A 41,778-nucleotide genomic window follows, 5' to 3' on the forward strand; every position below is an offset into this window, starting at 1 on the left:
GGACCCGCTGTACCGGCGCAGCGTCCGCGTTTCGATGGGGCACGTCCTGCGCGTGCCGTTCGCCACCGTCGGATCCTGGCCCGGCGACCTGGAACTGCTGCGGGAACGCGGTTTCCGTATCGCGGCCCTCACTCCTCGTGCGGATTCCGTTTCGCTGCGCCAGTTACGCGACCAGACCCCGGGGAAGGTGGCGTTGATGCTGGGCGCCGAGGGCCCCGGTCTGACCGAGGAGGCCATCGCCGCCGCCGACGTCGCGGTGCGGATCCCGATGCCCGAAGGCGTCGATTCGCTGAATGTCGCCACGGCTGGCGCGATCGCGTTCTACGAGACGCGTCCACCGCTATCGTGAGCACCCGAGCCGATCACGAGGAGAACCCATGGAATTGCGGATCCGTGAGGGACGTGCGGTGCTGGCCGGGCGTGGCGGCGACAGCGCGCACGAGGTGGACCCGCATTCGCTCGCGATCGGTTCGGATCTCGCGCAGGCGTTGCACGAATGGGCCCGCGTCGCGTCCGCCGTCGGCTCCTCCGGCACCGAGGCCGCTTCCGTGGTCTCCCAGCGAGGCCGCCAGCTCGCCCAGCGGGTCGCCGCCACGATGGGCACCTCCGTGCGGTACGTCGACCCCGTCTCCGGCGACGGCGTGATCATCGACCCGCCCACCCCCGCGCCCCGCAGCGAACTCGCGCGGCGGCTTTTCGGCACACCGGATCCCGCCGGGGAACCGACGCCGTGGCTGACCGGGCTGACCGTCTCCGCGTTCGTCGCGGCCGTGGTCGTCGTGGCGATGCTGGCGCTGGCGAACACCCTCGCGCGCGAGACCAACGGCTGGCTCGCGCTGCTCGCGTCCGCCGTCGTGACCGCCGGGATCACGCCCTCGCTGTGGCTCGCGCGGCGGGTGCCGATCGTGCGGTGGGCGTCCTTCGGCGCGGCGGCGGGAATCGTGATCGCGTGGATCGGCGTACTGATCGTCGTCTTCTAAATGTCGAAAACAGTGCCGATCGGCTCGCCGGGTCACACGCGTTTGAAGAACTGGAGACTCATCCCGCCCGCCTGCGTCGCGGACAGCCCGTAAAGCTCATAGCCGTGATACGCGGCGATCTGCACGACCAGGTCGGCGGGAAGCTGATAGGAGCGCATCGTGAGTCCCACGTGGAGGCTCCCGTCGAATTCCCGGGCGAGCCAGCCGACGCGGATGGTGCGCGGGAAGAGGCTGGTGGTGAAAGCGGCCGGGACGGCACCGGCGAGGGCCGCGATGAACAGGAGGCTGACGATCGGGGCTTCCTGGTCGGACGGTGTTCCGGCGATCATCGCCGCCGCGCCGAGGAGGACCAGGACGGCGACGGGTGCGATGTAGTTCAGCCAGGAGTAGCGGAACCGAAGTCCCGTGGGTGCGGGCAACGGAAGCCGTGGCGGTGACGGATCCCGGCTGAGCAGGAGGACCCGGTCGTTCGGATCGGTGAAGTCGGCCGCGACACGCAGGCCCTCCGTCTCGGCGACTTCCGCGACACGCCGGGCGGAGAGGTTCGCGTGCCTGAGGCTGATCCAAACCCGGTCGGAGCCGCTGAGATGGTTCAGCAGCCAGCGTTCGCGGTCTTTGTCCGGTCTGTCCGGCCCGTCGAAGACGGGAACCCGCGGGACCTGCTGCGGCGCGAACCGGAAGCTCAGGCAGCCCTGGAACATCGGCGCGACCTCCAGGTAGCCGCGGCTCAGGGCGATACCGCGGAGATTCCCCGGATCGATCTGCCACTCCATCGGCGAGACATGGGCGTACGGCGTCCCCGTGAAAACCTGGAAACGCAATCGGACGGCGCGCGCGTACCAATCCTGCATGGAATCCCCCTGGTCCGAGGATACTGAGATCCATGGCCGGTGACCCGCTCAGTTCACTCAGACGGCTGTGTCTCGCGCTGCCGGAGACCTCCGAGCGGCTCAGTCACGGCGAGCCGACGTGGTTCGTGCGCGGCAAGAAGACGTTCGTCATGTACGCCGACCGGCATCACGCCGACAAGGTCGCCTTCTGGTGCCCGGCGCCGCCCGGGGCGCAGGAAGAACTGGTGGGTGCCGAGCCGGAACGGTTCTTCCGGCCGCCGTACGTCGGGCATCGGGGCTGGCTCGGGGTCCGGCTGGACGTCGACGCCGACTGGGCCGAAATCGAGCGGATCGTCACCGACGCGTATTGCCTCGTGGCGCCGAAAGCCCTGATCGCGCAGGTCCCTGGACGCACGTAATGGCCCCTCCACCGGAAGGGGCCATTACGTGCGAATTCAACCTCGTTGTGATCGGACGCCCAGTAGGACGTCTTCCCAGGATGGAACGATGGGGTGGTTCTTCTTCCCCTTCGCCCGTGGAGCGGGCTCGGCCACTTCCTCCGGCTCGTCAGCCGGAAGTGGTGGCTCGACATCTTCGTCGGGTTCCGCGATCGGCGCGTCGATCACCTTCGCGACCGGCTCGTCGGGTATCGAATCGAGGGTGGGCTGGATGACCGCTTCCCTGCCGGGGTCCAGCGCCCGGACCGTGCGCGGGGCGCGGTAGGCGTTGGGGTTGAGCAGGACTTCGGCGTTCTCGTCGAGGGCCTGCACGGTGCCGCCGTGGGCGCCGGGCGAGAACGACCAGTGCGCGCGGTTGTCCGAACGGCCCGCCTTCCAGCTCAGCACGACGACCCACTTGCCGTCGTCGCCTCGCCAGGAGTCCCAGGTCGCCTGGCTGTAGTCGTGCCCGCGCTGCCCGAAGGAGTGCGCCACGACCTCGCCGAGCGTCTGCACGTCGGGGCCGTCCTCGCGGACCGGATGCGCCCGCTGTGCCAGTTCGGCGGTGCGGGATCGCTCGAGCAGGACCGGGTACGCGAACCGCTCGACGCGCTGCACGGTGACGCCGGCGCCGCTCGCGACCTGCTCCACGGACTCACCGGCCCGGATTCGTGCCTGGATCTCGCGTGGCCGCATTTGGCTCTCCAACTCGATCTCGATCTGGCCGAGGCGGGTGATGTCACCCCTCGCCGCCGCTCGCAGCCTCTCATCCGCGGGGAGCAGGAAACGCGTGCGGCTCGCCGGGTCCTCACACACGATGGACTTACCGTCCTCGTGCAGCCCGACCACCCGTAGCGCTCTCATTCTCGCCTCCCCGATTCTTCACCTTTGTGGGTGTCCACGTTAAAACGGCGCGTCGCCTTGACGTGTGAGGCGCGCCGATGTCATGTGTCCTGCTCACTATTTTGTTCATGACGGCAAGGGGAATTCTGCGGGAGCGACGGGCGGCTCGCCGTGTGACGCGCCGGACACGCACAGTCACGATCGGGGGAATCTACGGAAGCCGCACCCGGACGACCAGTCCGCCGCCGCGTCCACCCGGTTCCGCGCCCGCGGTCCCGCCGTGCGCCTTCGCGATGGACCGGACGATCGACAGGCCGAGCCCGGCGTTGCGGGAGTCGCCGGTCCGGTCGCCCGAGAGCCGCCGGAACGGCTCGAACAGGGCGGGCACGGCGTCCAGCGGCACCTGCGGGCCGGTGTTGCGCACCACCAGCGCCGGGTCGCCGCCGATGTCGACGTGGATCCAGCCACCCTTGCGGTTGTAGGTGATCGCGTTGTGCACGAGGTTCGTGACCAGCCGCTCCAGCAGCACGGGATCGCCGGACACCGTCCGCGGCCGCAGCCGCGACTCCACGGTGACCCCCGCTTCCCCGGCCATGGCAGCCGCCGACCGGATCACCGTCGCCGCGACCTCGTCCAGCCGGACAGGGCCGCGTGCCGCCAGGCCGCGGTCGCTGCGGGCGAGCACGAGCAGACCCTCGATCATCCGTTCGCTGCGTTCGTTGGTGTAGATCAGGTGCTCGCCGAGTTTCCGGACCTCGGGGCTCACGTCGGGATCGGCCATCGCCACCTCGACCAGCGTGCGCTGCACCGCGAGCGGGGTCCGCAGTTCGTGGGAAGCGTTGGCGACGAAGCGTTTCTGGCTGTCGAACGACACGGCGAGCCGGTCGAGCATGCCGTCGAAGGTGTCGGCGAGTTCCTTGAGTTCGTCGTCGGGGCCGTCGAGATCGATGCGCCGGTCGAGGTTTTCGACCTCGAGTTTCCGTGCGGTCGACGTGATCGCGTGCAGCGGCCGCAGCACCCGGCTCGCCATCAGCCAGCCGAGCAGCACCGCGAGCGCGCCGGCGATCGCCAGCGCCACCAGCGATTGCCACAGCAGCGTCGAAAGGACATCCGAGCGGTACTCGGTGATCGAGGTCGCGACCAGTTGCGTGGCCTGAGCGCGCTCCACGGGCAGGATGGTCGTCGTGTCCATGGGATACGCGCGCTGCACCGCGATGCCCGCCGCGTCGCTCGCGAACGCCGCCGTATCCGGCAGCGTCGAGCTCACCAGCAGGTAGTTGACGACCAGCAACGCGAGCCCGACTAGCAGGAACGCCCCGCCGTAGAGCGCCGTCAGCTTGGTGCGGACGGAGAGCCGGAGCGGTTTCACGACCCGAACCGGTAACCGGCGCCGGGCACGGTGTCGATCAGCGGCGGTTCACCGAGTTTGCGCCGCAACGTCATCATCGCCACCCGGACGGCGTTCGTGAACGGGTCGGCGTGTTCGTCCCACGCCTTCTCCAGCAGTTCCTCCGCGCTGACCACGGTCCCTTCGGCGCGCATGAGCACCTCCAGCACCGCGAATTCCTTGGGGGACAAGGGAAGGAACCGGCCGTCGCGGGACGCCTGGTGCCGCGGCAGGTCGAGGACGACACCGCCGCGTTGCAGCACCGGCGGCAACGCCGGCCGCGCGCGCCGCGACAGCGCCTGCACCCGCGCGACGAGTTCGGCGAACGCGAACGGTTTCGTCAGGTAGTCGTCGGCGCCGAGACCCAGCCCGGCGACCCGGTCGTCGACGTCGGCCGCGGCGGTCAGCATCAGGACCCGCGCCTCACCGCCGGTCCTGATCACCGCGGCGCACACCTCGTCGCCGTGCACGACGGGGAGATCCCGGTCGAGCACGACGACGTCGTAGCCGTGCACCCCCACCCGGTCCAGGGCCTGCGCGCCGTCGTAGCAGACGTCGACGGCCATGGAGAACCGTCGCAGGCCCTCGGCGATCGTGTCCGCCAGGAGCCGCTCGTCTTCCACCACCAGCACTCTCACCTGGCCAGTCTGCCCCGGATGGGGGTAAGCGCGGGATAAGCGTGGATCAGCAGGGTGGGTCGCGACCACCTGTACCGGACCGTCAGGCAGCCGGGTGCAGCTGCCGCGCCGGGATCACTTGCTGAGGCGTGTTCGGGCTGGACCACAGCAGCTTCATCGACGCTTCACCGCCTCGTTCGGTGTGTTCGAGCCGGATCGCGTACGACTTCCCGGCGACCAGGTCCAGAGTCGCTTTGTCGACAGCCGGGCCGTGCGGGGTGGTGTTGTCGATCAGGAGTCTCCCGTCGACCCACAGCCGCACGGTGTCGTCCGAAACCGTGGTGAACGTGTACTTCCCGGTGTCCCGTGCGGTGACGCGGCCGCTCCATCGCGACGAGAAGGACTCCGCCGGGATCTTCGCGTCGGGTGACCCGGTGAACTTCCAGTTGTGGTTCACGCCCGGCTCGATCCGGCGCACCGCCGGTGTTCCGGTGAAGTCCGCGTTCGGCCAGTACTCGGCGGCCAGCCCGGTCCCGCGTCCGGCGGGTGCCTGCGGCAGCGGCTCGACACTCAGTTCGATGACGGTCGCGACGTCGTTCGTCCGCCCGCCCGACGGCGTGAGTTTCACGCTCCCGGGCGACTGCTCGACCCGGACGCGTTGACGGCTGCCGAGCACTCGCGCGTCGCGAACCCGGAACGGCGCCAACGTGTCGAGCGTCAGCGAACCGCCCGAAGCGGGCCAGTCGAACACCGACGCGTAAAGCTTGTCGCCACGGCGGCTGACGACGCCCCAGCCCGGTTCGGCGACGAGCCCCGGCGCGCCCGCTCCGTAGACGGCGGCGGAGTGACCGTTCGTCCGCAGCCACTGACCCATCTGCTTCAGTCTGTCGATGGATTCCCGCGGTACCCGGCCGTCGCGATCGGGTCCGACGTTGAGCAGGAAGTTGCCGCTGCGGCCGGCGATCGAGAGCAGTTTCCTGGTCAGATCCGCCGAGGATTTCCAGTTGTGGTCCCAATCGGTGTATCCCCAGCTGCCGTTGAGGGTCATGCACGATTCCCACAGCTGCCCGTCGACGGGCTTGTCCGGGATCTCCTGTTCGGGGGTTCCCGTGTCGCCGTCGACCACCCGGCGTTTGCCGACGCGGTTGTTGACCACAATGGACGGATCGAGGCTGCGGACGTACGCCTCCAGTTCCTCGCCGTCCTTTTCGGTCCACGGGTTGTTGGGCCGGTCGGTGCTCCATTCGCCGTCGAACCACAGCACCGCCGGGTGATAGTTGTCGACGAGTTCCTTGAGCTGGGCGTACATCCGCTCCTTGTACTTCGGGAACGTCGCCGGATCGGGGAAGTCCGGGTCGTGCCAGTCCCAGATCGAATAGTAGAAGCCGAGTTTGACGTCACGCGCGACCGTCGCGCGTTTCAGTTCGGCGAGGATGTCGCGCTTCTTGTCGAACGCCGAATGGTCGCGGAGGTTGAACTTGTTGACCTTCGTCGGCCACATCGCGTAGCCCTCGTGGTGCTTCGACGTGATCACCACGTACTTCTGCCCGGCGTCCTTCGCCGACTGCGCGACGGCGTTCGCGTCGAACCCGGCCGGGTTGAACTTCGCGGCGATCTGCTCGTATTCGGCGCGCGGGATCCGGCAGCTCCGCTGGATCCACTCGGCGTCCTGGCAAACGCTTCCATCAGGGCGTTGGTACTTCCCTTGAAGCTGGGAGTACGCGCCGAAGTGGATGAACTGGCCGAAGCGGTCGTCGCGCCACCAGCGCGTCCGGTCGGCGGTGAACGGGTCGTCGTAGGCGTGGTCGGACGGGAGTGGCGCGGCTTCCGCGGCGGGCACGACGCCCAGTGCGGTGGTCGCGATGACGAGGGCCGCCAGGGCCCGGAGTGGGTTGCGGCGATTCATGCACTCCTCCTCGATGAGGTGTGGACGTCGGGACTCTAAGAAGCCAGAGATCCGATGTGAACCCCCGAAAGGCTCGTGACTGGCCTGGTTCACCCGTAAAGACGGCAGATAGGTCGGATCTCTGTTCCGCTGATCGGGACGGTAAGCGCGGCATAAGCGACTTCGCTTACCGCGCCGGAATCGCCCGCTCCGTAGAAATCGGTGCGCAAGACGACCGAAGGAGCAGCGATGCGGAAACGACCGATGGCGGTACTGATCGCCGGAGCGGTCCTCGCGCTGGTGGCCGGCTGCGGCGGTGGCGGGGACGGCGGCGACAAGGTCGCCTCGATCTCGTCGCCGCCGGCGCCCGGCGCCGCCGGTGACGGGAAGCAGGCCGACAACGTGTCCGACGAGGACAAGATGCGCAACTTCGCGAAGTGCATGCGCGAGCACGGCATCGACATGCCGGATCCCAAGACCAACGGCGACGAGCAGGGCACGATCTCCATCGAGGCCGGCGAAGGCAGGCCCGACGAGAACAAGATGAAGGCCGCGAGCGACGCGTGCCGGAAGCTGTTGCCGAACGGTGGCGAGATCAAGCCGCCCACGCCGGAAGAGCTCGACAAGATGCGCAAGGAAGCCAAGTGCATGCGCGAGCACGGCATCGACTTCCCGGATCCCGACCCCAGCGGCAAGGGCGCCGCCATGACGATGGACGCGGGCGATCCCAAGAAGTTCGAAGAAGCGGCGAAGGCCTGCGGTCTCGGCATGACCATGAGGGCGGCCCCGGCGAAATGAGCGAACACGAAGGACCCGGCGGCGCGCGGCGTTCGCGCCGGGCGCGCTGGTTCGTCATCGCGGCGGTCCTCGTCGTCGTGGTCGGGACGATGTCCGTGGTCGTGCTGACCAGGGTGACGTCGGAGGCCCAGCAGGTCGGGCAGGCGCCGCCACCGGTGGAGACCGCGAAGGTCGAGAAGACCGACCTGCGGGAAGAGGAAGAGGCGAACGGAACTCTGGGCTATGGCGCGGAAAACGCCCTCGCCGGCCGGAAACAGGGCACCATCACCGCCCTGCCGGACACGGGTGCGGTGTACACCCGGGGGAAGACCGTGTACGGCGTCGACGCCAAACCGGTGCCGTTGTTCTACGGCACGTTGCCGTTCTTCCGCGACCTCGCGGACGGGGCCGCGGACGGCCCGGACGTCAAGCAGCTGGAAGAGAACCTGAAGGCGCTCGGTTTCGGCGGTTTCGGTACCCCGGACAAGAAGTTCACCTCGGCCACCACCGCCGCGATCAAGAAATGGCAGAAGTCGCTGGACGCCGAGCAGACCGGCACCTTCGGCCAGGGCGACGCCGTCCTCGCGCCCGGCGAGATCCGGGTTTCGCAGGTCGCCGCGCAGCTCGGCGGCCCGGGAGGCGGCGAACTCCTGAAGTACACCGGCACCGAGCGTCTCGTCGAGGTCAAGCTCGACGCCGCGAAGCAGGCCATCGCGAAGGAAGGGGACAAGGTCGCGATCGACATCACCGGCGGCAAGAGCACGACCGGGGTGATCACCGAGGTCGGCAAGGTCGCGGAGACCGGCAAGGACGGCGCCGGACAGGACGACGGCAAGCCGAAGATCAAGGTGAAGATCAAGCTGGACGATCCGGCCGCGGCGGGATCGCTCGATTCGACGCCCGTCTCGGTGCGGTTCACCAAGGAAGTCCACAGTGGAGTGCTGGCGGTTCCCGTCGGAGCGCTGCTCGCGCTCGCCGAGGGTGGATACGCCGTCGAGGTCGACGAAGGCGGGAAACGGCGCCTCATCGCGGTGAAGACCGGTTTGTTCTCCGGCGGCCGCGTCGAAATCACCGGCACCGGACTCGCCGCCGGGATGCGGGTGGTGACGACCTCATGACCCCGGTGCTGGACGTGCGCGGCGCCTCCCGCACCTATCCCGGCGGGGTGCGGGCACTGCACGAGGTGTCACTGTCCATTGAGGACAGGGAGATGGTCGCCATCGTCGGGCCGTCCGGCTCCGGCAAGTCGACGCTGCTCCAGCTGATGGGCACGCTCGACCGGCCGACCAGCGGCGTCATCGAACTGCGCGGGAACGACGTGGCGAAACTGCCCGACCGCAAGCTTTCCGCGTTGCGGTCACGATGGATCGGGTTCGTGTTCCAGCAGTTCTTCCTCAGCGAGGGGGTGAGCGCGGTCGACAACGTCGCGACGGGGCTGCTGTACGCGGGGGTGCCGCGGCGGAAACGGCACGAACGGGCGCTGGCCGCGCTCGACCGGGTCGGCCTCGCGCATCGGGCCGGGCATTTCCCGAACGAGCTCTCCGGCGGGGAACGGCAGCGGGTGGCGATCGCGCGGGCGGTCGTCAACTCGCCGTCGATCCTGCTGGCCGACGAGCCGACCGGGAACCTCGACACGGGCAACGGCGCGGCGATCCTCAACCTGCTCGCCACGTTGAGCTCGCAGGGGACGACGGTCGTGATCATCACGCACGACCGGGAGATCGCGGCGGGCATCCCGCGGCGGATCGAGCTGCGCGACGGCCGGATCCGGCTCGACACCGGGACGGGGGTGCTGGTGTGAGCGCACCCGTCCTCGACAAGACGCCGGATCCGGCCAGGCTCGGCCCGCGCGACGTGCTGACCCTCGGCGCGCACGGGATGCGGACGCGGCCGATGCGCGCGGTGCTGTCCGCGCTCGGCATCGGGATCGGGATCGCCGCGATGGTGGCGGTGCTCGCGATCCCGGCGTCGGGTGCGAAGGCGTTGCAAGACCAGCTGGCCGCGCTCGGCACGAACCTGCTTTCGGCCGGGCCGGGCAAGACGATGTTCGGTGGCGACGCGACGTTGCCGGACAGCGCGGTGCCGATGGCGAAGCGGATCGCCCCGGTGACGGCGGCGTCCGCGACCGGCACCACCGACGGGACCGTGCGGCGCACGGACAAGATCGCCAAGGACGAGACGTCCGGCCTCTCCGTCTACGCGGCGACGCCGGATCTCCTCGACGTCGTCGGCGGTGCCGTCCGCACCGGGCGGTTCCTCCGTGACGCGACCCGCGACTACCCGGTCACCGTGCTGGGTTCGGTCGCGGCCGCGCGGCTCGGGATCGACCGCATCGACCCGGCCAAGCCGCCGCAGGTGTTCATCGGCGGTCAGTGGTTCACCGTGGGCGGCATTCTCGGGCCGACGCCGCTGGCGCCCGAGATCGAGCGGTCGGCGCTGGTCGGCTGGGACGTCGCCAAACGGCTACTCGGCTTCGAGGGGCATCCGACCACCGTGTACGTCCGGGCGAAGGATTCGCAGGTCGAGAACGTGCGTTCGGTGCTCGCGCAGACGATGAACCCGCAGGCGCCGAACGAGGTCGAGGTGCGTCGTCCGTCGGAGGCGCTGGAGGCGCAGAAGCTGACGGAGAACACCTACAGCGCGCTGTTCCTCGGGCTCGGCGGGGTGGCGCTGCTGGTCGGCGGCGTCGGGGTGGCCAACACGATGGTGATCTCGGTGCTGGAACGGCGCCGGGAGATCGGCCTCCGCCGCGCGCTCGGCGCGACGAAACGGCAGGTGAGAGGCCAGTTCTTGGCCGAGTCGGTGCTGCTGTCCGGGCTCGGCGGGATCGCCGGGGTCCTGGTCGGCGTGCTGGTGACGGCCGGGTACGCGCTGAGCCAAGGCTGGCCGGCGGTGCTCCCCGTCGGCGCCCTGCTCGGCGGAGTGGGGGTCTCGGCACTGGTCGGTGCCGTCGCCGGTGCCTATCCGGCGATGCGCGCGGCCCGCCTCCCGCCGACCCAAGCCCTCGCCTGACCCCGCAATTCGGCACCTGGTTGCGACGGTACGCATCGCGTACTACCGCAACCAGGTGCCGAATTGCGGGGTAGTGGTGGGTAATCTCGCCGGGTGCTGGTGGGATTGTCGGGGCGGAAACTCGCGGGGGCGTTGATCGCGCTCGAAGTCGTCGTGGTCGGCGTGCTGTTCGCGTTCAAGGTGTTCGACGGTCAGGACCTCGAGGTCTACATCGGCGGCGCGCGGCTCCTCGTCGACTCGGGCGACCTGTACGGCACGTGGGTGCAGACGCACGGGGGCTGGCTGCCCTTCACCTACACACCGTTCGCGGCCGCGGTGTTCCTGCCCGGCACGCTGCTGTCGGCCGCGCTGGCCACGAGGCTGGTCGGGCTCGCGTCGATCGTCGCGGGCGGGATCGTCGTCTACCTCTTCGTCGCGACGCTCAACGGCTCGCTCACCGACCGCGCGAACGTCCGTGGCCGCGCCATCGCCGTACTGGCGGCGATCGGGGCACAGGCCATCGGCGGGATCATGGAACCGGTCCGTTCGACGCTCGGCTTCGGCCAGATCAACACCCTGCTGATGCTGATGGTCGTCCTCGACGCCCTGCTCCCTGGCCGCGCGCGGACCAAGGGCCTGCTGATCGGCGTCGCCGCGGCGATCAAGCTGACCCCGGCCTTCTTCATCCTGTTCTTCTTGTTCCGCAAGGACTTCCGCTCGTCCGCACGGGTATTGGCCGGGTTCGCCGGCGCGGGCGCGCTGATGTTCCTGGTCGCGCCGGGCGCGTCCGCGAAGTTCTGGACGAACGTCCTCTTCGACACCAGCCGCATCGGCGATCGCGGCTATGTCGGGAACCAATCGCTGCGCGGGATGCTCGCGCGGTTCGGACTCGGCTCGGCTGAGGACGTCGTCTGGGTGCTGGCCGCGGTGATGGTGGTCGCGCTGACCGCGTTCGTGATCGTGCGCGTCGCGGAGCCGGTGGTCGCGCTGACGGCGTGCGCCATCGGCGGGCTGCTGGTCTCGCCGGTGTCCTGGACACACCACTGGATCTGGTGCGTGCCGATCCTCGTGCTGCTGGTCTGGACCCGGTCGATCGTTTCGTACGTGCTCGCGGCCGTGACGGTGGCGCTGTTCGTGATCGCGCCGATGTGGCTCGCGCCGCGGCCGGCCGGGAGTTTCGGCTGGTGGCTGGCGACGGAATCCTTCGTGCTGTACGGCCTTGTGCTGCTGGTGCTCCTTAAATCCGTGAGGGCCTCCTTCCCTACGCTCAAGGTAGGGAAGGAGGCCCTCACGGAAAGCTAGCTCAGCCCAGGCGCTCGACGACGTACTCGATGCTCTGGGTCAGCTTCGTGATGTCGTCCGGGTCGATGGCCGGGAACAGGCCGACGCGCAGCTGGTTGCGGCCCAGCTTCCGGTACGGCTCGGTGTCGACGATGCCGTTGGCGCGCAACACCTTCGCGACCGCGGAGGCGTCCACCTCGTCGGCGAAGTCGATGGTGCCGACGACCTGCGAACGCAGCGACGGGTCGCTGACGAACGGCGTCGTGTAGCTGGTCTTCTCAGCCCATTCGTACAGCCGGGTCGACGAGTCGCGCGTGCGCGCGGTCGTCCACTCGAGACCGCCGTTCGAGTTCATCCACTCGATCTGGTCGGCCAGCAGGAACAGCGTCGACACCGCCGGGGTGTTGTACGTCTGGTCCTTGCGGGAGTTGTCCAGCGCGGTGGTCAGCGACAGGAACTCGGGGATCCAGCGGTCGCTCGCGCCGATCTCGCCGATGCGCTCGACCGCGGCCGGCGAGGCCAGCGCGATCCAGAGACCACCGTCGGAGGCGAAGGACTTCTGGGGCGCGAAGTAGTAGACGTCGAAGTCCTCGGCCTTGACCGGCAGGCCGCCCGCGCCGGAGGTGGCGTCGATGGCGACGAGGGCACCTTCACTGCCTTCGGGGCGGCGAACCGGCACCGCGACGCCGGTCGAGGTCTCGTTGTGCGCCCAGCCGACCAGGTCGGCACCGGCCTCGTAGGCGATCTCGGGCGCGCTGCCCGGGTCGGCCTTGACGACGATCGGGTCGGCGAGGAACGGGGCGCCCTTGGTCACCGTGGCGAACTTCGAGGAGAACTCGCCGTAGGTGAAGTGCTGCGCACGTTCCCGCACGAGCCCGAACGCGGCGGCGTCCCAGAATGCGGTCGTCCCGCCGTTGCCGAGGACCACTTCGTAGCCTTCGGGCAGGGAGAACAATTCGGACAGACCCGCACGCACGCGGCCGACGAGGGACTTCACCGGCTTCTGACGGTGCGAGGTGCCGAGGTAGGTGGCACCGGATTTCGCCAGGTTGGCGAGCTGCTCGTCACGGACCTTGGACGGTCCGCAGCCGAAGCGGCCATCGGCAGGCTTCAGGTCCGCGGGGAGGGTCAACTCAGGTGCGTCGGTCATGAGGCCAGTCTCTCAGGTCGGGACGGCGCTGCTGACAGTCGGTGCACCGTGTCCGGGATGTGGGATCGGCGGACCGGCTCTCCCCGGCGCCGACCGCCGGGTAGCTTCTCGCCTCATGGCGACAGTGCACGAACGATTCCCGGTGCCCCCCGAGGCGTTGTGGCAGGCCCTTCCCCACGGGGTCGACGCGGTCAAGGGGCAGGCCCCGTATTACGACGCGGCAGCGGGCTACGTCACCTTCTCGACCAAGCTCGGCTGGCTCAGCTACGGCCAGACCGTCACGGTGAAGGTCGAGCGGACGACGGAGGGTTCAGGCCTGGCGATCCAGACGAGCCTCAAGTTCGGCTTCGTCGACTGGGGTGAGGGCAAGCGCATCGCCCGCAACTTCATCGCGGCCGTCGGCGTCGCGGTCGGGCACACCCCGGCCGCCTGATGCCGGACCCGTGGCGGCCGAGGTGGGGTTTCCTGTTCCTGTACTTCCTCGTCTTCGGCATCCACGCGGTCTTCGCCGAGTGGGATGAGACGGCGGCCATCGGCGCACCGCTCGGTTTCGTGGCGACACTCGTGCTCGTGTTCGTCCCCGGCCTGCCGCGCTGGGTGCACGGCGACGAGCCGGGGGAGATCTCTTCGCCGAGGACCCGCCAGTGGTGGACGGCGCTGCGGTTCACGATCCGGCGCCGTGAAGGTGTCCTCGACGTCGTGTTCGGTCCCTGGGCGCTGGCCACCGCCACGCTCGATGCGGACGCCGGGACCGCGCGCGGGTGGGCCGTTCTCGACGGCCGCCCGGCGAAGTTCGTCATCGAGGACTGCGCGGACGAACTCGCCGGCTCGCTGCGCGGTCCGCGCCGGATGTGGGTCGTCGGCGACCCCGGCCACGGCGATGTGCTGGTGTGCGCCGACGGCGGCCGCGAGTTCACGACCGCCGCCTTCCGCTTCCGTTAACGCCAGCCGTCGGGGTCGACGCCGCCGGGGATGGGCGCGGCCGGGTCGAACGGCGTCCGCGAGAAGATGAACGTCGCGAGGTCGAGGTGGTTCGGCTTCCCCGCCGAGTCCCGCCCGACCCGCAGCGTTTCGCCCGCGTAGTAGGCGTCGAGGCCGACCCAGGTGTCTTCGCCGACCGGCGCGAACCGCGACGCGCGGCCGGGACCGTCGGCCGGCGCGAGGGAGAACAGGCCGCCGGGGAGCAGGCGCAGGTGGTACGGCGTCGGGCCCCAGTGCCACAGCCCGGTCAGCTCCAGCAGCTTCGGGTCCACAGTGGACGGTTGCCATTCCGCGGGCATGGACGGCTCGTGCTGTTCGGTCAGGTTCATCAGGTCGAGGCACAGCTGCGTGATGCCGACGCCCGCCGTCGAGTTCGTCAGCACCAGCGCGCCGATGCCCGCGTTCGCGTCGACCAGCGAGCAGGCGAGGAAGCCCGGCATCGATCCGGTGTGCCCGGCCAGCCGCCTGCCCTCGGTGCGGACCAGCATGACACCGAGGCCGAAGCCGGTGGTCCAGGCGTCGCCATCGTCCACGGTGACCATTTCGCGCATCTCCGCGACGGTCTGCTCACTCAGCACGCCGCCGGTGTTGCCGCCGAGGAACGCCGTCCAGCGGGCGAGGTCGGTGATCGTCGACCACAGCTGCCCGGCGGGCGCCATCGCGCCCGCGTCCGGCGACGGTTCCGGCATGAGGAGGTCGGCGAAGGGGTGCACGGCGAACCCGTTCGCGTGTGCGCCTTCGGGATGCGGCGAGGTCCGGTTCATGCCGAGCGGACCGAGGATCTCGGCGCGGATGACGTCGAGCCACGACTGCCCGCGGTGCCGGGCGACCAGCTCGCCGAGTACGCCGTAACCGACGTTGCTGTAGTGGAACTTGCTGCCCGGCCGCAGTCGTGTCGCGCCGTCCTTGAGGCTTTCGACGAGCGCGTCCCAGTCGGCGCCCACGGTGCGCTCCCACCAGGAACCGGGCGATTCCGCGGTCAGGCCCGAGGTGTGGGAGAGCAGTTGCGCGATGGTGGCCGAGCCGAACGCGGTGCCGGGAAGGTGCTGTTCGAGCGGGTCGTTGAGGTCGAGCTTGCCTTCGTCGCGCAGCCGCATGACGGCCGTCGCGACGAGGGTCTTGGTGATCGAGCCGAGGCGGTACTGCGTGTCGTCACCGGGTGTCTCGCCGTCGACGCGTCCGCGTCCTCCGGACCAGGCGATTTCGCCGTCGCGGACGACGGCGGCGACGATGGACGGGGCGCGGCACGAGGATTGCTCGTGCGCGAGGCGGCGTAGCAGCGCCAATTCGGTCGAGGCAAGCATGAGACGCATTCTGCCTACCCGAGCAGGCCCAGTCGCATAGCGGTGGTCACAGCGGCCGTGCGGTCCGAAACGTCCAGTTTGCCGAACGTCCGGAGCAGGTGGGTCTTGACCGTCGCTTCGCTGATGTGAAGCGTCCGGCCGATGTCGGCGTTCGTGTTCCCCCGCGCCACCAGCCGGAGCACCTCGATCTCGCGTGCCGACAACGGCGACGCCGTCGGATTGCGCACCCGGTTCACCAGCTTCCCTGCGACCGAAGGCGCCAAGACCGTCTCGCCGCGTGACGCCGCACGGATCGCGCCGGCCAGCTCCGCGCGCGAAGCGTCCTTCAGCAGGTACCCGGAAGCTCCCGCTTCGACCGCGCGCAGGATGTCCGCGTCCGTCTCGTAGGTGGTGAGCACGACGACTCGCTGACCCGGCCGGTCCGCGAGGATCTTCCGCGTCGCGCCGACGCCGTCGAGACCGGGCATCCGCAGATCCATCAGGATCACGTCCGGCTGCTTCACCCGGCTCAGCGCGACGGCCTCGTCGCCGGAGCCCGCTTCCCCGATGACGCTCAGGTCCGGCTCGGCCTCCAGCATGCCGCGCAGGCCTTCCCGCACCACGGGGTGATCGTCGACCAGCATGATCGTGATCACGCGGGCACCTCCAGTTCCAGCGTCGTCCCCGCACCGGGTTCGCTCGCACACGTCACGATGCCACCGACCTGCTCCGCCCGCGCCCGCATCCCCGCCAGACCGAAGCCGCTTGTGGGCTCGGCGGGATCGAATCCGGCGCCGTCGTCGGTCACGCGGAGCCGCGCTCGTCCGTCCACAACGGACAGACGGAGCGATACCACGGCCGCGCTCGAATGCTTGCGGACGTTGCTCAGTGCCTCCTGCGCCCCTCGTAGCAGGACGACCTCGGTGGCCATCGGGAGCGCGGGCAGCGGGCCGCCGACCTCGATCGACGCCTCGATCCCGGTCTCCTCGGTCAGCCGTTCGACCAGCCTGCGTAAGGACTCCTCCAGTGAAGCGGCGGCGAGCGCCGACGGCATCCGCGCCGCCACCATCGCCCGCGCCTCGGCCAGGTTCTCCCGTGCCGTCCGTGCCGCGAGATCCAGATGACGGCGGGCCGCCTTCGGATCGGTGTCCATTTCGGACTCGATGGCCTGGGTGAGCGTGACGATACTGGTGAAGCCCTGCGCGAGCGTGTCATGGATCTCGCGGGCCATGCGCTCGCGTTCGGCGGCCATGCCCGCCTCGCGGGAAAGGCGCGAAACCTCCGCCTGGCTGGCTTCCAGCTGTTCGATCAAGGCGGCCCGGCCTTTGCTCTGCGCGATAATCTGCGTGATGTAGCGGCCTGCCAGGAGGTTGAAGATGATCAGGATCGCCGTCATCGGCACCAGGATGCGCAGCGCGGGCTGGTCGAGGCCGCCCTGGGCGATCGAAGACAACGGCTCCAGCAGCACCGCGACCGTGGTGAGGATCGACGCCGTCTTCGTCGGCAACGTCATGTAGAGCACGGGGCAGGCGAAGAACAGGATGAAACTCGACGTGGCGGTGGCGAACGTGGCGGCCGTCACCAAGACCATCAGGACCCCGGCGAACAACCAAGGGCTCTTCTCGTAGTCCGGGCCTTTGATGAGGCCGCGTCCCCGGACCAGGTAGGTGACACCGACACCGGCCAGGCACAGGATCGCGACCGTCTTGTCGGCGGTGTTGTCGTCCCCGATGAGAACCAGCGCCGTCGTCGCGGCGAAGGTGAGCCCGAAGAGGACCTCCCAGAGCCAGAAGAGCCGCTCCCAGGCGTTCACTTGCCTTCGTTCGACCAACGGAACGTCAGCTTCGCCAGCAGCAGCCCCGCGACGCACCACGCCGTCAGCACCAAGGCCACCATCGGAAGTTCCCATGTCCCCGCCATCTCCTGTGCCGCCGCTTCGGCCGGCAGGAACACCGAGCGGAAGCCCTGGCAGATCCACTTCACCGGGAAGAACGAAGCGATGTCGACCATAACCTTCGGCAGGTTGGTGATCGGCGTGACGAACACCCCGGAGATGAACTGCAGCGAGATGTAGATCAGGTTGGTCACCGCGACCGCGCCGCTGACCGTCTTGGTCACCGAACTGAGCGCGATGCCCAGGAGCGTGCAGCTGGTGATGCCGAGCACGAAGACCCACAGCGCGGTCAGCAGCTTCGCCGGGTCCGTCGGCAGCTCCAGATCGAACAGGAGGCTGCCGACGATCGACATCAGCACCACCTGGGCGATGCTCGTGAAGCCGACCAGGATGATCTTGCCGATGAAGTAGGAAGCGGCGGGCATCGGCGTGCCCCGCAGCCGTTTCAGCGCGCCGAGCTCGCGATCGGACGCGAGGTTGATGCCGATGCTGTTGAACGACGTCGAGACGATGCCGGAGCCGATCATGCCCGCGGCCAGCACCTGCCCGGTGGTGATCGCCATGCCGGGCATCGACGAGTTCAGCATCGAGCCGAGCAGGATCATCAGCAAAGACGGGAAGGCGAAGGTGAAGATCACCTGCTCCCGGATGCGGAAGAACTGCTTGAGTTCCGCGGCGCCCCGGACGAGGCCGAGCGAGAAGGTGCCCGGGAGGGCCAGCGTGCTCATCGGGCTTCTCCGATCAGGTCGAGGTAGGTCTCTTCGAGGGTGGGCCGGTGGACGGTCAGCTCCGACGGCTCGCGGCCGTCGGCGGAGAGCTCGCGGATCAGCTTGGCCGGGAAATGGGTGCGCTCCTGATGGCCGCCCCGCTCGTCCGTCCAGCGGACGGTGGCCTCCGCGGTGGAGCGGCCGCCGAGCGTCTGCGGCGTCCCCTCGGCGACGATCTGCCCGCGCGTGATGACCGCGACGCGATCGGCCAGCGCCTCGGCCTCGTCGAGATAGTGGGTGGTGAGCAGGATCGTGGTGCCTTCGTGGGCGAGACTCCTGATCAGCTCCCAGAACTGGCGCCGCGCCGCCGGATCGAACCCGGTCGTCGGCTCGTCGAGGAACACCAGCTCGGGCCGCCCGATGATCCCGAGCGCGACGTCCACACGCCGCCGTTGCCCGCCCGAAAGGCTCTTGACGCGGGCACCCGCCTTCTCGGTCAGGCCGACCTTCTCGATCACTTCTTCGGTGTCACGGGGATCGGGGTAGTAGCGGGCGAAGTGCCGGACGGTCTCGGCGACGGTGAGCTCGGCGGCGTCGTTGGCCGTCTGCAACACGATCCCCAGCCTCGCCCGCCAAGCCCGGCCGGCCGTGCCGGGATCCTCACCGAGCACGTCGACGTCGCCCGACGTCCGCCTGCGGTGGCCCTCCAGGATCTCGACCGTCGTCGTCTTGCCCGCGCCGTTGGGGCCGAGCAGGGCGAACACCTCACCCTGTTCGATGTCGAGGTCGATCCCCCCGACGGCCGTGTGGCCCGGGTACTCCTTGCGCAGGCCACGCACTCTCACTGCCGTTTTCATACGTCGATCGTGCTGTGCGGGGCAGGGTCCGCGGGACGTCCGCAGGACTGAACCCGGTTGTCAACCGAACGATGGACACCGGTGTCACCCCCTTCTTCGCAATTAGTCACCTACTTGCGTTGCGTTGGCTTGCCTGGAGTGCGGTCTTGACGCGAGCGACCATGCCCTTCGGATCGCCGTAGAGCTCCTCTTTCGTGATCACGACGAACCTCCAGCCGTCGGCTTCCATGAGTGCCCGTCGTTCGGCGTCGAAGAGGGGTTGCTCCCCTTCGAGATGCCAAGCGCCGTCGTACTCGATGGCGAGTTTCGCCTTCCGGATCGCGAGGTCGAGCCGCCCGAGAAACCGTCGATCGCGGTACACCTCCACCTGGGGTTCCGCCTCGATGTCGTGAATCCACAGCCAGACCCGGACCTCGGATTCGGGGATGGATTCGGCTCTCGCGTCGGAAAGCGCCAGCGCTTTCCGTGCCCTGACGATGCCGTGGTCATGACGGTGCTCGAAGTAGTTTTCGAGCTGCTCGCGTTCGACGAACCCGGCATGAAGCAGCGCGTCGACCAGACCGACCACCCGGGGGAACGAGCGATGGAGCCGGGTGTTGGCCAAGATGTCCATGGTCATGCGCAGCGGACTCGCGATGAGGCCGTCTCGCCAAGGCTCGAAATCTCCGCCGATCAACCTGGATCGTTTCAAGTGCATCCCACGCTGGAAATGGAACCCTTCCTCCTCGGGTATGACGAACTCGACCGGATCGCTGTCGAGGGCGAACGGAAAACCGCGCACCGTCGCGGCCGAACAACCGGTCAGTACCGCGCCGGCGGGTGCGGCGAGGATCGCCGCCTTGCACCGGAGCACATGATCCTGCGGGATCCGGATCGGAACGTAGACGTTCTGGAACAGCCGGTTGTAGGGCCCCGATCGGAGCTGTGAGCGGGTGAGGTCACCTTCGCTGATGGCGCGGCTGCCAAGGAAGGGACCACTGAAGTCGGCGACCTCCGCGTAGTGGCTTCTGGACATGATCCGACGATGACATCCGCGTCCGGAGACGAGGCCGTTTCAAGATCAACTCCGACTCACTTGTCCACACCGTTCCTCGCCTGGGGACAACTCGCTTCACCCGCGCAAGTAGGTGACTAATTGCGGTGGGTGGGACCTAGCAGTGTGCGGACGGAGGTTTCGAGGGAGGGCAGGAGGGCGGCCGGATCGGCGGAGGTGAGCATTCGGTTCGCGAAGCCGTCCGAGAGGGCGAGTACGGCGTCGGCCAGGTCGCTCGCCGTGAGGTCGTCGCGGACATGGCCTGCCGATTGGGCTTTCGAGATGTACTCCGTCGTGATCTCCGCCAACTCGTCGTAGCCGGTGCGGATGAATTCGGCCCATGACGGCCGGACGGCGGCGCGGGCGGTGAAGGCGTTGATGACGATCACCTCCGCGCGGCGCTGTTCGTCGAGCGGCATCGCCTCGACGAGGAGGCGCAGCAGCAGGTCCAACAGGTTCCCGGACTGATCGAGGGTTTTCCAGCGCTGCTCCAGGAACTCGCTGGTCATGTCGAGGGCGAAGCGGAACAGATCTTCCTTGGTGGAGAAGTACTTCTGCACCGCGCCCGCGGACACCCCGGCTTCGACGGCGACAGAGCGCACGCTCACGGCCTCGACGCCTTCGCGCGCGACGATGCGCAGAAGGGCTCCGGCGATCTCGCGGCGGCGTTCGGCGCGGTCGACGATCTTCGGCACGGACGCATTCTCCTCTCCTGGGGCCGATTTGCCCTTCGTGACCCCGGGCCAGACGTTGCGAAAGCCACTTTCGCAACGTTGGAGGTTGCGAAAGTGGCTTTCGCAACCTGTCGGCGAAGGTCGGCCGTTGGGATGCCTTGCCCGGCCGACCCTCTTTAGAATACATTCGTATCCGAAAAGGGGGTACTGGGGTGGACGAAGTCGCATACAAGCGGCGGGCGGAGGAGAACCAGCTCGCCGCCGCGCTGACCAAAGGGCCGGCGGAGGTCCTCGATTTCCTGCTGCCGTTGTGGGTGGGGAGTCAGCTCGGCGCGTCGGCCGCCGAGGTCGGGGCGCTGACCGCGCTGGAGACGCTGGTGTCGTTCGTGGTCCGGCCGATCGCGGGGTCGCTCGCGGATCGGTTCGATCGTGGCCGGGTCGCGGCCGTCGGTGCTGTCCTCTATGGACTGTCCTTTGTGGTATATGCGGTGACGCCCGGCATCGGAGTCGCTTATCTGGCCGCGGTTCTCGGTGGCGCGGGCGGGGCGCTGTTCTGGGTCGCGTTGCGGGCTCGGGTGGGGGAGGGGCTCGCGAGGGACGACGGCGCGTTCGGCAAGCTGTTCGCGGCCGAGGGCGGTGGCACGTGGATCGCGTTCGTGGTCGCGCTGACCGCGATCGCCTGGATCGACTACCGGGGTGTGTTCTGGCTCGGTGCGGCGGCCTGCGCGGTGGCCGCGGTGGTCTTGCTGAACGCGCCGTCCGCGCCGGTGCGCGAAGCGGGCGCGCCACGGCTTTTCCAGCTGGGTAAGAGGATGCGCCCGATGCTGGCGCTCGTCGCGCTGACCGCGATGGCCGAGGCCGGTGTCGCCCTGCTGCTCCTGATGCACCTGCAACGCGGGCATCAGCTACAGCTTGGCGAGATCGCCGCCGTGTTCATCCCGGGCTTCATCGTCTACAGCCTGCTGCCGGACTACTTGCACGGCTTCGTCCGCAAGGTCGGCCGGACCCGGGTGCTCGCCTTGGCGATGGTGGCGAGCGCGGTCTTCGCCGCCGGCTTGTCCTTCGCGCCGAGCCCGGCGGTGCTCGCGGTCATGTGGGTCCTGTCCGCGGCGGCGTTCGCGGCGGCCATTCCGGTGGAGCAGGCGGTGGTCGCCGAGGCGGCCGGACTCAGCCTCGGCCGGGCGATGGGGATCTACGAGAGCGCGACGCTACTGGGAGCGACGGTCGGGACCTTCGTGGCGGGTCAGCTTTACGGCTCGGACGCCGGATGGCGCGTCGTCTGCTTCGGCGCGGCGGCGCTCCTGCTCTTCGGATCGTTCGTGGTTCGTGGCGCCGTACGGCGTGTCGGAGTTGCGGAGTTTCCCGTGGAACCACGAAAAACGGTGTCACAAAAGGAAAAGCCGGTCACCCGCACGGCCGCGGAGAGTCCGCAAGCGGCCGAATCGGTGACGGAGGAGGCGAACAAGCGCTCGAATCCGCTCCGCAACTGGATGGTCCATGTCGCGGTGTACGTCGTCGCGCAGGCGGCGCTGGCGTTCGCCGGATACAGCTGGCCCGTCGAAGGTTTGTTCGGCGGGCCTCACGCGGCCGACTGGTTCTGGAACTCCAGTGGTCACTGGCTGCTGAACATCGGCCGGATCTGGACCTTCGTCCTGGTGATCGACACCGTGTGGACGATCGGCCGCGCGGTGCTGAAGAAGCGGCCTTATTGACATGTTGTCTAACATGACACTATGTCTCATACGTGGGTGACGGCCAGCGACGGTGTCCGCCTCTCGGTCCGGGTGACCGGTGTCGACGACGCGCCCACGGTGGTGCTCGTCCACGGTTACCCGGACAACGGCTCCATGTGGGACGGCGTCGCCGCTCTGCTCGAGCGCCGCTATCGGGTCGTCGTCTACGACGTCCGTGGCGCCGGTCGCTCGGACAAGCCTTCGGGACGAGCGTCCTACAAGTTGGACCAACTGTCCGATGACCTCGCTTCGGTCATCGACGAGGTCCGGCCCGAGGGCAAGGTCCATCTGCTCGCGCACGACTGGGGATCCATCCAGACCTGGCATTCGGTCACCGGCGAAAAGCTGCGCGGACGGCTCGCGTCGTTCACGTCGATCTCCGGGCCGAGCCTCGATCACGCGGGAGCGTGGTTCCGCGCTCAGCTGCGCCCGAGTCCGAAGCGGCTCAAGAACGCGCTCGCGCAGGGAGTGCACTCGACGTACATCCTCGGTTTCCAGCTCCCGCTGATCCCGCAGCTGCTGTGGCGCACCGGCGCGATGGGCGCGCTCATCGGCCGGATGGATCCGGCCGCCGCCGCGCCGTCCACTTCGGACGGCCTGTACGGGCTCAACCTCTACCGCGCCAACATGTTCACCCGCCTCTCCCGGCCGCGGCCGCGTAACGCCGAGATCCCGGTGCAGGTGCTCGCGCCCACCGGCGACAAATTCGTCACCACGCCGTTGCAGACCGAGATCGAGCGCTGGGCGCCGGATCTGCGGGTGCGCCGGATCGTCGGCACGCACTGGGTGGTCCGCGAGAAGCCCCAGGTGATCGCCGACGCCACCGCCGAGCTGATCGACCACGCCGAAGGCGGTGAGGAGAGCCGCGCGCTCAAACAGGCCAGGACGAAAGGCTTCGCGCACAAGCTCGTCGTGGTCACCGGCGCCGGCAGCGGGATCGGCCGCGCGACGGCGCTCGCGTTCGCGGACAAGGGCGCCGACCTGGTGATCACCGACATCAACGGCTCGGCCGCGGCGGACACCGCGAAACTCCTGCGGGACAAGGGCGCCACCGTCGGCGAGTACACAGTGGACTCTTCCGACGCCGAGGCGGTCGAGAAGTTCGCCCAGCAGGTCAAGGAGGAGTTCGGGGTTCCGGACATCGTCGTGAACAACGCGGGGATCGGGCTGTCCGGACCGTTCCTCGACACGACGGTCAAGGACTGGGAACGCCTCATCGACGTGAACCTGTGGGGCGTCATCCACGGCTGCCGCGTCTTCGCCGAGCAGATGCGCGAGCGGGCCGAAGGCGGCCAGATCGTCAACGTCGCCTCGGCCGCCGCCTACCTGCCGTCGAAGATCCTTTCCGCCTACGCCACCACGAAATCCGCCGTGCTGACGTTGAGCGTGTGCCTGCGGGCGGAACTCGCCGCCGAGAACATCGGTGTCACCGCGATCTGCCCCGGCATCGTGAACACCAACATCACCAGCACCACCCGGTTCGTCGGCGTCGACGACGTCGAGCAGAAGCGGCGCCAGAAGTCGAGCAGCAAGCTGTACGCGAAACGCGGTTTCGGCCCGGAGAAGGTCGCGCGCGACATCCTGCGCGCCGTCGAGAAGGACAAGGCGATCCAGCCGTCGACGCCGGAGGCCAAGGCCGCGCTCGTCCTCTCCCGGCTCACTCCCGGCCTGCTGCGGGCCGCGGCGAAACTGGACGTCACCCCGTGACCTCTGCCAGACGTCCTCGCCGGATGTCGGCGGAAGCACGCCGCGAGGACCTGATCCGCGCCGCACTGGACCTGTTCGGTTCGCGCGCGCCCGAACTCGTCACGGTCGACGACATCATCGCCCGCGCCGAGGTTTCGCGGCCGCTGTTCTACCGGTACTTCTCGAGCTTGCGGGAACTGCAGGTCGAGGCACTGAAAACGGTCACCGTAGGGCTTATCGACGGCCTTGCCGGACTCGAGGAAGGCCCGCCCGAAACGCGGCTGCGGGCCGCCGTCCGCGGGCTGATCGACGTCGCCGACCACTACCGCGCGGGCTACGTCGCCCTGTTGCGCAGCGGTTCGGTGATCGCGACCTCGGAGACGGACGCGGCGATCGACGAGGTCCGCAACCGTGCCGTCGAGCTCATCCTCGACGCGCTGGGAGTGTCGGAGCCGTCGCCTATGCTCCTGCTGACCTTGCGCTGCTGGACCGCGGTGGTGGAGGGCTCGCTGCTGAGCTGGCTGCAGGAGCGGGCCGTGCCGCGCGAGGTGCTCGACGGCTGGCTGGTCGATCAGCTGACGGCCATGCTGTCGGCGACCGCGGCCCACGATTCTTCGGTCCCGCAGATGCAATGAAGGGGCCTTTCATAGCGAATTTTGCTATGAAAGGCCCCTTCATTGCATGCGCGTCAGGCCTGCTTCGCGACCAGGTCCCAGCCTTCGACGTCCTCCGGCTTACGCGGCTCCGGGCCGACGTACTTCGCCGACGGGCGCACGAGGCGGCCGGTCTTCTTCTGCTCCAGGATGTGCGCGGCCCAGCCGGCGGTGCGGGCGGAGCTGAACATCGCGGGCATCATATGCGGCGGCACCTGGGCGAAGTCCAGGATCACGGCCGCCCAGAACTCGACGTTGGTCTCGATCGGGTGATCCGGACGCCGCTCGCGCAGCTCCTTCAGCGCGACCTGCTCCAGCTCCGCGGCCGCCTCGTAGCGCGACGCGCCGAGCTCTTTGCAGGTGCGGCGCAGCACGCGTGCCCGCGGGTCCTCCGCGCGGTACACGCGGTGCCCGAAGCCCATCATGCGTTCCTTGCGGTCCAGGATGCCCTTGACCAGGCCGGCCGCGTCGCCGGTCTTCTCGACCTCTTCGATCATCGGCAGCACCCGGGCCGGCGCGCCGCCGTGCAGCGGGCCGGACATGGCGCCGATCGCGCCGGACAGCGCCGCGGCGACGTCGGCGCCGGTCGAGGCGATGACCCTGGCGGTGAAGGTCGAGGCGTTGAGGCCGTGCTCGGCGGCGGAGACCCAGTAGGCGTCGATGGCCTTGACGTGGGCCGGGTCGGGCTCCCCGCGCCAGCGGACCATGAAGCGCTCGGTGATCGATTTCGCCTCGTCGACCCGGGTCTGCGGGACGGCGGGCTGCCCGATGCCGCGCGCGGACTGGGCGACGTACGAAAGCGCCATCACCGAGGCACGGGCCAGCTGGTCGCGCGCCTCGTCGTCGGTGATGTCGAGCAGCGGCCGGTACCCCCAGATCGGGGCGAGCATGGCCAGCGCGGCCTGGACGTCGACCCGGACGTCGCCGGTGTGCACCGGCAGCGGGAACGGCTCGGCGGGCGGTAGCCCGTGGCCGAACCGGCTGTCGACGAGAAGTCCCCAGACGTCACCGAAGGTCACCTTGCCGGCGAGGTCCTCGATGTCGACGCCGCGATAGCGCAGCGCGCCACCGTCACGGTCGGGCTCGGCGATTTCGGTCTTGAAGGCGACCACGCCCTCGAGACCCGGTCGGAAACCGTCGTCGACCTTCTCCGACGGCTGATTGGTGCTGATCGTGGAGGCACTCACTGTGGTGAAACCTTTCGATGCGCATTCCCCGGCTTTGTGTTCACGCGTGGACGGGATACACGCAGCGTAGGCGCGCCTCATCGCACGGATGGACAAACTTTGCTCCACGTCGGGGCCTGGGGCAATCGAAAGATGTGGTGCTTTCGGTCACGATTACGAGAACGATTCAGTGAAAACGCGCCTCGTACGCGAAGAGTTACGGTGCCGTTCACTTTGCGTGTACCGGCCGCCGAGGTAAATCCTGTGTTTCGAGAACCGGCGGGGACCGGTTTCCGGTGATAGACCTTTTCCATGCACCTGAGCCCCCAGGAGCGGGACAAACTGCTCATCCACGTCGCGGCGGACGTAGCGCGCAAACGCCTGGAACGCGGGGTTTCGCTGAACTACCCCGAGGCGGTCGCGCTGATCACCGACCACGTGCTCGAAGGCGCCCGCGACGGCCGGACGGTGAGTGAACTCGTCGCGAGCGGGCGTTCGGTGCTCTCGCGGGCGCAGGTACTGGACGGAGTGCCGGAAATGGTCGATTCCGTCCAGGTCGAAGCCACTTTCCCGGACGGAACGAAGCTCGTCACGGTGCACGACCCGATCGTTTAGAAGGGGGACGGGTGCGACCAGGAGAGATCATCACCGGGGACGAACCGGTCGAGCTGAACCCGGGCAGGCCGCGGGTCCGGCTGCTCGTGCGGAACCTCGGCGACCGGCCCGTCCAGGTCGGTTCGCACTACCATTTCGCGTCGGTCAATCCAGGGCTCGAATTCGATCGCGAAGCCGCGCGAGGACATCGTCTCGACGTGCCCGCGGGAACGTCCGTGCGGTTCGAGCCGGGCGTCGAACGCGAAGTCGACCTCGTCCCGCTGGCCGGGAACCGTGTGGTGCCCGGATTGCGCGAGGAGTCCTGATGCCGTCGATCGATCGCGAGCGGTACGCCGAACTGTTCGGCCCGACGACCGGGGACAGGATCCGTCTCGCGGACACCGACCTGCTGATCGAAGTCACCGAAGACCGCAGCATGGGCCCGTCCGGCAGCGGCGACGAGGTGTTGTTCGGCGGCGGCAAGGTGATCCGCGAATCCATGGGCCAGGGAATGGCGACCCGGGCCGAAGGCGCGCCCGATCTGGTCATCACCGGCGCGGTGATCCTGGACCACTGGGGGATCGTCAAGGCCGACGTCGGCGTCCGCGACGGCCGGATCGTCGGCATCGGCAAGGCGGGCAACCCGGACACGATGGACGGCGTCGATCCGGCGCTGGTCGTCGGCCCGTCGACGGAAGTGCTGTCCGGCAACGGGAAGATCCTCACCGCGGGCGGCATCGACTGCCACGTCCATTTCATCTGCCCGCAGCTGACCGAGACCGCCCTGGCGTCCGGGCTCACCACCCTGGTCGGCGGCGGCACCGGCCCGGTCGAAGGCAGCAAGGCCACCACCGTCACGCCCGGCGCGTGGAACCTCGGCCGGATGCTGCAGGCGATGGACGGCCAGCCGGTCAATGTCCTGTTGCTGGGCAAGGGGAACACCGTCCGGCACGAGGCGCTGCGCGAACAGCTCGCCGCCGGCGCGGGCGGGTTCAAACTCCACGAGGACTGGGGCAGCACCCCGGCCGCGATCGACGCCTGCCTCACCGTCGCCGACGAATCCGGGGTCCAGGTGGCGATCCACACCGACACCCTGAACGAAGCAGGCTTCCTGGAGTCCACAGTGGACGCCATCCGGGGACGCTCGATCAACGCGTACCACACCGAAGGCGCGGGCGGCGGGCACGCGCCGGACATCATCCAGGTCGCCGGACTGCCCAACATCCTGCCGTCGTCGACGAATCCGACGCGCCCGCACACCGCGAACACCCTCGACGAGCACCTCGACATGCTCGTCGTCTGCCACCACCTGAACCCGTCCGTGCCCGAGGACCTGGCGTTCGCCGAAAGCCGGATCCGGCCGACGACCATCGCGGCCGAAGACGTCCTGCACGACCTCGGCGCGATCTCCATGATGAGCTCGGATTCGCAGGCGATGGGCCGCATCGGCGAGGTGATCATCCGGACGTGGCAGACCGCGCACGTGATGAAACGGCGGCGCGGCGCCCTGCCCGGCGACGGCGCGGCCGACAACCTGCGGGCTCGTCGCTATGTCGCCAAATACACGATCAACCCCGCGATCGCGCACGGTATGGAGCGTGAGATCGGCTCGGTGGAGATCGGGAAACTCGCGGATCTCGTGCTGTGGGAGCCGAAGTTCTTCGGCGTCCGGCCGCATGTCGTGCTGAAGGGTGGTTTCCCGGCGTGGGCCGCGATGGGTGACGCCAACGCGTCCATCCCGACGCCGCAGCCCGTGCTGGCGCGGCCGATGTTCGGCGCGGCCCCGGTGGTGGCGGCCGCGAGCAGTTTCCATTTCGTGGCGCCGGAAGCATGGGAGAGCGGGGTGGCGGAACGCTTCGGTATCACGCGGGAACTCGTGCCGATCTCGAACACCCGCTCCCGCGGCAAGGCCGACATGGTGCTGAACGACGCGACACCGGACATCCGGGTCGAGCCGGACAGTTTCGCCGTGCACGTGGACGGCGAGCTGATCGAGCCCCAGCCGGTGACGGAACTGCCCATGGCGCAAAGGTATTTCCTCTTTTGATGGACCTCGCCGCGCTCATCCTCGCCGACTCCCGGTTCCCCGGGGGTGGCCACGTCCATTCCGGCGGGCTCGAAGAGGCCGTCACCCGGAAGCTGATCACCCACGAACGCGACCTGCCGGGGTTCCTCTCTGGACGCTTGCGCACGGCGGGTTCGCTCGCCGCGGTGTTCGCCGCCGCGTCGGCGCACGCGGCGGCGCGGAACGTCCAGAGTGGACATTGGCAGCGGCTCGACGTCGAACTCGACGCCAGAACGCCGTCGCTCGCGCAGCGGGAAGCGTCCCGCGCGCAAGGACGCGGGACGGCGAGGGCGGGCAAGGCGGCGTGGCCGTCGCCGGTGCTTTCCCAGCTGTTGAAGGAAACCCCTCGGCCGCATCACCCGGTGGTGGCCGGTGCGCTGATCGGAGTGCCCTTCGACGCGGCGATGGCGGTGGCGTACCTCGCGATCAGCGGGCCGGCGAGCGCGGCCGTGCGGCTGCTCGGGCTGGACCCGTTCGCCGTCAACGCCGTCGTGGCCCGTCTCGCGAAGGAAGTCCGGGACGTCTCCCTGCGCGCGGCCGAGGTCGCGGGCGGCGATCCGGCCGATCTCCCGGCGCCGGGTTCTCCGGCGCTCGATCTGTTCGCCGAGGCACACGCCCGGCATCACCAGGAAGAGGTGCGTCTCTTTGCCAGTTGAGCATGGTCACGGACACGGTCACGTGCATCCCGTCAACTTCGACCCGACGGCGGCGGAACCCGACCACTACGAGCAGGCGCCGACCGCGGGCCGTGCGTACCGGATCGGGATCGGCGGGCCGGTGGGCAGCGGGAAGACCGCGCTCACCGCGGCGCTGTGCCGGGCGCTCGGCGACGAGGTGAACCTCGCCGTCGTCACCAACGACATCTACACCACCGAGGACGCCGACTTCCTGCGCAAGGCCGGCGTGCTCGACCCGGAGCGGATCGAGGCCGTGCAGACCGGCGCGTGCCCGCACACCGCGATCCGCGACGACATCACCGCGAACCTCGACGCCGTCGAGCGGCTGGAGGAGCGATTCCCCGGGCTGGACCTGGTGATCATCGAAAGCGGCGGCGACAACCTCACCGCGGTGTTCAGCCGCGGGCTCGCCGACAGCCAGGTCTTCGTGGTCGACGTCGCCGGTGGCGACAAGGTGCCGCGCAAGGGCGGGCCGGGTGTGACGACCGCGGATCTGCTGGTGATCAACAAGATCGACATCGCGCATCTGGTCGGCGCGGACATGGACGTGATGACCTCGGACGCGCACCGGATGCGGGGCGAGCTGCCGGTGATCACTCAGTCCCTTGTGGACACTCCGAACGCGCCGGCGGTGGCGGACTGGGTCCGTTCGCTGCTCCCGGTCCGCGCGGGGTGAAGGCGCATGCGCGGCTGACCGCCTGCTTCGAGGGCGGCCGGACCGTACTGCGTGAGCTGCGCTCGATGGCGCCGCTCACGCTCCTTCCCAAGCGGGGCACCGGTGTGACCGCGGTGGTGCACCTGGTCAACTCGGCGACCTCGCCGTTGGGCGGCGACGAGCTGAAGCTGACCATCCGCGTCGGAGCCGGTGCTTCGCTGCGGCTATCGGGAGTCGCGGCGACCATCGCGCTTCCGGGATTGCACGGGGAGGGAAGTTCGTCCCTTGTGGACGTTGTCGTGGATTCGGGTGGGTCGCTGGAGTACCTGCCGGAGCCGACCGTCGTGACCGCGCGGGCCCGGCACTCGGCGGTGTTCAAGGCATCACTGGCGGCCGATGCCTATCTGCACACGCGGGAGGTGCTCGTACTCGGCCGGGCCGGTGAGCGGCCCGGGTCTTTGGTGACCACCCAGCAGGTGACGCGAGGTGAAGTGCCGGTGCTGCGACAGACGCTGGAGATCGGGGACTCCACCTTGGACTCCAGTCTCGCGCACCTCGCCGAACGGCGCGTCCTGGCGACCGATCTGGTCGTCGGCGGCCCAGCTGTCCCGGCTGCTTCCGGTGAGTGGTGGTCGCGGACGCCTTTGGCCGCGGGCGGAACGCTCACGACTTCCTTGGCGCCGGACGCCGTGACCGCGCTCCGGGTGTTCGAATGTCCGTGAAGGCCTCCTTGAGGGACCCAGAGTCCCTCAAGGAGGCCTTCACGGACCGACTCCCCGTCAGAACTTGGTGCCCAGCCAGGTCATCGCGACCGGACCGCCCGCCGAGACGCCGCCGATGTGCTCCAGCAGTGGGAACTCCTGCCAGGTGACGTCGGCGCCGAGGGCGCGGTAGCGGTCGAGCAGGCCCTTGCCGACCGAAAGCGGGATCAGTTCGTCCAGCGACGCGTGGTACAGGAAGACCGGCGCGCCGGGTTTGGTCTTGCCCGCCAGGTTCTCGCCGAGCCGGGCCTGCCAGCGCGGGTCCGCGGAAACGTTCGGGACGGTCGTGAAGTCGTTGAGCCGCGCGAAAGGCGCCGCAGCGCCGAGTTCGACGGTGCACGCTTCCTTGACCTTCGCGACCATCCTCTCGCCCTTCGCGTTGAGCACGTCGTTGAAGGGCAGTTCGGGGTACGCCGTCGAGTAGCCGACTGCGGCGCCGAGCACCAGGCCGAACGCCGGGCCGCCGTCGTTGAACTTCAGGACCGCGTTCAGGTCCGCCGGGACACCGCCTTCCGCGACGCCGACCAGGTTGACGTCGGGCGCGTAGGACGGCTGGAGTTCACCGGCGAAGGCCGCGGCCTGACCTCCTTGTGAGTAGCCGAAAACGCCGACCGGCCCGGTCTTGGACAGGCCCGCTTCGGGGACGTTCGAGGCGGCGCGGGCGGCGTCGAGGACGGCCCGGCCTTCGGACTGGCCGACGGCGTAGGTGTGCGTGCCCGGGGTGCCGAGGCCTTCGTAGTCGGTCACGACGACCGCCCAGCCGTGCGAAAGCGCTTGGCTCATCAGGAGGACTTCGTTCTCGGACCCGTTCGTCAGCCGGGTCGACGGCGCGCAGCGGTCGCCGAGGCCGTGGGTGCCGACGGCGTAGCTGACCAGCGGCCGCGCGCCCTTCGTCCACGGCGTGTGCGGGACCAGCAGGATGCCCGACACCGTGTTCGGCCGTCCCGTCGCCGAGGTGGAGCGGTAGTTGAGTTTCCAGGCCTTCGCCGGGGCGGTGGCGATGACCGGTTTGTAGTCGACCAGATCCCCGGGCGCGCTCGGCGCGGCTTGCGCGGCGGGCGCGCCTATCAGGGCGGCTGCGAGGGCTGAGACCAGAACTGTCCGAAGCACCGTTGCCTCCAGTTTGGTAATTGAGATTTTCGCAATGTAGGCGGAGTTGCTAGCATCTGGCAATCCCTGTTACCGAATCGGGGGAGGTCGAGTGGCCCGCACCTACGGCGGGGTCGCGCCCGAGCAACGGCGCGCCGAACGGCGTGAACGCCTGCTCGTGGCGGCCCTGGACCTGTTCACCTCGACGGGCTACCAGCAGGCGAAGATCACCGAGTTGTGCACCCGCGCCGGCGTCTCGACGCGGAACTTCTACGAGGAGTTCGAGAGCAAGGAGAAGGTGCTGCTGACCTTGCACGAGCGCATCAACTCGCTCGCGCTGGAGCACGTCAACGGCATCCTGGACCGGCTGGAGGACGCGGACGCGGTCACCCGGATCGGGACACTGCTTGACGTCTTCGTCAGCACGGTGACCTCGGATCCCCGGATGCCGCGGCTGAACTACGTCGAGGCCGTCGGAGTCAGCGCCGCCTTGGAGGCGCAGCACCAGGAATGGGTCGACCGGTGGGCCGCGTTCATCGAAGCCGAGGCCCGGCACGCCGCCGAGCACGGGGTGGCGCCGGACCGCGATTACCACCTGACGGCGATCGCGCTCGTCGGCGCGGCGACCGGACTGCTGCGCGAGTGGCAGGCGCACACCCCGCCGCTGCCGGTCGCCGACGTCGCCGCCGAACTCCGGGCCCTGATGCTCGCCGCGATCACCCGCCCCGCCTAGCCTCCCCCGGCCGCAATTCGGCACCTGGTTGCGGTGGTTCGAAGGCGAACTACCGCAACCAGGTGCCGAATTGCGAGGGTGGAGACCGTCAGGAGGCGGCGGAGGCCCGCCGGAACGTGTTGTGCAGTACGGCGAGCAGCGCGTCACGGACCGAAAGCCGTTGTCGCGCGTCGAAGGTGATCAGCGGGACGTCCTCGCCCACCGCGAGTGCCCAGCGCACGTCTTCGAGGTCGTGTTTGAGGGAGCCGTCGAAGACGTTCACCCCGACCACGAACGGCAGCCCGGCCTTCTCGAAGTAGTCGACGGCCGGATAGCAGTCGTCGAGACGGCGGGTGTCGACGATGACGAGTGCGCCCAGCGCCCCCAGCACGAGGTCGTGCCACATGAACCCGAACCGGTCCTGCCCCGGCGTGCCGAAGAGGTACAGCTTCACCTCTTCGTCGATGGTGATGCAGCCGAAGTCCAGCGCCACCGTGGTGGTGGTCTTCGACGGCACGTTCCCGCCGGTGCCGTCGACGGCCGCGCCGGTCGAGGTCATGGCCGCCTCGGTGGTCAGCGGTTTGATCTCGGAGATCGCGCCGACGGTGGTCGTCTTGCCGACGCCGAACCCGCCGGCGATGACGATCTTGACCGGTGTCGGCGGTTTGGCCGTCACCGGTTCAGCGAATTGATTCGAGTCCACGAATGACCCTTTCGATCATGCCGAGGTCCTGGGTGAAGGCTCCGGCAGGGCGACGGAGCACGACGTAGCCGAGCGCGGCGAGATCCGCCACGAGGACACGGGCCACGCCGATGTGCAGGCCGAGCATCGCCGCCACTTCGGCGACGGATTTCGTGTCCCGGCAAAGGGAAACGATCTCCCGTCGTTCGAAGGTCAGCCTCGCGTGCGAAGCCGCGCCGAGCCTGCTCGTGAGCACTTGAGCCTCGATTTCGAGCGTGCCGTCCACCGGCTGCGCGCGGCCGGCCGTGAGCAGATACGGGCGTAGCGGCGAGATGCCCTGTTCGGCGCCTCGCGGCTGAGGTACCTGGTCGTCGCTCATTCCCTTGTCCCCTCGTCAGTTCAGCTGCCGACGCTCTTCTTGAGTTCCTCGATCAGCGCGGGGGTGAGCACCTCGGTGGCCCGGTTGGCGAACATCGCCATCTCGTACGCGATCGTGCCGAGGCTGGCCTGCTTGGTGGCGAGCACGCCGAGCGAACAGCCGATGCTGATCGTGCAGACCAGCAGGTAGCCTTGCTCCAGCTCGATGATGATCTTGTCGGGCGAACCGAGCGGGTGACTCTCGGAGACACCGTGCGCCAAGCCGAGCATCGCCGAGCAGATCGCGGCCAGCCGGTCGGCGTTGGCCCGTTCCAGCTCGGACGACATCGCGATCAGCAGGCCGTCGGCCGAGACGGCGATCGCGCCCATCGCGCTCGCCGTGTTCTGGGCGAAGCGCGTCACCAACCAGTTGAAATTCCGGGCTTCGACGCTGACTCCGGTCGTCATCTCTTGCTCTTCTCTCTCTGTTCCATCTCCGGGTTGACGGCTTTCTCCAACCCGTCACTGAAGGCGTCGAACGCGGCACGCTCGGCCTCGGGGTCACGCATGCCCTTGGGCTTGGTGGTGTTCAGCGCCGCCCGCGCGGTCTGGTGCCGCGCGGCCGGTCCTTTGGACAGTCCCGGCGCCAGCTGCGCGCCGGGGACCCTTCTGGTGAGACCGCCGCGTGAGGCGGCGGGCACCGGTGTCGGGGTCGGCATCGACATCGGCGCTGCGGCTGCTGCCGGCGACGTGGTGGCCTTCGCGAGTCCGGCCTCGAAGCCGTCGAAGGCCGCTTTGGCCGCTTCTGGATCATGCCTGGACTTCTGCCGCGACGGCGCCTCGGGGGCGCCTGGCAGCTGCGCGCCCTTGACGCGGCGCCGGAGCCCGCCCCGAGTCTCCCCGGGATCGGCGGCGGTGAGCGTCGGCGCGGGAGCCTGGTACACGGGTGCCGGCACCGGAACAGGTGCCGGTGCGGGTTCCACGATCTCCCCGTCGGTCTTGCGGAACCACCGGAAGTCCTTGGGGCGCGTACCGTCGCGCGGGATCATCCCGGCGATCGCCAGTGTCGGCGGCTCGTGCCCGGGCGTCTTCGCCCTCGGCGCGGGCAAGGACGGCGGCGCGGGCTCGTCGACCGGTTCCGCCGTCGGCCACACCGGCGGCGCCGGGACGGACTTCGGCATGGGCTGCCGGTACGTCAGCAGGTTCGGCGGGACGGTGAGCCGCGCGGTGATCCCCGCACCCGGCTCGGTCTCGGTCAGTTCGACCTTGAGTCCGTGCCGCCGCGCGAGCCGCCCGACCACGAACAGCCCGAGCACACTGGTCGGCGCCAGTTCGAGCCGCTCGCGTTCGACCAGCCGCCGGTTCTCCTCGGCGAGCCGTTCGGCGGTCATGCCGATGCCCTGGTCCACGATCACGATCAGGCAGGAGCCGTCGGGCAGGATCTTCGTGCCGACGTCCACAAAGGACTCCGGCGGGGAGAACGACGTCGCGTTCTCCAGCAGCTCGGCGAAGATCAGCACCAGATCGGAGCCGAACGGCGACGACAGCAGGACGTCGCCCATCGAACCGAGCCGGACCCGCTGGTAGTCCTCGATCTCCGCGAGCGCCGAACGCAGCGCCGTCGACAGCTCGATCGGGCCGGAAATCCTTGCCTCGTCGCGATTCCCCGACACGACGAGGAGGTTGTCCGCGTTCCGGCGCAGGCGGGTGGAGAGGTGGTCGAGCCGGTAGAGGCTGGCCAGCAGGGCGACGTCCTGCTCGTTGCGCTCCAGTTCGTCGACCAGCGCCAGCTGCCTGCCCACGAGGTTCTGCGTGCGCTTCGCGACGTTGGCGAACATCAGGCCGACGTTGCGCCGCGTGATCGCCTGCCGCTCCACCAGTTCGGCCGCGGTGGCCTGCACCCGGTTGAACGCGTCGGCCAGTTTGCCGAGTTCGTCCTGCGAGGACACGTCGATGGTGGCGAGCCGCGGCGCGAGTTCTTCGGCTTCCTCGGTGTCGGTGACGCGGACCAGTTCGGTGCTCGCGAGGTCCGCGACCGAGGTCGCCGCCGTGGTCAGCTTCCGCAGCGGATCCGCGATCGACCGGCTGACCGCGATCGCGAGCCCGCCGACCAGCAGGAACAGCACACCGGCGCCGATACCGATCGTCCACGCCAGGTTCTGGGCGGCGTCGGCCCGCGCGGTCGCGGCGTCGGTGATGCCGGTGGTGACCGCGTCCTGGGCGAGCCGTCGCTGGTTCGACTGGGCGTCGACGGCGCCGAGGATGTCCGGCAGCAGGCTCTGCACGGCCTGCGGGCCGCGGGCTTCCGCGAGCCTGGCTTCCAGCGCGTCGACCCGGCGGCCCGTCTCGCCCTGTTCGACCGCGACGACCTGGGTGGCCTGGACGACGTCGGCCTGCTGCACGAACCGTTCGAGGAACAGCGACGACTGCTGCTTCGCGTCGGCCAGCACCGGCGCCCCGGATTCGGGGGTGACCAGCACGATGATCAACGCCATACCGCGCAACGAGTTCTCCTCGTTCGCGCGCAGCAGCGCGTCGAGCGCCGTCAGCTGCTGGGTGCCCTCCGCGTCACTGGTCTGCTGCGGGACCAGGCGGAGCGAGTTGATGACCGCGTCGATCACCGCGTGATACGTCCGCGCCACGCTGTCCAGTGAGGCCCCGCGCCGGAGCGCGTTCTCCCGGATCTCGTTCAGCGACCCGATCCGCACCAGCGCGGCGGCGAGCTCTTCCGGCGCGTCGGCGCTCAGCTGCGACCGGATCCGGTTCACCGTTTCCGCGACGACGCCCTGCTGCTTGAGCATCGCCGAACTGCTCGCCGACGAAGACGCGATGTAGTGCGCCGTCAGCAGCCGTTCCCGTTGCAGTTCCCAGGCCAGCGTGCCGAGCGCGCGGGCCTGCGACGCGACGTCGGCGGTGGTGCGCGCGGACCGGGCGTCGTCGATCTCCCCGGCGACGTAAGGCACCGACACCAGGACCACGGCGGTCAGCGGCAGCATCAGGAGCAGGTTGAGCTTGCCCCGGATGCCGAGTCTGCCGAGTAATCCGGACCGCGGCCCGCGTTCGGGCCGGGTCTTCCCGTGCCTCATGATCACCTTTCTCCCCGGCTCCGCCCGAGGTGTCCGCGGTGCTGCTCCCGGACGAGGTCTTCGATGGACGCGCGCAGCGCGACGAACTCCGGCGCGCGTTTGACCGCGAGTTCGCGGTCGCCGGGCAGATCGACCACGATGTCGGCGGCCACCCGGCCCGGATCCGAGGCCAGCACCACGACGCGCCTGCCGAGGAACACGGCCTCTTCGACGTCGTGGGTCACCATCAGCACCGTGGTGTGCGTGTCGGCCCAGATCCGGCGGATCAGGACCTGCATGTCCTCTTTGGTCTGGACGTCCAGTGCGCCGAAAGGTTCGTCCAGCAGCAGCACGTCGGGCTCGCACGCCAGTGCCCGCGCGATCGCGACCCGCTGCTTCTGCCCGCCGGAAAGCTGTTTGGGCAACGACTTCCGGAGGTGGGCGAGCCCGGTCTCCCCGAGATACCAGTCGACCCGGCGCGCGCGCTCGGCCTTGTCGAGGCTCAGCAGTTCGAGTCCGAACGCGACATTGCCCTCCACCGTGCGCCACGGGTACAGCGCGCCGTGCTGGAACACCAGTCCGCGTTCCGGGCCGGGCCCGGTCACCGCGTCACCGTCGAGGGTGATCAGGCCTTCGGTCGGTTCGGTCAGCCCCGCGATCAGCGACAGCAGGGTCGACTTGCCGGATCCGCTCGCGCCGACCACGCAGACGAAATCGCCGCGCGTGATGTCCAGATCGATCCCGTCGAGCGCACGGGTGGTCTTGTCGCGGACCGTGTAGTCCTTGGCGACGGCCTTCAGCTGAAGCGTCATGCCGCCCACTTCCCGACGCGAGCCCGCAGCTGACGGAGCGCGATGTCGATGACCAGTCCGAGCAGTCCGATCACGATCAGCAGCGCGAAGATCCGGTCGGTCTGGGTGAACCGCTGAGCCCGCATGATCCGCAGGCCGAGCCCGGCGGTCGCGTTGATGAGTTCGGCGACCACCACGAAGTTCCACGCGGCCGCGGCGTTGACGCGGGTCGCGTCGATCATCCCGGGCAGCGCGTGCGGCACGATCACCTTGCGCAGGACCTCGCCGCGCCGCGCGCCGAGCGTGTAGGACACGTCGAGCAGCGAACGCGGCACCCCGCGGACGGCGTCGGCGATCATCAGCGTGTTGAAGAAGACCGTGCCGAGGAAGAGGACCGCGACCTTCGACGGTTCGCCGAGGCCGAGCCAGATCATCAGCAGCGGGATGAACGCGCTCGCCGGCAGGTAGCGCAGCATCGCGATGACCGGCTCGAACAGCGCCAGCCCCGCGTCGAACGTCCCCATCACGATGCCCAGCGGCACCGAGACGAGCACCGCGAGCCCGAAACCGAGCAGCACCCGCTGGGTGGTGGCCCAGAGATCGCTGAACAGTTCACCCGACTCGATCATCTTCAGCAGCGCGTCGAACACCGCGACCGGCGTCGGCAGGAACGCGGGCTTGATGGTGCCCAGCGCGTTCAGCGTCACCCAGATCAGCAGCGGGATCACGAACGAGGCCACCGCCAGCGTCCACCGCCAGCGCGCGGGGATCGGCGTCCGGAGCGAGAACAACGGGGACGCGTCCGGCTTGAGGCCGGCCCGGCGGGGCAGCGGCGACCAGTCCGGCCGCGAGCCTGCCCGCTCTTCCTGCGCTTCGGCGAGCCGCTGCTCGTCTTCGAGACGGCGCGCTTCGGCCTCGTCAGCGGCGTCCGCCCGCTGAGTGGCCTGCTTCGCCGCGTCCGTGGTGCTCACTTCACCGCCTTGACGTACTGGTCGTCGAACAGCCCGTCGAAGTTCGGCCGGTTCTGGGCGAGCCCGTTGGAGACGATGAAGTCGGCGATCTTGCCCGCCTGGAAGTTCAGGTGGGCGGGGGTGACGCCGGGGGTGAAGGCGTCGAGGTTCTGCTGCTTGGTGAAGATCGTGGTGCCGGCGTCGTAGCTCTTGTACTCCTCGATCGACACCGCGCCGCGTTTGGCCATGATCCGCACGGCCTCGTCCCGGTTCTGCTTGATCCACTCGATCGTCTCGAACCAGGTGTTCACCAGCGCCTGGACCTCCTTCTTCCGCTCCTTCGACATCTGCTCCGAGACGACGAGGTGGTCCGGGATGGCGCCGGGGAACTCGGCGGACGTCGCGATCGCGCGGCTGCCGGGGCGCTCGAGCGCCTTCGAGGTGAAGGGGGCGAAGGCGGCGACGGCGTCGACCTGCTCACCGACGAACGCGGCCGCGGCGGCGTCGGTCAGCAGCGGGACCACTTCGACGTCCTTCTCGGTCAGCTTCGCCTCCTGCAGCGCGAGCAGCAGAAGGTAGTGGTCGACGGTTCCCTGCTCGACGGCGACCTTCTTGCCCTTGAGGTCGGCGACGCCGGTGATCCCCTGGCGGGCGATGATCTTGTCGTTGCCGGTGGAGTTGTCGTTGACCAGCACCACCGACAGCTTCGCGCCACCGCTGACCGACGCGAGCGTGTCGTTCAGGGTCTGGCTGTTCGCGTCGATCGCGCCGGAGGACAGTGCGTTGATGCTCTCGGTGTAGCTGTCGAACCACTTCAGGTCGACGGTCACGCCGTTCTTCTCGAACAGGCCCTTCTCCTGGGCGACCGCCCAGGGGAACCAGCCCGGCCAGGCGCTGTAACCGATGGTGACCTTGTTGCCGGAGGCGGCCGTGCTGTCGGAACAAGCCGAAAGGGCGGTCACGCCTGCGAGCGAAAGGGCGCACAACAACGCCGTCATGAGACGGCGGGAACGGGAAATCACAACGCACTCCTGGGGAAGGGGAGTAACACGGGCGTGGAAAGTTCCGGCGGTTCGAGCGCAGGACTGATCGACCGGTGTCGAGCTCCCTCGCGGAAGCCCGGCCGGCAATAGCGGACGGTGCGGCCGCACACCCGGCCGTCCCATCAAAACCTCTGAACACTCTGGATAGAGGTGATCACCCCGTTGCTCTCGGCGGCGATCCTATCGAGTGGCGCAAGCTCTACCTAGTGTGATCGTCGGCTCTTGCACGATTCGCTGTCACATTCTGCTAAATCCGGCCGTTCGCCCCAAAGAGCGGACTCTCGACCGGTGGGCAACCCCGGTCCAGGCGCCGTACGTCCATCGGGTGGCGGGTGAAAACTTCGCCCGTCTTCTGGAGGGAGCAGAGGATGAAAATTCGTTCGGCCGCGTTGTGCGTCGCGGGGGCGGCGCTCTTGTCCACCTTGGCCGGTGCGGGGCAGGCGAACGCGACCAGACCGTCCAGTCTGGTCCTCAGTCCGAGTGCCGTTGTCGCAGGTGGGACGGTCACCGCCGACATCTATTGCCTGCGCCCGTCGGGGGCGGGCGAGCTCGCGACGACCCTCGTCGCGGACGGGCTCGCCGCGCCGATTCCCTTGCGGGTGGTGGGAGACGGCGGCACCGGCGGCATCGGTGTCGCGTTGCGGGGCGACGGTCCGGCCGGGACGGTGCCGGGCCGGTACACGGCGTCGTACGACTGCTGGGGCTGGATCGTCCGTGCGGAGTTGACTGTCACGAACTGACAACCGGGCAGAAGAAGCGAAGGCCGGTTCCGGGGACACAATTGCCGTCCCGGAGCCGGCCTTGGCCGTCCTTCTGGCACATCTCACGGATCTGTGTCGGCGATGTTTCCCGGCCGCTAATTTCTATCAAACGACAGAATTGGCTCGGCGCCGGATGGGTGGCCTCCGAGTGTCCAGGAGTCGCCGAATTCGAATAGTTCGAAATGGCGGTAAGAATAGGGCGGGTTCGGTGATCGCAATTCCCTTCCGCCCCCTCGAACCGGGTCTGTCCAGGCAATTCCCACCTTCCGCAAAGGCGAATTAGTCCGCCTTCGCGCGCGCGGGTGCCATTTCACGGACCGGCGGGCCCCGCCCCGGCGGCCGACGATCGACCTGTATCGATCAGGGGCGGCCAGGTAACCGGCAGGTAACGGCTTGCGGTCCGGCGGCTACACACAGATGATCGAGCAGGGGTGGCGGGTGTCACCGTTCAGTGGGTTTCGCCGCCGCCTTCTAGGCAATACCGTCGGCGGCAAAGCCGAAGTCATGGGCCCCGATCGGGTACGGAGGTTTGGCGGATGATGCCGGAGATCAAGGACGACGCTGCTGGCGCTGTCGGCGCTGACGACGCCGTCGTACGCCTGCCCGGGATGAGGGTGGCCTACGAAGGCGCCGCCTTCGACGAGTCCGCGTTGGCGGAGACCTGGACCGCCCAGTTGCAGGACTGGCTGAACCAGGCCGTCTCCGCCGGGATCCCCGAACCGAACGCGATGGTGCTCGCCACCGCCGACCCCGAAGGCAGGCCGTCCTCCCGGACTGTCCTGTGCAAGGGCCTCGACGAACGCGGCGTCGTGTTCTACACGAACTACACCTCCACCAAGAGCCACGACCTCACCGCGACGCGCTACGCGTCGGTCACCTTCCCCTGGTACGCCCTGCAGCGTCAGGTCCACGTGCGCGGCGAGGTCGAGAAGGTCAACGTCGCCGAGACCGCCGAGTACTGGGCTTCCCGCCCGCGGGGATCACAGCTCGGGGCCTGGGCCTCGCCCCAGTCCCGCGTCGTCGACGGGCGCCGCGCCCTCGAGACCGCGCTCCACGGCATCGAACGCCGCTTCGCCGACGTCGAGAACATCCCGTTCCCGCCGCACTGGGGCGGCTGGCGCATCCGGCCCGACGTCGTCGAGTTCTGGCAAGGCCGCGAAGACCGCATGCACGACAGGCTCCGCTACGTCCGCACCGACGACGGCTGGCAGGTTGAACGCGTAGCGCCGTAATTTCTTGTCGCGCGCTTCCGCAAACGCGCCGAAGGGGCACCCGGGTCGCTTGCAACTCACGTTGCGAGCGGAGGGTGCCCCTTCATCGCGTTTCCGGGGGCCTTCGGCCCAAAAGAGGGCGCGCGACGGTGAAGTCTCCCCGTCGCGCTGGCGCGCTCCCGGGAGACGCGTGGGGGCACCGGGGTCTTGGGGGGACGGGCGTTGGGGGGCCGCGTTGGGCACCGGGGTCTTGGGGCACCGGCGTTGGGGCACCAGCGTGGGGAACCAGGGGCTCGGTGGCGTCGGCGTTGGGGCACCGGAGTGGGTGGGGGCATCGGCGTGGGGGCACCGGGGGTTCGGTGGCATCGGCGTGGGGCATCGGCGTGGGCACCGGGGGCTTGTCGCCGAGGTGCGGCGGGGCTGTGGGCATGGGCAGTGGGTCTCGGTCGCCGATCGGTCGTCGGGGTGTCGCGAAAGCCACTTTCGCGACGCCAGGCGTCGCGAAAGTGGCTTTCGCGAC

44 protein-coding genes (1 of these 44 cut by a window edge) are annotated in these 41,778 nt (G+C 69.0%); 22 read left to right on the forward strand and 22 right to left on the reverse strand.

Annotated features, from left to right (window positions below; all coding sequences use genetic code 11):
• Positions 1-349 carry the 3' end of a TrmH family RNA methyltransferase gene (locus ACIHAO_RS29700; RefSeq protein WP_396563298.1) on the forward strand. Its footprint begins 467 nt before the window's first position, so only the last 349 of its 816 coding nucleotides appear in the window; its start codon lies off the left edge, out of view; its stop codon occupies positions 347-349.
• Between the two features lie 28 nt (positions 350-377).
• Complete coding sequence (locus tag ACIHAO_RS29705) at positions 378-980, forward strand: DUF2537 domain-containing protein (protein ID WP_396563300.1); 603 nt, start codon at positions 378-380, stop codon at positions 978-980.
• 32 nt (positions 981-1,012) lie between these two features.
• On the opposite strand, the gene ACIHAO_RS29710 is transcribed toward ACIHAO_RS29705, so the two are convergent.
• Entirely contained in the window at positions 1,013-1,831 is an 819-nt protein-coding gene (locus ACIHAO_RS29710; RefSeq protein WP_396563302.1) for a hypothetical protein, read from the reverse strand.
• Between the two features lie 32 nt (positions 1,832-1,863).
• Between ACIHAO_RS29710 and ACIHAO_RS29715 the strand changes: the two genes are divergently transcribed.
• Complete coding sequence (locus ACIHAO_RS29715; RefSeq protein WP_396563304.1) at positions 1,864-2,229, forward strand: MmcQ/YjbR family DNA-binding protein; 366 nt, start codon at positions 1,864-1,866, stop codon at positions 2,227-2,229.
• 36 nt (positions 2,230-2,265) lie between these two features.
• Here the strand turns inward: ACIHAO_RS29715 and sepH are convergent, their stop codons facing one another.
• From sepH to ACIHAO_RS29735, 4 genes are all read right to left on the reverse strand, one after another.
• The gene (gene sepH / locus ACIHAO_RS29720; RefSeq protein ID WP_396563306.1) at positions 2,266-3,111 is read right to left on the reverse strand and encodes a septation protein SepH; all 846 of its coding nucleotides are present in this window, start codon (positions 3,109-3,111) and stop codon (positions 2,266-2,268) included.
• Positions 3,112-3,301: 190 nt separating this feature from the next.
• Positions 3,302-4,459: an ATP-binding protein gene (locus tag ACIHAO_RS29725; RefSeq protein ID WP_396563308.1), complete on the reverse strand. Its 1,158-nt coding sequence runs from the start codon at positions 4,457-4,459 to the stop codon at positions 3,302-3,304.
• Positions 4,456-5,115, reverse strand: coding sequence for a response regulator transcription factor (locus tag ACIHAO_RS29730; RefSeq protein ID WP_125782011.1), 660 nt, complete (start codon positions 5,113-5,115; stop codon positions 4,456-4,458). The genes ACIHAO_RS29725 and ACIHAO_RS29730 overlap by 4 nt, the downstream gene beginning before the upstream one ends.
• Positions 5,116-5,197: 82 nt before the next feature.
• Entirely contained in the window at positions 5,198-7,000 is a 1,803-nt protein-coding gene (locus tag ACIHAO_RS29735; protein WP_396563311.1) for an alpha-L-fucosidase, read from the reverse strand.
• A 228-nt stretch (positions 7,001-7,228) separates the two neighbouring features.
• On the opposite strand from ACIHAO_RS29735, the gene ACIHAO_RS29740 reads away from it, so the two are divergent.
• From ACIHAO_RS29740 to ACIHAO_RS29760, 5 genes are all read left to right on the forward strand, one after another.
• Entirely contained in the window at positions 7,229-7,777 is a 549-nt protein-coding gene (locus ACIHAO_RS29740) for a hypothetical protein (protein WP_396563313.1), read from the forward strand.
• Positions 7,774-8,874 carry a peptidoglycan-binding protein gene (locus tag ACIHAO_RS29745; RefSeq protein WP_396563315.1) on the forward strand — a complete coding sequence of 367 codons (1,101 nt, stop codon included), beginning with the start codon at positions 7,774-7,776 and terminating at the stop codon, positions 8,872-8,874. Before ACIHAO_RS29740 ends, ACIHAO_RS29745 begins: the two co-directional genes overlap by 4 nt.
• A complete protein-coding gene (locus tag ACIHAO_RS29750) occupies positions 8,871-9,557 on the forward strand; it encodes an ABC transporter ATP-binding protein (protein ID WP_125782003.1) in 687 nt (228 codons plus the stop codon). Before ACIHAO_RS29745 ends, ACIHAO_RS29750 begins: the two co-directional genes overlap by 4 nt.
• Positions 9,554-10,768, forward strand: a complete 1,215-nt coding sequence (locus ACIHAO_RS29755; protein ID WP_396563318.1) for an ABC transporter permease — start codon at positions 9,554-9,556, stop codon at positions 10,766-10,768. Before ACIHAO_RS29750 ends, ACIHAO_RS29755 begins: the two co-directional genes overlap by 4 nt.
• A 93-nt stretch (positions 10,769-10,861) precedes the next feature.
• A complete protein-coding gene (locus ACIHAO_RS29760) occupies positions 10,862-12,049 on the forward strand; it encodes a glycosyltransferase 87 family protein (protein ID WP_396563320.1) in 1,188 nt (395 codons plus the stop codon).
• A 1-nt stretch (position 12,050) separates the two neighbouring features.
• Here the strand turns inward: ACIHAO_RS29760 and serC are convergent, their stop codons facing one another.
• A complete protein-coding gene (gene serC / locus ACIHAO_RS29765; RefSeq protein WP_125791413.1) occupies positions 12,051-13,178 on the reverse strand; it encodes a phosphoserine transaminase in 1,128 nt (375 codons plus the stop codon).
• A 115-nt stretch (positions 13,179-13,293) separates the two neighbouring features.
• Between serC and ACIHAO_RS29770 the strand changes: the two genes are divergently transcribed.
• Entirely contained in the window at positions 13,294-13,611 is a 318-nt protein-coding gene (locus ACIHAO_RS29770) for a hypothetical protein (protein ID WP_125791414.1), read from the forward strand.
• Positions 13,611-14,120 (forward strand): hypothetical protein, encoded by a 510-nt coding sequence (locus ACIHAO_RS29775; RefSeq protein WP_396563323.1) that lies wholly within the window; start codon positions 13,611-13,613, stop codon positions 14,118-14,120. Before ACIHAO_RS29770 ends, ACIHAO_RS29775 begins: the two co-directional genes overlap by 1 nt.
• On the opposite strand, the gene ACIHAO_RS29780 is transcribed toward ACIHAO_RS29775, so the two are convergent.
• The 7 genes from ACIHAO_RS29780 to ACIHAO_RS29810 form a co-directional block, all read right to left on the reverse strand.
• A complete protein-coding gene (locus tag ACIHAO_RS29780; protein WP_396563325.1) occupies positions 14,117-15,463 on the reverse strand; it encodes a serine hydrolase domain-containing protein in 1,347 nt (448 codons plus the stop codon). The two genes, ACIHAO_RS29775 and ACIHAO_RS29780, sit on opposite strands and share 4 nt — an antisense overlap.
• Positions 15,464-15,477: 14 nt before the next feature.
• On the reverse strand, positions 15,478-16,098 hold the full coding sequence (locus ACIHAO_RS29785; RefSeq protein WP_396563327.1) for a response regulator: 621 nt from the start codon (positions 16,096-16,098) through the stop codon (positions 15,478-15,480).
• Complete coding sequence (locus tag ACIHAO_RS29790; RefSeq protein WP_396563329.1) at positions 16,095-17,255, reverse strand: sensor histidine kinase; 1,161 nt, start codon at positions 17,253-17,255, stop codon at positions 16,095-16,097. Before ACIHAO_RS29790 ends, ACIHAO_RS29785 begins: the two co-directional genes overlap by 4 nt.
• Positions 17,252-18,064 carry an ABC transporter permease gene (locus tag ACIHAO_RS29795; RefSeq protein ID WP_396563331.1) on the reverse strand — a complete coding sequence of 271 codons (813 nt, stop codon included), beginning with the start codon at positions 18,062-18,064 and terminating at the stop codon, positions 17,252-17,254. Before ACIHAO_RS29795 ends, ACIHAO_RS29790 begins: the two co-directional genes overlap by 4 nt.
• Positions 18,061-18,900 carry an ABC transporter ATP-binding protein gene (locus ACIHAO_RS29800; RefSeq protein WP_396563333.1) on the reverse strand — a complete coding sequence of 280 codons (840 nt, stop codon included), beginning with the start codon at positions 18,898-18,900 and terminating at the stop codon, positions 18,061-18,063. The genes ACIHAO_RS29795 and ACIHAO_RS29800 overlap by 4 nt, the downstream gene beginning before the upstream one ends.
• Before the next feature lie 106 nt (positions 18,901-19,006).
• On the reverse strand, positions 19,007-19,915 hold the full coding sequence (locus ACIHAO_RS29805) for an endonuclease domain-containing protein (protein WP_396563335.1): 909 nt from the start codon (positions 19,913-19,915) through the stop codon (positions 19,007-19,009).
• A 116-nt stretch (positions 19,916-20,031) separates the two neighbouring features.
• Positions 20,032-20,628 (reverse strand): TetR/AcrR family transcriptional regulator, encoded by a 597-nt coding sequence (locus ACIHAO_RS29810; protein ID WP_396563337.1) that lies wholly within the window; start codon positions 20,626-20,628, stop codon positions 20,032-20,034.
• A 191-nt stretch (positions 20,629-20,819) separates the two neighbouring features.
• Between ACIHAO_RS29810 and ACIHAO_RS29815 the strand changes: the two genes are divergently transcribed.
• From ACIHAO_RS29815 to ACIHAO_RS29825, 3 genes are read left to right on the forward strand one after another with little or no spacing between them, the layout of a single operon-like run.
• Entirely contained in the window at positions 20,820-22,319 is a 1,500-nt protein-coding gene (locus ACIHAO_RS29815; protein WP_396563339.1) for an MFS transporter, read from the forward strand.
• Between the two features lie 36 nt (positions 22,320-22,355).
• Positions 22,356-24,047 (forward strand): SDR family oxidoreductase, encoded by a 1,692-nt coding sequence (locus tag ACIHAO_RS29820; protein ID WP_396563441.1) that lies wholly within the window; start codon positions 22,356-22,358, stop codon positions 24,045-24,047.
• Between the two features lie 23 nt (positions 24,048-24,070).
• Positions 24,071-24,661 carry a TetR/AcrR family transcriptional regulator gene (locus ACIHAO_RS29825; RefSeq protein WP_396563341.1) on the forward strand — a complete coding sequence of 197 codons (591 nt, stop codon included), beginning with the start codon at positions 24,071-24,073 and terminating at the stop codon, positions 24,659-24,661.
• Positions 24,662-24,714: 53 nt separating this feature from the next.
• Here ACIHAO_RS29825 and ACIHAO_RS29830 read toward each other — a convergent pair whose 3' ends face one another.
• Positions 24,715-25,866: a citrate synthase 2 gene (locus ACIHAO_RS29830; protein WP_396563343.1), complete on the reverse strand. Its 1,152-nt coding sequence runs from the start codon at positions 25,864-25,866 to the stop codon at positions 24,715-24,717.
• Between the two features lie 291 nt (positions 25,867-26,157).
• On the opposite strand from ACIHAO_RS29830, the gene ACIHAO_RS29835 reads away from it, so the two are divergent.
• From ACIHAO_RS29835 to ACIHAO_RS29860, 6 genes are read left to right on the forward strand one after another with little or no spacing between them, the layout of a single operon-like run.
• Entirely contained in the window at positions 26,158-26,460 is a 303-nt protein-coding gene (locus ACIHAO_RS29835) for an urease subunit gamma (RefSeq protein ID WP_125791427.1), read from the forward strand.
• Positions 26,461-26,471: 11 nt separating this feature from the next.
• Positions 26,472-26,765 (forward strand): urease subunit beta, encoded by a 294-nt coding sequence (locus ACIHAO_RS29840; protein ID WP_396563346.1) that lies wholly within the window; start codon positions 26,472-26,474, stop codon positions 26,763-26,765.
• Positions 26,765-28,486 carry an urease subunit alpha gene (locus ACIHAO_RS29845; protein ID WP_396563348.1) on the forward strand — a complete coding sequence of 574 codons (1,722 nt, stop codon included), beginning with the start codon at positions 26,765-26,767 and terminating at the stop codon, positions 28,484-28,486. Before ACIHAO_RS29840 ends, ACIHAO_RS29845 begins: the two co-directional genes overlap by 1 nt.
• Positions 28,486-29,160, forward strand: a complete 675-nt coding sequence (locus ACIHAO_RS29850; protein ID WP_396563350.1) for an urease accessory protein UreF — start codon at positions 28,486-28,488, stop codon at positions 29,158-29,160. The genes ACIHAO_RS29845 and ACIHAO_RS29850 overlap by 1 nt, the downstream gene beginning before the upstream one ends.
• Complete coding sequence (gene ureG, locus ACIHAO_RS29855) at positions 29,150-29,857, forward strand: urease accessory protein UreG (RefSeq protein ID WP_037317874.1); 708 nt, start codon at positions 29,150-29,152, stop codon at positions 29,855-29,857. Before ACIHAO_RS29850 ends, ureG begins: the two co-directional genes overlap by 11 nt.
• A complete protein-coding gene (locus ACIHAO_RS29860; protein WP_396563353.1) occupies positions 29,854-30,558 on the forward strand; it encodes an urease accessory protein UreD in 705 nt (234 codons plus the stop codon). Before ureG ends, ACIHAO_RS29860 begins: the two co-directional genes overlap by 4 nt.
• Positions 30,559-30,615: 57 nt before the next feature.
• On the opposite strand, the gene ACIHAO_RS29865 is transcribed toward ACIHAO_RS29860, so the two are convergent.
• Positions 30,616-31,707, reverse strand: a complete 1,092-nt coding sequence (locus ACIHAO_RS29865) for a lipase family protein (RefSeq protein WP_396563355.1) — start codon at positions 31,705-31,707, stop codon at positions 30,616-30,618.
• A 91-nt stretch (positions 31,708-31,798) separates the two neighbouring features.
• Here ACIHAO_RS29865 and ACIHAO_RS29870 point away from each other — a divergent pair, with 91 nt between their 5' ends.
• Entirely contained in the window at positions 31,799-32,419 is a 621-nt protein-coding gene (locus ACIHAO_RS29870; RefSeq protein WP_396563357.1) for a TetR/AcrR family transcriptional regulator, read from the forward strand.
• 88 nt (positions 32,420-32,507) lie between these two features.
• Here the strand turns inward: ACIHAO_RS29870 and ACIHAO_RS29875 are convergent, their stop codons facing one another.
• Genes ACIHAO_RS29875 through ACIHAO_RS29905 form a run of 7 tightly spaced genes read right to left on the reverse strand, consistent with a single transcriptional unit; the run spans position 32,508 to position 39,265 of the window.
• Entirely contained in the window at positions 32,508-33,101 is a 594-nt protein-coding gene (locus ACIHAO_RS29875) for an ATP/GTP-binding protein (protein WP_125789373.1), read from the reverse strand.
• Entirely contained in the window at positions 33,079-33,459 is a 381-nt protein-coding gene (locus ACIHAO_RS29880; RefSeq protein ID WP_396563360.1) for a DUF742 domain-containing protein, read from the reverse strand. The genes ACIHAO_RS29875 and ACIHAO_RS29880 overlap by 23 nt, the downstream gene beginning before the upstream one ends.
• A 20-nt stretch (positions 33,460-33,479) precedes the next feature.
• Positions 33,480-33,905, reverse strand: a complete 426-nt coding sequence (locus ACIHAO_RS29885) for a roadblock/LC7 domain-containing protein (RefSeq protein WP_005156032.1) — start codon at positions 33,903-33,905, stop codon at positions 33,480-33,482.
• Positions 33,902-36,523 (reverse strand): nitrate- and nitrite sensing domain-containing protein, encoded by a 2,622-nt coding sequence (locus ACIHAO_RS29890; RefSeq protein ID WP_396563362.1) that lies wholly within the window; start codon positions 36,521-36,523, stop codon positions 33,902-33,904. The genes ACIHAO_RS29885 and ACIHAO_RS29890 overlap by 4 nt, the downstream gene beginning before the upstream one ends.
• A 2-nt stretch (positions 36,524-36,525) precedes the next feature.
• Complete coding sequence (locus tag ACIHAO_RS29895; RefSeq protein ID WP_396563364.1) at positions 36,526-37,314, reverse strand: ABC transporter ATP-binding protein; 789 nt, start codon at positions 37,312-37,314, stop codon at positions 36,526-36,528.
• Complete coding sequence (locus ACIHAO_RS29900; protein WP_396563366.1) at positions 37,311-38,264, reverse strand: ABC transporter permease; 954 nt, start codon at positions 38,262-38,264, stop codon at positions 37,311-37,313. Before ACIHAO_RS29900 ends, ACIHAO_RS29895 begins: the two co-directional genes overlap by 4 nt.
• Positions 38,261-39,265, reverse strand: coding sequence for an ABC transporter substrate-binding protein (locus ACIHAO_RS29905; protein ID WP_396563368.1), 1,005 nt, complete (start codon positions 39,263-39,265; stop codon positions 38,261-38,263). Before ACIHAO_RS29905 ends, ACIHAO_RS29900 begins: the two co-directional genes overlap by 4 nt.
• 389 nt (positions 39,266-39,654) lie before the next feature.
• Here ACIHAO_RS29905 and ACIHAO_RS29910 point away from each other — a divergent pair, with 389 nt between their 5' ends.
• On the forward strand, positions 39,655-40,026 hold the full coding sequence (locus tag ACIHAO_RS29910; protein WP_396563370.1) for a hypothetical protein: 372 nt from the start codon (positions 39,655-39,657) through the stop codon (positions 40,024-40,026).
• A 557-nt stretch (positions 40,027-40,583) separates the two neighbouring features.
• Positions 40,584-41,279: a pyridoxamine 5'-phosphate oxidase gene (pdxH, locus tag ACIHAO_RS29915; RefSeq protein WP_396563372.1), complete on the forward strand. Its 696-nt coding sequence runs from the start codon at positions 40,584-40,586 to the stop codon at positions 41,277-41,279.
• The last annotated feature ends 499 nt before the right edge of the window (positions 41,280-41,778 follow it).

This window comes from Amycolatopsis sp. NPDC052450, from assembly GCF_044547565.1.
Taxonomy (GTDB): domain Bacteria; phylum Actinomycetota; class Actinomycetes; order Mycobacteriales; family Pseudonocardiaceae; genus Amycolatopsis.

Bases quoted from the DNA above. Each gene is read 5' to 3' on its own strand.
- ACIHAO_RS29705 (WP_396563300.1), top strand. From the start codon at position 378: ATGGAATTGCGGATCCGTGAGGGACGTGCGGTGCTGGCCGGGCGTGGC.
- ACIHAO_RS29710 (WP_396563302.1), bottom strand. From the start codon at position 1,831: ATGCAGGATTGGTACGCGCGCGCCGTCCGATTGCGTTTCCAGGTTTTC.
- ACIHAO_RS29715 (WP_396563304.1), top strand. From the start codon at position 1,864: ATGGCCGGTGACCCGCTCAGTTCACTCAGACGGCTGTGTCTCGCGCTG.
- sepH (WP_396563306.1), bottom strand. From the start codon at position 3,111: ATGAGAGCGCTACGGGTGGTCGGGCTGCACGAGGACGGTAAGTCCATC.
- ACIHAO_RS29735 (WP_396563311.1), bottom strand. From the start codon at position 7,000: ATGAATCGCCGCAACCCACTCCGGGCCCTGGCGGCCCTCGTCATCGCG.
- ACIHAO_RS29740 (WP_396563313.1), top strand. From the start codon at position 7,229: ATGCGGAAACGACCGATGGCGGTACTGATCGCCGGAGCGGTCCTCGCG.
- ACIHAO_RS29745 (WP_396563315.1), top strand. From the start codon at position 7,774: ATGAGCGAACACGAAGGACCCGGCGGCGCGCGGCGTTCGCGCCGGGCG.
- ACIHAO_RS29750 (WP_125782003.1), top strand. From the start codon at position 8,871: ATGACCCCGGTGCTGGACGTGCGCGGCGCCTCCCGCACCTATCCCGGC.
- serC (WP_125791413.1), bottom strand. From the start codon at position 13,178: ATGACCGACGCACCTGAGTTGACCCTCCCCGCGGACCTGAAGCCTGCC.
- ACIHAO_RS29770 (WP_125791414.1), top strand. From the start codon at position 13,294: ATGGCGACAGTGCACGAACGATTCCCGGTGCCCCCCGAGGCGTTGTGG.
- ACIHAO_RS29775 (WP_396563323.1), top strand. From the start codon at position 13,611: ATGCCGGACCCGTGGCGGCCGAGGTGGGGTTTCCTGTTCCTGTACTTC.
- ACIHAO_RS29780 (WP_396563325.1), bottom strand. From the start codon at position 15,463: ATGCTTGCCTCGACCGAATTGGCGCTGCTACGCCGCCTCGCGCACGAG.
- ACIHAO_RS29795 (WP_396563331.1), bottom strand. From the start codon at position 18,064: ATGAGCACGCTGGCCCTCCCGGGCACCTTCTCGCTCGGCCTCGTCCGG.
- ACIHAO_RS29800 (WP_396563333.1), bottom strand. From the start codon at position 18,900: ATGAAAACGGCAGTGAGAGTGCGTGGCCTGCGCAAGGAGTACCCGGGC.
- ACIHAO_RS29805 (WP_396563335.1), bottom strand. From the start codon at position 19,915: ATGTCCAGAAGCCACTACGCGGAGGTCGCCGACTTCAGTGGTCCCTTC.
- ACIHAO_RS29825 (WP_396563341.1), top strand. From the start codon at position 24,071: ATGTCGGCGGAAGCACGCCGCGAGGACCTGATCCGCGCCGCACTGGAC.
- ACIHAO_RS29835 (WP_125791427.1), top strand. From the start codon at position 26,158: ATGCACCTGAGCCCCCAGGAGCGGGACAAACTGCTCATCCACGTCGCG.
- ACIHAO_RS29845 (WP_396563348.1), top strand. From the start codon at position 26,765: ATGCCGTCGATCGATCGCGAGCGGTACGCCGAACTGTTCGGCCCGACG.
- ACIHAO_RS29850 (WP_396563350.1), top strand. From the start codon at position 28,486: ATGGACCTCGCCGCGCTCATCCTCGCCGACTCCCGGTTCCCCGGGGGT.
- ACIHAO_RS29880 (WP_396563360.1), bottom strand. From the start codon at position 33,459: ATGAGCGACGACCAGGTACCTCAGCCGCGAGGCGCCGAACAGGGCATC.
- ACIHAO_RS29885 (WP_005156032.1), bottom strand. From the start codon at position 33,905: ATGACGACCGGAGTCAGCGTCGAAGCCCGGAATTTCAACTGGTTGGTG.
- ACIHAO_RS29890 (WP_396563362.1), bottom strand. From the start codon at position 36,523: ATGAGGCACGGGAAGACCCGGCCCGAACGCGGGCCGCGGTCCGGATTA.
- ACIHAO_RS29895 (WP_396563364.1), bottom strand. From the start codon at position 37,314: ATGACGCTTCAGCTGAAGGCCGTCGCCAAGGACTACACGGTCCGCGAC.
- ACIHAO_RS29910 (WP_396563370.1), top strand. From the start codon at position 39,655: ATGAAAATTCGTTCGGCCGCGTTGTGCGTCGCGGGGGCGGCGCTCTTG.
- pdxH (WP_396563372.1), top strand. From the start codon at position 40,584: ATGATGCCGGAGATCAAGGACGACGCTGCTGGCGCTGTCGGCGCTGAC.